Annotated in this window: 49 protein-coding genes and 2 pseudogenes (1 of these 51 cut by a window edge); 34 read left to right on the forward strand and 17 right to left on the reverse strand. The window is 64.8% G+C overall.

What is annotated here, in order from left to right; translation table 11 throughout:
* The 4 genes and pseudogenes from ABIB73_RS23720 to ABIB73_RS23735 all read left to right on the forward strand — a co-directional run.
* Positions 1-119, forward strand: a pseudogene (locus tag ABIB73_RS23720) (chemotaxis protein CheW); the annotation flags it as partial.
* 72 nt (positions 120-191) lie between these two features.
* Positions 192-557: a response regulator gene (locus tag ABIB73_RS23725; protein ID WP_008138864.1), complete on the forward strand. Its 366-nt coding sequence runs from the start codon at positions 192-194 to the stop codon at positions 555-557.
* 75 nt (positions 558-632) lie between these two features.
* On the forward strand, positions 633-1,829 hold the full coding sequence (locus tag ABIB73_RS23730; RefSeq protein WP_354227883.1) for a protein-glutamate methylesterase/protein-glutamine glutaminase: 1,197 nt from the start codon (positions 633-635) through the stop codon (positions 1,827-1,829).
* Positions 1,826-2,698, forward strand: coding sequence for a CheR family methyltransferase (locus ABIB73_RS23735; RefSeq protein WP_354227885.1), 873 nt, complete (start codon positions 1,826-1,828; stop codon positions 2,696-2,698). Before ABIB73_RS23730 ends, ABIB73_RS23735 begins: the two co-directional genes overlap by 4 nt.
* A 56-nt stretch (positions 2,699-2,754) precedes the next feature.
* Here ABIB73_RS23735 and ABIB73_RS23740 read toward each other — a convergent pair whose 3' ends face one another.
* The 4 genes from ABIB73_RS23740 to ABIB73_RS23755 form a co-directional block, all read right to left on the reverse strand.
* On the reverse strand, positions 2,755-3,915 hold the full coding sequence (locus ABIB73_RS23740; RefSeq protein ID WP_354227887.1) for a glutathionylspermidine synthase family protein: 1,161 nt from the start codon (positions 3,913-3,915) through the stop codon (positions 2,755-2,757).
* 3 nt (positions 3,916-3,918) lie between these two features.
* Positions 3,919-4,167 (reverse strand): hypothetical protein, encoded by a 249-nt coding sequence (locus ABIB73_RS23745; RefSeq protein ID WP_354227889.1) that lies wholly within the window; start codon positions 4,165-4,167, stop codon positions 3,919-3,921.
* A gap of 81 nt (positions 4,168-4,248) precedes the next feature.
* On the reverse strand, positions 4,249-4,647 hold the full coding sequence (locus ABIB73_RS23750) for a hypothetical protein (RefSeq protein WP_354227891.1): 399 nt from the start codon (positions 4,645-4,647) through the stop codon (positions 4,249-4,251).
* Between the two features lie 17 nt (positions 4,648-4,664).
* Positions 4,665-5,069 (reverse strand): DUF350 domain-containing protein, encoded by a 405-nt coding sequence (locus tag ABIB73_RS23755; RefSeq protein WP_354227893.1) that lies wholly within the window; start codon positions 5,067-5,069, stop codon positions 4,665-4,667.
* A 388-nt stretch (positions 5,070-5,457) separates the two neighbouring features.
* Between ABIB73_RS23755 and ABIB73_RS23760 the strand changes: the two genes are divergently transcribed.
* Entirely contained in the window at positions 5,458-7,284 is a 1,827-nt protein-coding gene (locus ABIB73_RS23760) for a CHAT domain-containing tetratricopeptide repeat protein (RefSeq protein WP_354227895.1), read from the forward strand.
* Positions 7,285-7,360: 76 nt separating this feature from the next.
* A complete protein-coding gene (locus ABIB73_RS23765) occupies positions 7,361-8,944 on the forward strand; it encodes a hypothetical protein (protein ID WP_354227897.1) in 1,584 nt (527 codons plus the stop codon).
* Between the two features lie 113 nt (positions 8,945-9,057).
* Here the strand turns inward: ABIB73_RS23765 and ctrA are convergent, their stop codons facing one another.
* Positions 9,058-9,759 carry a response regulator transcription factor CtrA gene (gene ctrA / locus ABIB73_RS23770; protein WP_007600544.1) on the reverse strand — a complete coding sequence of 234 codons (702 nt, stop codon included), beginning with the start codon at positions 9,757-9,759 and terminating at the stop codon, positions 9,058-9,060.
* A gap of 430 nt (positions 9,760-10,189) precedes the next feature.
* On the opposite strand from ctrA, the gene fliI reads away from it, so the two are divergent.
* The 6 genes from fliI to ABIB73_RS23800 all read left to right on the forward strand — a co-directional run bounded on the left by fliI (position 10,190) and on the right by ABIB73_RS23800 (position 16,508).
* Positions 10,190-11,515: a flagellar protein export ATPase FliI gene (fliI, locus tag ABIB73_RS23775; protein ID WP_354227899.1), complete on the forward strand. Its 1,326-nt coding sequence runs from the start codon at positions 10,190-10,192 to the stop codon at positions 11,513-11,515.
* A gap of 121 nt (positions 11,516-11,636) precedes the next feature.
* Positions 11,637-12,056, forward strand: a complete 420-nt coding sequence (gene fliJ / locus ABIB73_RS23780; protein WP_354227901.1) for a flagellar export protein FliJ — start codon at positions 11,637-11,639, stop codon at positions 12,054-12,056.
* A gap of 182 nt (positions 12,057-12,238) precedes the next feature.
* On the forward strand, positions 12,239-12,784 hold the full coding sequence (locus ABIB73_RS23785) for a sigma-70 family RNA polymerase sigma factor (protein WP_354227903.1): 546 nt from the start codon (positions 12,239-12,241) through the stop codon (positions 12,782-12,784).
* Between the two features lie 22 nt (positions 12,785-12,806).
* Positions 12,807-13,847: an anti-sigma factor gene (locus ABIB73_RS23790; protein WP_354227905.1), complete on the forward strand. Its 1,041-nt coding sequence runs from the start codon at positions 12,807-12,809 to the stop codon at positions 13,845-13,847.
* Positions 13,848-14,216: 369 nt separating this feature from the next.
* Positions 14,217-15,176 carry a helix-turn-helix transcriptional regulator gene (locus tag ABIB73_RS23795; RefSeq protein WP_354227907.1) on the forward strand — a complete coding sequence of 320 codons (960 nt, stop codon included), beginning with the start codon at positions 14,217-14,219 and terminating at the stop codon, positions 15,174-15,176.
* A 114-nt stretch (positions 15,177-15,290) separates the two neighbouring features.
* Positions 15,291-16,508, forward strand: coding sequence for an NAD(P)/FAD-dependent oxidoreductase (locus tag ABIB73_RS23800; protein ID WP_354227909.1), 1,218 nt, complete (start codon positions 15,291-15,293; stop codon positions 16,506-16,508).
* A gap of 317 nt (positions 16,509-16,825) precedes the next feature.
* Here the strand turns inward: ABIB73_RS23800 and ABIB73_RS23805 are convergent, their stop codons facing one another.
* A complete protein-coding gene (locus ABIB73_RS23805) occupies positions 16,826-17,026 on the reverse strand; it encodes a hypothetical protein (RefSeq protein ID WP_354227911.1) in 201 nt (66 codons plus the stop codon).
* A 294-nt stretch (positions 17,027-17,320) separates the two neighbouring features.
* Entirely contained in the window at positions 17,321-19,462 is a 2,142-nt protein-coding gene (gene flhA / locus ABIB73_RS23810) for a flagellar biosynthesis protein FlhA (RefSeq protein ID WP_354227913.1), read from the reverse strand.
* A gap of 359 nt (positions 19,463-19,821) precedes the next feature.
* On the opposite strand from flhA, the gene ABIB73_RS23815 reads away from it, so the two are divergent.
* The 9 genes from ABIB73_RS23815 to ABIB73_RS23855 are packed head-to-tail and all read left to right on the forward strand — an operon-like array spanning position 19,822 to position 28,024.
* The gene (locus tag ABIB73_RS23815; protein WP_354227915.1) at positions 19,822-20,637 is read left to right on the forward strand and encodes a GntR family transcriptional regulator; all 816 of its coding nucleotides are present in this window, start codon (positions 19,822-19,824) and stop codon (positions 20,635-20,637) included.
* 50 nt (positions 20,638-20,687) lie between these two features.
* Entirely contained in the window at positions 20,688-21,857 is a 1,170-nt protein-coding gene (locus ABIB73_RS23820; protein WP_354227917.1) for an ABC transporter substrate-binding protein, read from the forward strand.
* A 23-nt stretch (positions 21,858-21,880) separates the two neighbouring features.
* Positions 21,881-22,834, forward strand: coding sequence for a ferritin-like domain-containing protein (locus ABIB73_RS23825; protein WP_354227919.1), 954 nt, complete (start codon positions 21,881-21,883; stop codon positions 22,832-22,834).
* Positions 22,835-22,847: 13 nt separating this feature from the next.
* The gene (locus ABIB73_RS23830) at positions 22,848-23,771 is read left to right on the forward strand and encodes a hypothetical protein (protein ID WP_354227921.1); all 924 of its coding nucleotides are present in this window, start codon (positions 22,848-22,850) and stop codon (positions 23,769-23,771) included.
* Between the two features lie 5 nt (positions 23,772-23,776).
* Positions 23,777-24,652, forward strand: a complete 876-nt coding sequence (locus ABIB73_RS23835) for a branched-chain amino acid ABC transporter permease (RefSeq protein WP_354227923.1) — start codon at positions 23,777-23,779, stop codon at positions 24,650-24,652.
* Between the two features lie 58 nt (positions 24,653-24,710).
* Entirely contained in the window at positions 24,711-25,697 is a 987-nt protein-coding gene (locus ABIB73_RS23840) for a branched-chain amino acid ABC transporter permease (protein WP_354227925.1), read from the forward strand.
* Positions 25,694-26,467 (forward strand): ABC transporter ATP-binding protein, encoded by a 774-nt coding sequence (locus ABIB73_RS23845; protein ID WP_354227927.1) that lies wholly within the window; start codon positions 25,694-25,696, stop codon positions 26,465-26,467. Before ABIB73_RS23840 ends, ABIB73_RS23845 begins: the two co-directional genes overlap by 4 nt.
* On the forward strand, positions 26,460-27,173 hold the full coding sequence (locus ABIB73_RS23850) for an ABC transporter ATP-binding protein (RefSeq protein WP_354227929.1): 714 nt from the start codon (positions 26,460-26,462) through the stop codon (positions 27,171-27,173). The genes ABIB73_RS23845 and ABIB73_RS23850 overlap by 8 nt, the downstream gene beginning before the upstream one ends.
* 2 nt (positions 27,174-27,175) lie before the next feature.
* Positions 27,176-28,024 (forward strand): alpha/beta hydrolase, encoded by an 849-nt coding sequence (locus ABIB73_RS23855; protein WP_354227931.1) that lies wholly within the window; start codon positions 27,176-27,178, stop codon positions 28,022-28,024.
* An 18-nt stretch (positions 28,025-28,042) separates the two neighbouring features.
* Here ABIB73_RS23855 and ABIB73_RS23860 read toward each other — a convergent pair whose 3' ends face one another.
* Positions 28,043-28,450: a DUF4864 domain-containing protein gene (locus tag ABIB73_RS23860; RefSeq protein WP_354227933.1), complete on the reverse strand. Its 408-nt coding sequence runs from the start codon at positions 28,448-28,450 to the stop codon at positions 28,043-28,045.
* Between the two features lie 67 nt (positions 28,451-28,517).
* The gene (locus ABIB73_RS23865) at positions 28,518-29,156 is read right to left on the reverse strand and encodes a TetR/AcrR family transcriptional regulator (protein WP_354228258.1); all 639 of its coding nucleotides are present in this window, start codon (positions 29,154-29,156) and stop codon (positions 28,518-28,520) included.
* Between the two features lie 242 nt (positions 29,157-29,398).
* Here ABIB73_RS23865 and ABIB73_RS23870 point away from each other — a divergent pair, with 242 nt between their 5' ends.
* From ABIB73_RS23870 to ABIB73_RS23880, 3 genes are read left to right on the forward strand one after another with little or no spacing between them, the layout of a single operon-like run.
* Positions 29,399-29,896: a (2Fe-2S)-binding protein gene (locus tag ABIB73_RS23870; RefSeq protein WP_354227935.1), complete on the forward strand. Its 498-nt coding sequence runs from the start codon at positions 29,399-29,401 to the stop codon at positions 29,894-29,896.
* A complete protein-coding gene (locus tag ABIB73_RS23875; protein WP_354227937.1) occupies positions 29,893-30,948 on the forward strand; it encodes an FAD binding domain-containing protein in 1,056 nt (351 codons plus the stop codon). Before ABIB73_RS23870 ends, ABIB73_RS23875 begins: the two co-directional genes overlap by 4 nt.
* Positions 30,941-33,202: a xanthine dehydrogenase family protein molybdopterin-binding subunit gene (locus ABIB73_RS23880; protein ID WP_354227939.1), complete on the forward strand. Its 2,262-nt coding sequence runs from the start codon at positions 30,941-30,943 to the stop codon at positions 33,200-33,202. The genes ABIB73_RS23875 and ABIB73_RS23880 overlap by 8 nt, the downstream gene beginning before the upstream one ends.
* A gap of 35 nt (positions 33,203-33,237) precedes the next feature.
* Here the strand turns inward: ABIB73_RS23880 and ABIB73_RS23885 are convergent, their stop codons facing one another.
* Positions 33,238-33,786, reverse strand: a complete 549-nt coding sequence (locus ABIB73_RS23885) for a cupin domain-containing protein (RefSeq protein ID WP_354227941.1) — start codon at positions 33,784-33,786, stop codon at positions 33,238-33,240.
* Positions 33,787-33,934: 148 nt separating this feature from the next.
* Here ABIB73_RS23885 and aptA point away from each other — a divergent pair, with 148 nt between their 5' ends.
* On the forward strand, positions 33,935-35,263 hold the full coding sequence (aptA, locus tag ABIB73_RS23890; RefSeq protein WP_354227943.1) for an omega-aminotransferase AptA: 1,329 nt from the start codon (positions 33,935-33,937) through the stop codon (positions 35,261-35,263).
* Positions 35,264-35,333: 70 nt separating this feature from the next.
* On the forward strand, positions 35,334-36,599 hold the full coding sequence (locus ABIB73_RS23895; RefSeq protein ID WP_354227945.1) for a D-amino acid dehydrogenase: 1,266 nt from the start codon (positions 35,334-35,336) through the stop codon (positions 36,597-36,599).
* 209 nt (positions 36,600-36,808) lie between these two features.
* Here ABIB73_RS23895 and ABIB73_RS23900 read toward each other — a convergent pair whose 3' ends face one another.
* Complete coding sequence (locus tag ABIB73_RS23900) at positions 36,809-37,459, reverse strand: helix-turn-helix domain-containing protein (protein WP_354227946.1); 651 nt, start codon at positions 37,457-37,459, stop codon at positions 36,809-36,811.
* A 181-nt stretch (positions 37,460-37,640) separates the two neighbouring features.
* Between ABIB73_RS23900 and ABIB73_RS23905 the strand changes: the two genes are divergently transcribed.
* The 4 genes from ABIB73_RS23905 to ABIB73_RS23920 are packed head-to-tail and all read left to right on the forward strand — an operon-like array spanning position 37,641 to position 41,103.
* Complete coding sequence (locus ABIB73_RS23905; protein ID WP_354227948.1) at positions 37,641-38,405, forward strand: ABC transporter substrate-binding protein; 765 nt, start codon at positions 37,641-37,643, stop codon at positions 38,403-38,405.
* A 17-nt stretch (positions 38,406-38,422) separates the two neighbouring features.
* On the forward strand, positions 38,423-39,076 hold the full coding sequence (locus tag ABIB73_RS23910) for an amino acid ABC transporter permease (RefSeq protein WP_354227950.1): 654 nt from the start codon (positions 38,423-38,425) through the stop codon (positions 39,074-39,076).
* Positions 39,073-39,804, forward strand: a complete 732-nt coding sequence (locus ABIB73_RS23915; protein WP_354227952.1) for an amino acid ABC transporter ATP-binding protein — start codon at positions 39,073-39,075, stop codon at positions 39,802-39,804. The genes ABIB73_RS23910 and ABIB73_RS23915 overlap by 4 nt, the downstream gene beginning before the upstream one ends.
* Before the next feature lie 12 nt (positions 39,805-39,816).
* Positions 39,817-41,103, forward strand: coding sequence for an NAD(P)/FAD-dependent oxidoreductase (locus ABIB73_RS23920; RefSeq protein WP_354227953.1), 1,287 nt, complete (start codon positions 39,817-39,819; stop codon positions 41,101-41,103).
* Here the strand turns inward: ABIB73_RS23920 and ABIB73_RS23925 are convergent.
* Entirely contained in the window at positions 41,100-42,689 is a 1,590-nt protein-coding gene (locus tag ABIB73_RS23925) for a gamma-glutamyltransferase family protein (RefSeq protein WP_354227954.1), read from the reverse strand. The genes ABIB73_RS23920 and ABIB73_RS23925 overlap by 4 nt on opposite strands.
* A gap of 173 nt (positions 42,690-42,862) precedes the next feature.
* Between ABIB73_RS23925 and ABIB73_RS23930 the strand changes: the two are divergent.
* Positions 42,863-43,614: pseudogene (locus tag ABIB73_RS23930) on the forward strand (enoyl-CoA hydratase-related protein).
* A 155-nt stretch (positions 43,615-43,769) separates the two neighbouring features.
* On the opposite strand, the gene ABIB73_RS23935 reads toward ABIB73_RS23930, so the two are convergent.
* Entirely contained in the window at positions 43,770-44,003 is a 234-nt protein-coding gene (locus ABIB73_RS23935) for a DUF6894 family protein (protein ID WP_354227956.1), read from the reverse strand.
* Between the two features lie 206 nt (positions 44,004-44,209).
* Between ABIB73_RS23935 and ABIB73_RS23940 the strand changes: the two genes are divergently transcribed.
* The 3 genes from ABIB73_RS23940 (at position 44,210) to ABIB73_RS23950 (ending at position 48,390) form a co-directional block, all read left to right on the forward strand.
* A complete protein-coding gene (locus tag ABIB73_RS23940; RefSeq protein ID WP_354227958.1) occupies positions 44,210-46,285 on the forward strand; it encodes a PQQ-dependent sugar dehydrogenase in 2,076 nt (691 codons plus the stop codon).
* Positions 46,242-47,183, forward strand: coding sequence for an SMP-30/gluconolactonase/LRE family protein (locus ABIB73_RS23945; protein WP_354227960.1), 942 nt, complete (start codon positions 46,242-46,244; stop codon positions 47,181-47,183). The genes ABIB73_RS23940 and ABIB73_RS23945 overlap by 44 nt, the downstream gene beginning before the upstream one ends.
* Positions 47,184-47,364: 181 nt before the next feature.
* The gene (locus ABIB73_RS23950) at positions 47,365-48,390 is read left to right on the forward strand and encodes a histone deacetylase family protein (protein WP_354227962.1); all 1,026 of its coding nucleotides are present in this window, start codon (positions 47,365-47,367) and stop codon (positions 48,388-48,390) included.
* A gap of 183 nt (positions 48,391-48,573) precedes the next feature.
* On the opposite strand, the gene ABIB73_RS23955 is transcribed toward ABIB73_RS23950, so the two are convergent.
* The 4 genes from ABIB73_RS23955 to ABIB73_RS23970 all read right to left on the reverse strand — a co-directional run.
* The gene (locus ABIB73_RS23955; RefSeq protein ID WP_354227964.1) at positions 48,574-49,554 is read right to left on the reverse strand and encodes an LLM class flavin-dependent oxidoreductase; all 981 of its coding nucleotides are present in this window, start codon (positions 49,552-49,554) and stop codon (positions 48,574-48,576) included.
* A complete protein-coding gene (locus tag ABIB73_RS23960) occupies positions 49,551-50,282 on the reverse strand; it encodes a 4'-phosphopantetheinyl transferase family protein (protein ID WP_354227966.1) in 732 nt (243 codons plus the stop codon). Before ABIB73_RS23960 ends, ABIB73_RS23955 begins: the two co-directional genes overlap by 4 nt.
* Before the next feature lie 216 nt (positions 50,283-50,498).
* Positions 50,499-50,666, reverse strand: a complete 168-nt coding sequence (locus ABIB73_RS23965; RefSeq protein ID WP_354227968.1) for a hypothetical protein — start codon at positions 50,664-50,666, stop codon at positions 50,499-50,501.
* 146 nt (positions 50,667-50,812) lie between these two features.
* On the reverse strand, positions 50,813-57,244 hold the 3' portion of the coding sequence (locus ABIB73_RS23970) for a non-ribosomal peptide synthetase (RefSeq protein WP_354227970.1). It continues 18 nt past the right edge of the window; 6,432 of the gene's 6,450 nt are visible here — the last part of the coding sequence; its start codon lies beyond the right edge, outside the window; it ends in the stop codon at positions 50,813-50,815.

Genomic DNA, 57,244 nt, shown 5'->3' on the forward strand with positions numbered 1-57,244 from the left:
ACCTCGACCCCCGCATGGCCAAGCTCGCCGGCGGCGTCCACCGCCTCGACGGCCAGCTCATGGTCGTCCTCGACGTCGATCGCGTCCTCGAGCTCGCGCCCGAGATGATGGCGGCCTGATACGGCGGCACCGCCGCCGACGGACTTGCAATTGGAAGTCCCCCGCAAAGGGGACAGGAAGCAGAGGTTCACATGCGAACTTGTCTCGTCGTTGATGATTCCAGCGTCATCCGCAAGGTTGCGCGCCGGATCCTGGAGGGCCTCGACTTCCAGATTCTCGAAGCCGAGGACGGTGAGAAGGCGCTGGAAGCCTGCAAGCGCGGACTTCCCGACGCAGTGCTGCTCGACTGGAACATGCCGATCATGGACGGCTATGAGTTCCTCGGCCATCTGCGCCGCATGCCCGGCGGCGACCAGCCCAAGGTGGTGTTCTGCACCACCGAGAACGACGTTGCGCATATCGCGCGCGCGCTGCATGCCGGCGCCAACGAGTACATCATGAAGCCGTTCGACAAGGACATCGTGACAGCGAAGTTCCAGGAAGTCGGCTTGATCTAAGCGAGCACCCGGAGGCTGTACGGATCCTTCGGCGCTTGTTTTCAACTGAACCGTTTCAGTCTGAGTTGGTGAGTAATGAGTGTTGCGTTCGCAGGTAATTCGACCACGAGCCCGTCGCGCGAAGCCGGGCCGCTGCGGGTGATGATCGTCGACGACTCCGTCGTCATTCGCGGTCTGATCTCGCGCTGGATCGGTGCCGAGCACGACATGGAAGTCGCTGCCTCGCTGCGGACCGGGCTCGAGGCGGTCAACCAGATCGAACGCATCAACCCCGACGTTGCCGTGCTCGACATCGAAATGCCCGAGCTCGATGGCATCTCGGCGTTGCCGCAACTGCTGGCGAAGAAGCGCGATCTCGTCATCATCATGGCCTCGACGCTGACCCGCCGCAACGCGGAGATCAGCTTCAAGGCGCTGTCGCTCGGCGCAGCCGACTACATTCCGAAGCCTGAGTCGACGCGCGAGGCGTCGGCCGCGGACATCTTCCACCACGACCTGATCCAGAAGATCCGTCATCTCGGCGCGCGGCTGCGCAGGAAGGCTGCAGTTGCGAGCCCGCCGCTGGCGCCCGCGAGCCCGGCTCCCGCGGCGCGCGGACCCGTCGCGCGGCCTGCCGCGCTCGCGGCGGCTCCGGCCGTGCATGCCCCGTCCTCGCTGTCGGTGACCACGCGTCCGTTCTCGACCCAGGCACCGAAGGTGCTGCTGATCGGCTCCTCGACCGGCGGTCCGCAGGCGCTGATGGCACTCGTCACCGAGCTCGGCCCGGTGATCGATCGCTTCCCGGTGCTGATCACCCAGCACATGCCGCCGACCTTCACCACCATTCTCGCCGAGCATCTGGCGCGCTCGAGCCGCAAGCCGGCGAGCGAGGCGGTCGACGGCGAGCCGGTGAAGCCCGGTCGCATCTATCTCGCACCGGGCGGCAAGCACATGCGCGTCGTGCGCAACGGCGCCGACGCCGCGATCGCGCTCGACGACGGCCCCGCCGTCAATTTCTGCAAGCCCGCAGTCGATCCGCTCTTCACGTCCGCCATCGACATCTGGCACGGCAGCATCCTCTCCGTGATCCTGACCGGCATGGGCTCGGACGGTATGCGCGGCGGCAAGGACATCGTCGCCGCCGGCGGCAGCGTGATCGCGCAGGACGAAGCCACGAGCGTGGTCTGGGGCATGCCGGGTGCGGCTGCCAATGCCGGCATCTGCGCGGCAATCCTGCCGCTCAACCAGATCGGCGCCAAGGTCAATCGCCTGTTTGCGGGAGACCGCTCGTGACGCCTACGGACTATGAGTATCTGCGCAGGTTCCTGAAAGAACGCTCCGGTCTCGATCTCTCCGCCGACAAGCAGTATCTGGTCGAAAGCCGGCTGCTGCCGCTGGCCCGCAAGGCGAGCTTGCCCGGCATTCCCGATCTGGTTCTCAAGATCAGGAACGGCGACGGCCGGCTTGCGACCGACGTGGTCGAGGCCATGACCACCAACGAGACCTTCTTCTTCCGCGACAAGATCCCGTTCGATCATCTGCGCGAGACGATCATGCCCGGCCTGATCCAGGCCCGCGCCGCGCGCAAGTCGCTGCGCATCTGGTCGGCGGCCTCCTCGACCGGGCAGGAGCCTTATTCGATCGCGATGTGCCTGAAGGAGATGGGCGCTGCTCTCGCCGGCTGGCGTATCGAGATCGTCGCTACTGACCTGTCGCAGGAGGTGCTGGAAAAGTCCAAGGCCGGCGTCTACAGCCAGTTCGAGGTGCAGCGCGGCCTGCCAATCCAGCTCCTGATGAAATACTTCACGCAGTCCGGCGACATCTGGCAGCTCAATGCCGATGTTCGCGCGATGGTGCAGTTCCGCCAACTCAATCTGTTGCAGGATTTCGCCCAACTCGGCACGTTCGACGTCATCTTCTGCCGCAACGTGCTGATCTATTTCGACCAGGACACCAAGGCCGTGATCTTCGAGCGCATGGCAAGGGGCCTGGAGGCCGACGGCACGCTGCTGTTAGGAGCCGCCGAATCTGTCGTCGGCATCACGGATGCCTTCCGTCCCGTCGCCGATCGTCGCGGCCTCTACCAGCTTAATCCCGCGCGCTCCGGCCGCCCGATGGGAGGGTTGATGCCGCAGCCGCTGAAGATCGCCGCAGCGAGGTGATTTTTATTCTTGTCATTCCGGGCTCGCGACTTTGTCGTGCCCCGGAATGACACGCCTCACAAAATCGCATGCGGCAGAAACCGCGAGCTGTTGCCGGTGATCGGGCTCTCGTCTTCGCGGATCGACAGGCCACACGGCTCGTGGTTCACGAGCCAGCTTCCCACCACCGGATAGAAGCCTGAAAAATTCGGCAGCGGCGACAGCGCCTGGCGGACGAAGCCTTCGGCGCCGTAAGGGCCCGTGTGTTCGTCAAGCGGCACGCCGGCCGAGACCAGCGTGACATTGGCGCCTTCGCGCGACAGCAGCGGTTTGCGTACATAGGAGGTTCCGAGCTCGGCGGCGCGAGGATCGTCCTCGAAGAACGCCGGCAGCAGGTTCGGATGGTTCGGAAACATCTCCCACAACAGCGGCAGGATGCCCTTGTTGGAGAGCACGGCTTTCCACGGCGGTTCGATCCAGCGCGTCGGTACGTCCGCGAGCTTTGCGCCGAAGGCGTCGTGGAACATCCATTCCCAGGGGTAGAGCTTAAAGGCGAGCGCGATGTCGCGGTCGTCGAGATCGACGAAGCCACCGGCCTCATCGCGCCAACCGATCTCCTCGATGTCGAGCAGTGTGGTCGACAATCCTGCCTGGCGCGCGGTGTCCTCGAGATAGGCGAGCGTGCCGGCGTCTTCCTCGTTGCCGGTGGTGCCGGTGAGATGCAGATGACGGCTCGCGGCAATCGTCTTCCATGTTTCGATCAGCCGCTCGTGGATGGAGTTGAACTGGTCGGCGCGCGCCGGGATGATGCGCCGCTCGATCGCCTGCTCGAGCCAGGTCCATTGAAACGCCGCGGCCTCGAAGATCGAGGTCGGCGTATCCGCATTGTATTCGAGCAGCTTTGCCGGCGTCTCGCCGTCGAATTTCAGATCGAGCCGGCCGTAGAGGCTGCGGTCGTCGCGCTCCCAGCTCTCCGCGATCAAGTTCCAGAACGCTTCCGGAATCTTCAAACGCCGCAATTGCCGCTCGTCGTCGATGACGCGGCCAGCGAGCTCCTGGCACATCGCGTCGATCTCGCCGGTCGGCGTCTCGATCCCGCGCTCGATCTCGTCGAGGGTGAAGGCGTAGTAGGCGCGCTCGTCCCAATAGCGCTCGCCGTCGATGGTGTGGAAGGCGAAGCCACACTGTTCGGCGGTTTGCTGCCAGTCGTCGCGTTCGGGACAGACGATGCGTTGCATGTGTCAGCCGCCGCCGTGACCGCCATGACCGTGACCGCCATGACCTTGATCGGCATAACCATGTCCGTGCATGTGATGCGGCGTGCCGCCGAAGCCGCCATAGGTGGGCCGGCAATAGGGCCTGCCGTCGATGCCGGGAACGGCTTCGAGCCCGGGGCCGCAGGGCCGCTCGCGCTTCACAAATCCCATCGAGACCGCGCCGACTGCGGCGGTGCCCATCAAGGTGAGCACGACCCTTCGCGAACGTTTCATGTCGATTCCTTCCGCGACGTCACCTAAGCAGACTTTCACTTAAGCAGAGCTGCGCGCGGCGTTGAATTCACAAACCGCGCCTCAACCGCCGCCGGAGATGCCATGCGCAAACGAGCCGAAGCCACCGCGTGTGACGCCGCCGGAGCCTGAATCGGACGAGGTGCCCGACGAGGAATGGCTCGAGGAGTCGCTGCTGAAGAAGCTCGATCGCGACGACCAGTGCGAGCTGCTGCCTGACGAGCCGCTGCTGCATGGGGTGCTCGTCTGTGCCGGCGCCACCGCGCCGAGGACTGACGCCCCGGGAGGAGGGGGATCGCAATTCTGCCGCGGGATCAGCGTGTAGGCGGTGGTGCCGACCGCGATCGTACCCATCACCAGCAGCGCGACATGGCCGGAGCGCTTCACGGGCTCCCGCGGTGCCGGCGACACGGGCGCCGGCCGGCGCTTGCCAAATTCCTTGGTGGGAGGCGTCGCGGCCATGTCACTTCGCTATCATGTCAGTAGATCATGCAGGCGGCGTTCAAGAGCCCCGCGGCGAGCGAGGACAGGCCGAGCCAGATCGCCGGTGCAAGCTCGCCGGCTGCGATCCGCCCCGACAGGTTCGGCACCGGCACCTTGACGAGATAGAACACGGCGACCTGCACCATCAGCGCGATGAAGGCCCAGATCAGGCAATCCAGCACATTGGCCGAATGCGCGATCGCACTGAACAGCGGCGCCACGAAGCCAAGCAAGCTGAGGCCGAGCGCAATCGCCGCGGCCGGGTCATTGTCGCGGATGAGCTGGAACTCGTTGTGCGGCGTGATCCGGGTGTAGACGAACAGATACGCTACCATCGCGATCAGTCCGGTGCAGAAATAGACCAGGAAAGCAGGCAGGCCGGCGAGCGATTGCAGGATCATGGGGAGGTCCGATGTTTGCTGCGCGAATTCTGGCACGATCGCTTAGTCACCGCACCGGGCGAACAGGTTCGATCCCCAGAAACGAAACCAGCTCTCCGCGGGTGTCCGGGCACCGCACAAATTTTCGGGCCGTATGAGACATGCTTCACAAATGCGTCTCGAGGTTGCGTGTGATAGTCTGGCCCATTGATGTTGTGGTCGTCCTGGCGGAGTACATGAGTTGGGCCCTCGCTGAGATCAGCCCTCCGGCCCCTGCACGATCGGACCGGCACGATCTGAGCGGCGGCCATGTTTATCGCCGATGCGCATGCGGCCATGGCGAAGCGCGCCACCTGAATTCGAGGGATTTTTCCAACGGCCAAAGAAATCTTGTTTGAGTGAGGCTCAAATGCCTGAATACGAAGATTTCGAGCTTGAGATCGGCTCTTATTTGCCGGGGGGTATCGGTCCGCAGCAGTATTACGGGCGCGTCGTCAGGTCGCCGGGTGGCGAGGCGCCGAGGAGCCAGGTGAAGTTCTGGTTCTCCGCCCCGGGCGAGTTGGCAAAGTTGCGGGGAGAGCTCGAAAACGCAGTTCTGGAGATCGACGATAAGAGCCGTCCTGGCCCGGTGACGCGCGGCGAACAGGTCTTGCGGGATTTCGGGCGCGGGGTCTTCCGCAGTGTCTTCACTGAGGTCCCGTTGATCCGGCAGGTCTACGACCGCAGTAAGGGCGCGGCGCAGGATTTGAGGATCAAGCTGCGGATTGAGGCGGACGAACTTGCCGGGCTGCCCTGGGAATATCTCTATGACGAAAACGAGATTCCCTACTATGTGAGCCTCACCCGGCCCATCGTGCGGCATCTCGAGACAGCGGGAAGCGTGGCGCGCATGGGGGTCAAGGGCCCACTGCGCATTCTCGGCATGATTGCCGATCCCTCGACCAGCGAATGGCCGAAGCTCGACGTCGTCAAGGAGCGCAATCGCATCAACAAGGGCATCGATGCGCTCCAGCACGATGGCAAGGTCGATTTCCAGTGGGTTCCGGGCGGGACCGGTAAAGACCTGATGAAGAAGCTGCTCGAGGGAGAATGGCACATCTTCCATTTCATCGGGCATGGCGGGGTCGACGAATTGCTGGCCGGCGCCGACGCCGACAGTTTCGATGAGCGCGGCTTCGTCGTCATGGTCGACGAGGACGGCAAGCCGGTAAAGAAGTTCGCTTCAGATCTTGCGATGATGCTGACGGGAGCGCGCAAGAGCCTTCGCCTGATCGTGCTCAATTGCTGCGAAAGCGCCAGGATCAATGTCGGCGATCGTTTTGGCAATCCGGCGATTGGACTGATGAAGACGGGCTGGCTGCCCGCCGTGGTGGCGATGCAGTTTCCCATCACCGACAATGCCGCGATTTCGATGTCGGAAGGATTTTATTCAGCGCTGGCCGGCAACCGTCCGATCGACGATGCCGTGACGTTCGCGCGCCAATTCATCCAGCAGAAGTCACGGGTCGAATGGGGAATTCCGGTTCTCTACATGCGCTCGTCCGACGGCAGGATCTTCAACGTCGAAAATCCGCAGCCGGCCGCGAGCCCGCCCGAGGCGGCTCGCCTCTCGAAGGAGGATCTGCGGCAGCGGCGTGACGCACTTCTGCGCGCGCTCGATGCCGCGCCGGCCACGATCGAGGAGCTGGAGGAGTTGACGCGGCGCGGACGCGAGCTGCACGGCCTGCTCGCAGACGACCAAGAGCTCTCGGTTCGGCTTGCCAATGTCTACTTTGATCTCGGGACGCTTCAGCACAAGCAGAAGCAGATTCCGAAGGCGGCCGCCAGCTTCGCCTACATGATCGAGCTGGATCCGGCCAAAGCGGAATATCGCGTGCGCAGGGCCAATTTCAACGTGACGGTCGGGCTCTACGAGAACGCGTTGAACGATATCAACGAGGCCATCAAACTCAAGCCAGACAACCCTGAATTTTACTGGATCAAGGGCATCGTGACCATGACGGCCGCAGGGATCGACGACAAGCGGGGCTATCTGGAAGAGGCGATCAAGGCCTTCAGCATGGCGGCCTCGATGAAACAGGATGAGCCAAAATACCTGGTGTCCCGCGCCAACGCCTATGCGCAGATCAAGGAGATGGCCAAGGCACAGAACGATATGGACAGCGCGATTGCGCTTGCGCCCGACAACATCGATTTCCTGGTCCAGAAGGCCAAGATCGTGGCGCAGGCTGCCTGACTTTTCGAAAGCATCGCCGGACGCCGCGGCGGCCGGCACATCTTCCGCAAGCGAACCCTAGCGATAGGAGTTCACCGTGACGCTCGATAATGTCGTTCACCTGTTGAATGCAGTGTTCGATCCCCTGGGGGGACCGCTGCTCGTCGTCCTGTTCTACTGGTTCAGGTTTCACACGCTCAAGGGCACGCGCTCGTTCACGACGAAACCCTTCTTTGTGTTCGGCGTCGCCGCCTTCATCACCCCGTTCATGATCGTCTATGCGCTGCTTCCGCAGAAGCTGTCGCCGCTTGCCGCGATCTGGCTCCTGATCTTCGTCTGGCTCATTCCCTTCCTTCCGAAGGTATGGCGACGCTTCTGCCAGGAGCTGGCCGGCATTCCCGCCAGCGCGCTCACGCTGCGCGAGACGCTGGCCGCGTCGCCCTTCCAGGTCCATTCAGACGACATGCTGAGCCTTCAGCGCAAGCTCGCCAGGGTCGGTTACCAGATCGACGACTTTCGTGCCGTGCAATCCACCGCGATCCAGTCACGCCTGCTGAAGATCTCGGCGCTGATGCTACATCTCGAGCGCTGGGCCGGAAGCCGCGAGAGCTTTATGGAGCGCAACTCCGACCTCTATGCGGAACTGCTCGCGGTCTACGACTCCCTGTGCTTCCGCACCGTCCGCGTGCTCAAGAGCAGCGCCGAGATCTACGGCGCGATCATGGAAGACAGCCAGGTCGAGCCGAACGACTGGCAGGCGCTCGACCAGCTTTCGACCCGCCACAGTGCGGTCAGCCAGCTTCAACTGGCCGCCCAGACGGCGGCGGGATGCATGCTGGAGGATCTGCGCAAGGACATGGATTCGCTACTCAACAATCTCCTGCTTTTCGCCACGCGCGCGGCGCTCGCCGGCGAATGGACGCTCGCCCGCAGCAGGCGAAGGCTGGGCGCGATCGGCTTCACGCTGGAGCCGTCCTCGCCCGGAATCGTGAAATTTGTGGCGATCGTTGCGGCTTTCACCTTCGGTTGGTGCCTTCTGTGGCTGCTCGGCTCGGGCAAGATAGTTCACGTTCCCGGAGATCAAGCCGCCGGGGTGCTGCGGACTCTGGTCACGACTCCTCTGCAGTTCATCCTGAATTTCTGGCTGGTCTACTATTTCAAGAGGTACTACGGCTTTGCGAACGAAACGATCTTCGGTCGACTCCCGGTGGGATTCATCCTGTCGATCGGCCTCTGTAGTGCAGTGATCTTCTTCCCGATCCAGGCGACGTTCGATTTCTACCAGTTTCCGGATCGATCCTATCCCGACGTCGTGCTGCGCGAGCTGCCGCTTTTGATCTTCCCCTGGGGCATCGGGGCAATGACGGCCCTGCTGGTGCAGGATTCGACGTGGGGCAGGCGGTCGCGGAAGACAAGGCGGCTGAGAGACGGCCTCGTCTTTGGTGGTGGCATGACGGTGATGTTGTGGATGCTGCTGGCCATCCACCAGGTCATCCCCATGCCGGTAATGGAAATCGTCGACCGCGTCTCCGGATGGGCCTTCTTCTTATCCTTCGTGCTTCCGACCTTCCTGTTCGGCTTCATCATCGGCTATGCGATGATCGGTTCGCTGCGTGAGGCGGCCGCGCGCTGCCCGGTCAGAAGGCCGGTCGCGGCAAGCCCTGCGCTCGCGAGCGCATGACCGGATATGAACGTCACCGTCAGCGAAGGCCCCACAAAACAAAACCCCGCCATTTGCGGCGGGGTCCAGGCTGGGAGGAGCAAGCCCAGAAGGGCTCGCGACGTAAACGCTGATCAGGCCGGAATGCGCTCTTCGACCTCGTGCGGCTCGCGCAGCACGTAGCCGCGGCCCCACACCGTCTCGATGAAGTTGCGGCCTTCGGAGGCGTTCGCGAGCTTTTTGCGGAGCTTGCAGATGAAGACGTCGATGATCTTCAGCTCCGGCTCGTCCATGCCACCATAGAGGTGGTTGAGGAACATTTCCTTGGTGAGGGTGGTGCCCTTGCGGAGCGAAAGCAGCTCCAGCATCTGGTATTCCTTGCCGGTCAGATGCACGCGCTGGCCGCCAACTTCCACCGTCTTGGTGTCGAGGTTGACGACGAGGTCGCCGGTCTGGATGACCGACTGGGCATGGCCCTTGGAGCGGCGCACGATCGCGTGGATGCGGGCAACCAGCTCGTCCTTGTGGAAGGGTTTTGTCATGTAGTCGTCGGCGCCGACGCCGAGACCCTTGACCTTGTCCTCGATGCCGGCGAGACCGGAGAGGATCAGGATCGGTGTCTTGATCTTGGAGACCCGAAGCTGCTTGAGCACGTCGTAGCCGGACATGTCGGGCAGGTTGAGGTCGAGAAGAATAATGTCGTAATCGTATAATTTACCGAGATCGACGCCTTCTTCCCCCAAATCGGTCGTGTAGACGTTGAAGCTTTCAGACTTCAGCATCAGCTCGATCGACTGCGCGACGGCGCTGTCATCTTCAATCAGCAAAACGCGCATGCCAGTTCCCCATAGTCGCCGCTCCTGGGCGTCAGGTCGGCCGCATTCGCGGCACTCAACAAAACGCCTTTGAACAACTGATTCGGATCCTGACAAGAGATGGTTAACAAACTCTGATTCTGGAACGCAAGTCCCCCCGGTGCAATTTTTGTCGAATCGCCCTAAGGTCTTGTGCGCGAAGCAGCTTTCGTTACCCGGTTCCGTTCAAGTTCCACTTTAAGAGACGGGCCTAACCGACTCTCGCGACTCAGCCTTCTTCTGAAGGGGAGCCACGCTCAGTCACAAAGACAGTGACGCAATGATTAACGATGCGGGTAAACACGAAGTTAAGCGCCGTTCAGAAATATGGCGAAACTTAAGAGTCTCGCCTTGAAGGCCCCAATCATGAAGGCGCGCCGCCTTATGAAGGCTCTCTTATGAAGGCTCTCTTATGAAGGCTCTTGCCGAACAGATCGGCGATATCGACGGCGTCAATATTTACGGCCGCGTGGTCGGCGTTCGCGGCCTGATGGTCGAGGTGGCTGGACCTATTCACGCCATGTCGGTCGGTGCGCGACTCGTGATCGAGACCGGCGCGAACCGTTTCATCCCCTGCGAGGTGATCGGCTTCTCCGGGAACAATGCCGTCGTGATGCCGTTCGCCGGCCTCGACGGCGTGCGCCGCGGCTGCAAGGCGGTCATTGCCAATGCTGCCAATCAGGTGCGTCCGTCGTTGGCCTGGCTCGGCCGCGTCATCAATGCGCTGGGCGAGCCGATCGACGGCAAGGGGCCGCTGCCGCAAGGCGCTTCGCCGATGCCGTTCCGCAACACGCCGCCGCCGGCGCATTCGCGCAAGCGCGTCGGCGCGCCGCTCGATCTCGGCGTGCGCGCGATGAACACCTTTCTTACCTGCTGTCGCGGCCAGCGCATGGGCATCTTCGCGGGCTCCGGCGTCGGCAAGTCGGTGCTGCTCTCGATGCTCGCGCGCAATGTCGATGCCGATATCAGCGTCATCGGCCTGATCGGCGAACGCGGCCGCGAGGTGCAGGAATTCTTGCAGGACGATCTCGGCGAGGAGGGGTTGGCACGCTCCGTCGTGGTGGTCGCAACCTCCGACGAGCCGGCGCTGATGAGGCGGCAGGCCGCGTATCTCACGCTCGCGGTCGCCGAATATTTTCGCGACGAGGACCAGGATGTCCTCTGCCTGATGGACTCGGTGACGCGCTTCGCCATGGCCCAGCGCGAGATCGGGCTGTCCGCCGGCGAGCCTCCGACCGCCAAGGGCTACACGCCGACCGTCTTCACCGAGCTGCCGAAGCTGCTGGAGCGCGCCGGTCCCGGCCTCGGCATCGGCGCCATCACCGCGATCTTCACGGTGCTGGTCGACGGCGACGATCATAACGAGCCGATCGCGGACGCCGTCCGCGGCATCCTCGACGGGCACATCGTCATGCAGCGCTCGATCGCCGAGCGCGGCCGCTACCCCGCCATCAACATCCTCAAATCCGTCTCCCGCACCATGCCGAAATCGGCCGATCCGCAGTTCTGGCCGACCATCCAGCGGGCGCGCCAGGTGATGGCGACCTATGCCGACATGGAGGAGTTGATCCGGCTGGGCGCCTACCGGGCGGGGTCCAGCCCCGAGGTTGACGAGGCAATCCGCCTGCACGAGCCGCTGGAGGCGTTCCTGCGCCAGCGCAAGGACGAAAATGCCTCGCTGGCCGACGGCTACCGCCAGTTGGCGCAAATCCTCGGTAATTTGGAAACGGAACGCTAACTTTGTCCCGTCATCATCCGATCCCACAGAGTAGCAGAGCCGGTCTTGGCCCAAATTGGGCCTGTGGGGAGACCGGTGTCGTCCCACGTGCAGCTAGGGGACTTCTGGGGAGTACGAGTCGATGAAGTCACGTGATACCCTCATCCGCCTGAAGAAGTTTCAGGTCGACGAGAAGCGCCGCAGGGTCGCCCAGATCGAGTCCATGATCGCCGACTTCCAGCGGATGTCGACCGATCTCGAGCGGGAGATCCAGACCGAGCAGGACCGCGCCGGGATCAACGATCCCTCGCATTTCGCCTATCCGACCTATGCCAAGGCCGCCATCCAGCGCCGCGAGAACCTGACCCGCTCGGCCGACGAGCTGAAGGGCCAGCTCGAGGAAGCCAAGGCCGCTCTTGGGGAGGCCTTCGAGGAATTGAAGAAGGTCGAGCTCCTGGACGAGCGCGACCAGGCCCGCGAGCGCGCCGAGGAAAACGCCCGCGAGCAGGCCGATCTCGACAGCATCGGCCTGATGCGCGCCCGCATGGGCGCCATCGCCTGACGCGCAGCTAGCGGTCAAACCGCCGAGAATTTGCGAGCCCGGACCCGCAAGGTCCGGGTTTTTGCATTTGCTGTCCACAGTGTGGCGCGCCGCCCCCTTGGTGGCGGGCTTTGCCGCGCGCTATGGTAGCAGAGTGCCGGGGTCCGCGCGGGATGCGACGGGGCCGCGCGTTGGGGGGCCGAATGCTGACGCCAGCTGAGCTGGTCGGGCTGATTGAGGCGGTGTCGAAGCGCGATCAGGCCGCGTTCGAGCGCCTCTACCACGCCACACGCGCGAAACTCTATGGCGTCGTGCTTCGTATCTTGCGCCGACAAGATCTCGCAGAGGAGGTCATTCAGGAGACCTACGTCAAGATATGGAATAGTGCCGGCCAGTTCAATCCGGCGCTGTCGTCGCCGATCACGTGGATGGCGTCGATCGCGCGCAACCGCGCCATCGATATCGTGCGCAAGAAGACGGAAGCCTCCATCGAGGAGGAGCCTCAGGCGATGGAAGTCGCCGCCGACAGCCCCGATCCCCTGGCGCGCCGGCAGATGTCAGAGGAGTTGAAGCGGCTCTTGGAATGTATCGGCCGGCTCGAGCCGGACCGTCAGAGGCTCGTGCTTCTCGCCTATTACAACGGCTGGAGCCGCGAGCAGCTGGCGGAGAAATTCGCCGCGCCCGTCAACACGGTGAAGACGTGGCTCCGGCGCAGCATGTTGGATATCCGGGAGTGCCTCGGACTATGAGGATGGTTTTGGACTGCAACTGATGGCCTACACGGAGGACCATATCGCGCTCGCCGCGGAATATGCGCTCGGCACCCTCGACGCCGACGAGCGCGCGCGGGTTGCGACCATGATGGCGGTCGACCCGGAGTTCGCCGCCGTCGTGCAGGCCTGGGAATTCCGGCTCGGCGTCCTCAACCAGATGGTCGGCACGATCGAGCCGCGGCCGATCGTGTGGGAGAAGATCAGGCTCGAGATCGCGCGGACGGCCTCATCGCAAGACTCGTCCCAGGAGCCGCCGGTGCTGTCAGACGCACCGTCGCCACCCCCGCCGGAATCGTCTGCGCCGGAGCCGTCGTCGCCAGAGCCGCCATCGCTGGACGTGCAGCAGCCGGAGCCGCCCCAATCCGACTCCGATGCCATTCCGGATTTCGTGCCGCAATTCGTTCCGCAGACCCATGCGCCCGATCCGCGCGTCGTGCCCGTGACGCAGGTCCCGGTCGTCGACAACACCAACGTGATCCGGCTCGAAGGGCGCGTGAAGCGCTGGCGCAACATCGCCTCCGCGGTGGGCGCGCTCGCGGCCGCGCTGCTCATGACGCTGTCGCTTCAGATCTTCCGGCCCGATGCATTGCCTGTTGCACTGCGTCCCGTACCGCGAATCCAGACGGTCGAGGTGAAGACTCCGGCCGCGCCGCTTTCTGCGCCTGCACAATATGTCGCGCTGTTGCAGGGCCAGAGTGGCGGCCCCGCCTTCATCCTCACCATCGATGGCGCGACCAAGAATTTCACGGTGCGCAAGGTCGGCGCGACGCCGGAGCCCGGCAAGAGCTTCGAGCTCTGGCTGATCTCCGACAAGCTGCCGCGCCCGCGGTCGCTCGGCGTGATCGGCAGCGGCGATTTCACCGCACGCGCGGTGCTCGCCGGCTACGATGCCGACGTCGTCAACGGTGCGACCTACGCCGTCACCGTCGAGCAGCCAGGCGGCTCGCCCAACGGCCAGCCGACCTCGGCGCCGGTCTTTTCCGGCAAGCTGATCGAGACCGTGCCGCCGTCCCAGCCGCCGGCGCCGGCGAAGAAGTAGGCGCCGCTACAAGCTGCAAGCTCCATCGTCGTCCTGGCGAAAAGCCAGGACCCATTACCCCGACTGCACGTCGTTGCAGCAAAACGCGGCCACAGCGTACTGCTGCAATGCAGGCTGGTGGTAATGGGTCCTGGATCAGCGCTCGCTCCGCTGGCTTGTCCAGGACGACCCTGGGGTGGCATTGGGCGCTTCAGCGGCGCGATCCATCCGAGCCTATTCCTGTCGCCATTGTCCACTCCGTCGTCGTTTTCCGACAAGTCTCGCCAAATCAGCCCCCGATTTGAACCTCCCCGCAATTCGCGGCGTCAAATGCCCGGAATTTAAAGTCGGCGCCACTGATCGCGGTGCCGGAGAGGGGCGAGAAATCAGATGGATGCAGCAAAGCCGCCGGGCATCTTCATTCACCAATATGCGGGGCTGCCGCACGGCCCGGCGTTCGAGCATTGGCGCGACAGGGCCTGCAGGCCCTGTGGCCTCGATATCGGGCCGAGCCATGGCGACAGCATCGACTGCCGGCTCCAGATCAGCGTGGTCGACAATATCGCGCTGGCCATTCCCGAAGGCGCTTCCGCGCAATATTCACGCACGCAGAGCTTGCTTGCCGACGGCAGCGACGATCTCGTGCTGATCAGTGCGCATGCCGGCCTCGTCCGCGTCGGGCAGAACGGTCATAGCGTCGAGCTTGCGCCGGCGCAGATGATGCTCGTCGACATGGGCGTCACCGGCACGGTCGGGCATACCGACGAGGATCGCTTCACCACCATCCGCATGCCGCGCCGCGCGCTGCTCGACATCAATCCGCGCGCCGAGGAGAAGCTGTCGCAAGTGCTCTGCGACGGCGCGGTCGCCGAAACCATCTTCCGCTACCACGCGCTCGCCGCCCATCACGCCCCGCATCTCGACGCGGTGGGCCAGCGCCTCACCGCGCAGCACATGGTCGATCTCGTCGGTCTCCTGCTCGGCACCGACGCCGAGCACGCGGTGCTCGCGCGCGGTCGGGGACATGCGGCGGCCCGTCTCGATCTCATGCGCGCCGACGTGATGGCAGCACTCGGCCGCAACGATCTCTGCCTGTCTGAGGTCGCCACGCGATCGGGCCTGAGCCCGCGCCAGGCGCAGCGGCTGTTCGAGCAGGCCGGCACGACCTTCACCGAATTCGTGCTCGAGCAGCGCCTCTTGCTCGCGCGAAAACTGCTCGGCGATCCCCGCGCCAGGACGCGCAAGATCAGCGACATCGCGCATTCGTCGGGCTTCTCGGATCTGTCCTATTTCAACCGAGCCTTCCGCAAGCGTTTTGGTGCGACGCCGTCGGAGCTGCGCGAAGCGTGAGCCGTGATTTTGTGCTGCGGGCGACGCCGCCGCAGTTGGTCCATCCGGACGCATGAGCTATATCTGCCTGCGCGGGCAGGCCGCAGGATCCTTTGGACAACGCAGTAGGCGGACATGGCGCGTATCGTCGTGCTCGGCGCCGGGTTTGCAGGGCTGTGGGCGGCCATCGGCGCCGCACGCAAGCGCGACGAGATCGGCGCAGGCCGTGAGATCGAGATCCGTGTCGTCGACCGAAATCCTTATCACAACATCCGCGTGCGCAATTACGAGGTCGATCTCAGCGAGGTCGCGCTTCCGCTTGCGCAATTGCTCGATCCGATCGGCGTCAGCCACGGCATAGGCGAGGTCGAGGCGATCGATCCGGCGCGGCGCCAGATCACGCTTGTCACGAGCGATGGCAAGGAGATGCTGGTTTATGACCAGCTCGTGCTCGCGCTTGGCAGCGAGGTGATGCGTCCCGACATTCCCGGCCTTGCCGACCACGCCTTCGACGTCGACACCTATGCCTCGGCGCTTCGCCTCGAAAACCGTCTCGCCTCGCTCGGACGCAGCGCGCCGTCGCCGGGGCGGTCGACGGTCGTGGTGGTCGGCGCCGGCTTTACCGGCATCGAGGTTGCTGCCGAAATGCCCGACAGGCTGACGCGCGCCGGCATCACCGTCGACCGCCGCATCATCCTGGTCGATCCCAATCCCGCGGTGGGCGCCACCATCGGCGCGCACGCGCGTCCGGTCATCGAGACGGCGTTGTCGTCGCTCAAGATCGAGCGCCGGCTCGGCGTGCGGGTCATCTCCGTCGAGGCCGCGGGCATTCGCCTGAGCTCGGGTGAGTTCATTCCCACGCAAACCGTGATCTGGTGTGCGGGCATGCGTGCGAGTCCGCTTGCTGCGAATTTTCCGGGCGCGCGCGATTGCCTCGGGCGCCTACTGGTCGATCCATTCATGCGGGTTGCGGATCAGCCCGGCGTGTTCGCGGCCGGCGACGTCGCCTCCAGCGTTGTCGACGGCCTGCATCCGACCGTGATGTCCTGCCAGTTCGCCCGTCCCATGGGCCGCTTCGCCGGCCACAATGTGGTGGCCGACCTTGTGGGCCAGCCGCTCTTGCCGTTGCGGATCGACTGGTACGTGACGGTGCTCGATCTCGGCGGTTGGGGGGCACTCTACACGGAAGGGTGGGATCGCGAGGTGCGCACCACTGGCGCAGCCGCGAAGGTGACCAAGGAAACGATCAACCGCAAGCGGATCTATCCGCCGCTTACCGGCAGCAAGGAAGACCTCTTCGCCGCCGCATCGCCAACGGTGCAGGCGCCGCCGAAGACCTATGGGGCGCGGTAGTCTCAAAGACTCGGTGTCATCGTCCGCCTTGTGCGCAATTGCGCACTGGGGCGGACGACCAGTATTCCAGAGGCGGTGGTGTGAAGCGGATAAGCCGCGGCGTACTGGATCCCCCGCCTTCGCGGGGAATGACAGCTGGGTTTGGGGCGACACCCGACGCTGCATTTGGAGCGCAAACATATACCAGACATGAGAAAGCGCCCGTGGGGGGCGGGCGCTTTCTGTAGTCGACTTGGGGTTGGGGTCGTCTACATATCCACGTGGCGACTTTGGGGGGCTGGTAAAGAGCCGCGTGAATTCTTGAAACTCAGATCTCCTTAGCGAACGAGCGATGCGTTCGAGCTGGTAATAACGACCGGCTTGCCGGCCTTGATGACACGTGCGGTCTGGGTCAAGCCTTCATCCGAACCCGAGCGTGCGCTTATCCCGAAGCCCGCCACCGTGATGCCGGCAACGAGCGCGACGACCACGATCTTCAGATGGGTCGAGCGATCTGCGCTGTAAATCGAGTGGTTCATGGAAGGCTCCTGCAGCCACCTACCAGAAGTAGTCGCCGCCCTGTTTAGGCAGGTTCATGCTTCCGGTGCCCAACAACTTAGTATTGGGGGGATTCGTTCCCAAGGGGCGATCACAAGAGCGTGACACGACGTGAAAGGCCGCGATCGAAAGCGGCCCTTGATCGTGCGATTTGGTAATTATTTCAAAGATGTAACGTGCCTGTAAGGCGCCTTGTCGGCATTTGCCCGACAAGGCGCCCGGAACTCAAAAACCATTTGCCTGTGGCCGAAAAACACACGGGTTCTTAAGGCAAATCAGATGCTTCCGACTGTTTTCAACCTCGCCCTGGGGTGGATTTCGGCCTGCGACAAGACCGTGGTCTGGGCGCGGAACCGCTCGACGAGAGAGCGCACGAAGGGACGAATTGCCGCAGAGGTGACCATGACCGGCGCCTCACCCTCGCGGGCGGCGCGCTCGAAGGCCTCGCGCACGCCGGTCATGAACTCCGACAGTTTTGATGGCTGCATGGCGAGACTACGCTCCTCGCCCTGACCGACGATGGATTCGGCAAAGGCCTGCTCCCATCGTGCCGACAGGGCGATCAGCGGGAGGTAGCCGTTGTACGAGGTATTCTGCGCGCAGATCTGCCGCGCCAGGCGGGCGCGGACGTGCTCGACCATGGTCGCGGGATTGCGCGAGAAGGCGAGCGAGTCGGCGATACCCTCGAGGATGGTCGAGAGGTCGCGGATCGAGATGCGCTCGGCGAGCAGCAGTTGCAGCACGCGCTGGATGCCGGAGACCGTGACCTGTCCGGGGACGATGTCCTTGACCAGCTCGCCCTGCTCCTTCGGCAGCTCCTTGAGCAGCTTCTGGACCTCGCCGTAGGAGAGCAGGTCCGACATGTTGGCCTTGAGCAGCTCGGTGAGATGGGTCGAGAGCACGGTCGCGGCGTCGACGACGGTATAGCCCTTGAGCGAGGCCTCTTCCTTGAGGCTGGCATCGACCCAGGTTGCGGGCAGGCCGAAGGTCGGCTCGGTGGTATGGATGCCGGGCACCTGCACCTGGCTGCCGCCGGGGTCCATGACCATGAACTGGTTCGGCCAGATCTTGCCGGTGCCGGCGTCGACCTCCTTGATCTTGATGATGTAGGTGTTGGCCTCGAGCTGGACGTTGTCGAGGATGCGCACGGCCGGCATCACAAAGCCCATCTCGATCGCGAGCGAGCGGCGCAGTGCCTTGATCTGCTCGGTGAGGCGGTCGGTGCCGTCGGGGCCGTTGACGAGCGGCAGGAGCGCGTAGCCGAGCTCGATCTTGAGGTCGTCGATCTTGAGGGCGGCCGAGATCGGCTCCTCGGCCGCCGCGCTTCCCGGTGCGCCGGGCGTTCCCGGTGCAGGCGCGGCCTTTGCGGCTTCCTCGGCCTTGGCGGTCGCGCGGTTGCGGTTGCGCGCCGACCAGGCCAGCGCGCCGGCGCCGGCGCCGAGCGCGAAGAAGGGGAGGGTCGGAATGCCCGGCAGCGCCGCCAGCACCAGCATGACCGCCGAGGACATCGCGAGCGCCTGCGGATAGCCGGAGAACTGCTTCATCAGCGCCTTGTCGGCCGCACCCGAGACACCGGCCTTGGAGACGAGCAGGCCCGCCGCGGTCGAAACGATCAGCGCCGGCACCTGGGTGACGAGGCCGTCACCGACGGTCAGCAGCGTGTAGCTGCGCCCGGCATCGGCAAAGGACAGGCCCTGCTGGGCCACGCCGATGATCATGCCGCCGACGACGTTGATGAAGACGATCAGGAGGCCCGCGATGGCGTCGCCGCGGACGAATTTCGAGGCACCGTCCATGGCGCCGAAGAAGCCGCTCTCGTCCTCCAGCGCCTTGCGGCGCTCCTTGGCGACCTTCTCGTCGATCAGGCCGGCGGAGAGATCGGCGTCGATCGCCATCTGCTTGCCGGGCATGGCGTCGAGGTGGAAGCGGGCGGCGACTTCGGCGATGCGCCCCGAACCCTTGGTGATGACCACGAAATTGACGATGACCAGGATGGCAAAGACGATGATGCCGATGACGAAATTTCCGCCCATCACGAAGCTGCCGAAGGCCTCGATGACGTGACCGGCGGCATCGGTGCCCTCGTGCCCGTGCGACAGGATCAGGCGGGTCGAGGCCATGTTGAGCGACAACCGCAGCATGGTCGAGATCAGCAGGATGGTCGGGAAGGCGGAGAACTCCAGCGGTGCCTGGATGAACAGCGACGTCATCAGGATCAGGATCGAGAGCGTGATCGAGATCGCCAGGAACAGGTCCAGCACGATCGCGGGCAGCGGCAGGATCAGCACCACCAGGATGGTGAGGATGCCGAGCGCGAGCGCGATGTCGCCGCGCTTGAGGACGTTGACGATTTCGGTGAGGGAGGGGAGGCCGGGCTTCGCGCCGCCTACGCCCTGTCCCGCGGTGACATCGACCATCGTAGCTGCTCCCCCGCGCGACTGCCGTCCGCGCGCCCCAAACGTCTGCGCGGCGGCCGATGGGCCGCCGCTCCGAAAGTGAGGCACCGCACTGGCGTCCACGGGAGCTCCCGTTCTACGCGGCTGACGACACTCGACTCCACTGGGCAATTTTTGCCCGGTGTATGGTTAGCAAAGGGTTAACGCTCGGTGGTTAGGGGGCGAATCGAGGCTGCTCGAAGAGCCGGACCCGCACGCCCTGCCACAAGATGACGCATGGCCAATCAGAGGCTGCCAGAAATTTACGCTTGTGCGATTGTATGGTTAGGCAGACAATCATTCAATCAAGGGCCGACGATGTGGTTGGTGCGATGCAGGACGTGAGCGACAGCTTGCCGGTGCTGGAAGCGGATTGGGTCAATCCCCCGCTTGATCGCACGTCGCCGCTTCCGCTCTATGCCCAGATAAAACAACGGCTGATCGGTACGATCCTGCGCTGGGAGCAGCCCGACCGGCGCTTCTTCTCGGACGAGCAGCTGTGCGAGATGTTCTGCGTCAGCCGGGACACCGTGCGTCAGGCGCTGTCCGAGCTGGTCCGCGAAGGCATGCTCACTCGCAGCCGCGGGCTCGGCACCTTCGTTGCCGTCCGCAAGCTGGAAGAGCGGTTCGGGCCCGGCATGGACTTCATGCGGCAGTGGGAAGCTGCCGGCACGCCGATCCAGCCCACGCTCCTCGTTTTCGAGCGCTGCGGCGCCGACGATCAGATCGCGGCCGCGCTGGATGTCGAGGTCGGTGCGCGCGTTCTCTTCATCAAACGGACCCGCGCCGCGGCGCGCGTGCCCGTCGCCATCGACTATCGCTATCTGCCGGCCGATCTCGTTGACGACTGGGATGAAAGCGCGGCTCTCGCCTCGCCGCTCCATCTGTTGTGGCAGCGCGTCGAGCTTCGCGCCGGCGACTTCGGCATCGAGGCCGGCATCGCCGGCCCCGAAGAGGTTGAATACCTGCATCTCGCCGCCGGCGCGCCGGTGCTGACGCGCACGCTGCGCTATCGCGATGCGACCGGCCGCCTGGTGATGGCGGGCCATACCGTCCATCGCGGCGACCTCGTGCGCTACTCGCTGAGCATGCCGCTGTCGCGCGACGGCAAGGCGCCTGCGGGCGAGATCGACAAGAGTGGCGTGCATGACGATTGAACGACGGGCATCGGGACGCCACGAAGCGTCCGTTTGAGTGGAGGGGTATCGTGAATCTGGGACGACGCAATTTCCTGCAATTCATGGGCGGCACCGCGCTCGCCGCAACAGGCATGCAGACCGGCTGGGCTGCGGACGAGCCGCTGCGTGTCGGGTCGATCCTCTCCGTCACCGGGCCTGCCGCGTTCCTCGGCGAGGACATGAAGGCCGGCCTGCAGCTCGCCGTCGACGAGATCAATGCCGCGGGCGGCATCGGCGGCCGCAAGATCGTGTGGACCTTCTATGACGCGGAGAGCCAGACGCAGAAGGCGATCTCCGCCACCCGCCGTCTGATCAGCCAGGACAAGGTCCAACTCATCCTCAGCGGGGGCAATATGAGCGGCATTGCGCTCGCGATGGCACCGATGGCAGAATCTGCCAGCATTCCTTTCATATCGAGCGAGGGCGCGCTCGCAATCGTCACGCCGGTCGCCGAGCGGAAATGGGTGTTCAAGAGCACGGTCGACGACGAGGACGTGCTCGAGCGCATCGCCGACTATTTCGCCAAAAAGAACATCAAGAAGGTGGCGCTGATCGCGGATACAAGCGGCTTCGGCCAGGGCGCCGTCATGCAGATGAAGAAGGTCGGCCCGCGCCGCAACCTCGACGTCGCCTACGAATCGTTCGACCCTGCCGACACCGACATGATGCCGCAGCTCACCCGCATCCGCGACAGCGGAGCGGAAGCGATCATCTGCTGGACCGTTACGCCGGCCGGCGTCGTATTCCTGAAGCAGGCGCAGCAGCTCGGTCTCGACAGCCGCACGCTGGTCCACAGCTATGGTTTCGTCTCGTCTCACTACATGACGCTCGCCGGCGATGCCGCGAAATCGGTGCTGCTCGCAAGCCTGAAATTCCCGGTAGGCGACCAGCTTCCGGACAAGGATCCGCTCAAGGCGGGCATTCTCCGGCTGTTCCGCTCCTATCAGGAGCGCTTCAACCGCGCGGCCAGTCTCTACGCTGCGGAATCCTACGACGCAGCCATGCTGGCGAAGGAAGCGCTGAGCAAGGTCGGTGGCGACGTCTCCAAGCTTCCGCAGGGCATGGAGCAGGTCAAGAATTTCGCGGGCATGAGCGGCGTGTTCAGCTTCTCGCCGGAGCGCCACTCCGGCCTGTCGAAAAAGGACATCGTGCTGATCAACTGGCGCGACGGGCGATTCAACCTCGCCGACTATGAATAGGCCAAAACCGGAAGGAGGATGCCATGGCACTCTCGCGTGATATGTCGCAAGATCAGGCTTTCGAAATGGTGCAGACCCTGCTCGATGCGCCCGAAAGCCGCTTCCCGCTGACCTTCAATTCGGACCTGCCGCGGATTCGCGAGCTGTTTCATGCCGCGACGCGCAACCAGTGGGACCCAAAGACCGATGTGGACTGGGACCAGCTCAAGCCGGAGAGCTACACCGAGGAACAGCGCTACGCGGCGCGGCTGTACTGGAGCCGTCGCGCCTGGAGCGAGTACGGCGCCATTTCGGAGAGCCCCTCGCTCCAGCTCCGCTTCGGCCTGGAGAATCGCCCATCCGACATGCAACTCTTCTTCACCATCCGTTCGCAGGAGGAGGCGCGCCACGCCGAGGTCTGCCACACCATGGCGGAGAAGCTCGGTGGCTACATCGAAAAGCCGGTGCAGCAATTGTTCGAAGGTTCGGTGTCGACCCACGGCGTGCGCCGCGCCACGCTGAATGCGGACGTGCCGCTCGAAGGCATCATCGCGGCGCTGGTGTGCACCGCCGAGGAGATCGCCTTCGATGTGTTCAAGCATCTCGACGACGTCACGCGCGATCCCGTCGCGAGGCAAATCGTTCGCTTCATCATGCGCGATGAATCGCGCCATTGTGCCTTCGGCTGGTATTTCCTCGAGGCAATCTGCGAGACGCTCACGCCGGAGCAGAAGGTGATGATCGAGAACTCGGTCATCACCATGATGGAGAAGGTCGAGCTCAACGGCTACCATTCGAGCTGGCTCGCGCCGGAAAACCCGGCCTCGCTGGCGGAGATCGAGGCCGATCGCATCACCTACGAGGCCGGGCTCGGCTCCACGGTGGAAGAAGCCGAGAAGCCGGTGTTCGTCGCGACAGTCCAGCGCATCCGCGACCAGATGAAGCCGCTCGGCATCAATCTGCCGCCGTTCCACCACGACAAGCTCGGGACGATCTGACGTGCAGAGGGCCATGCATCAGGTCAAGCCGACCTTGCCGCCGTCGCGCCTGTTGATCGAGCGGCGTTTCCCGCTCGAGATGAACCTGACGCTCCCGGAGATCCGAGAGCTCTACGACACCGGCAAGGCCGGCCGCTGGAATCCGCATCGCGACGTCGACTGGAAGGCGCTCGGGCCCGCAAAATATGACGAGCCGGTGCGGCAGGCCGCGCGCCGCACCTGGAGCCGCAGGCTCTGGGTCGAGGCGACCGGTCTCACCGAGACGCCTGCGCTCTTGATGCGCTTTTGCATGGAGATCGGCCGCGAGATCGACCCGAAATTCTATCTCACGGTCCGCAACACCGAGGAAGCCTGGCATGTCGAGTGTTTCGATCGGCTCGCCGAGGCGTTCGGCGGGCGGATCGCTTCGCCGGCCGACCGTGCCTATGAGGCCACCTTCAACCGCAATCTGCACCGGCGGGCGATGGATGCAGGACAGAACCTCGACAGCTACGTGGCCGCGTTCGCGGCATTCGAGGACGGCCTCGAGCTCGAACTTTGCCGCACCTGGCGCGCCCACGCCAGCGACCCCACCGTCAAGGCTGTGCTCGATCGCGTCATCACCGACAAGGAGCGCCACGCTGCGTTCGGCTGGCTCTATCTCGATTCACGTGCGCCGCGTTGGACCGCCAAGGACCGTGCGCTCATCGCCGACGAACTGACCGCGCATGTACGCGAGACCGAGCTGAAGGGCTATCATTGCCCCTGGCTTGCGCCGGAGCATGCCGCGGCCGAGGCTGAGGCCGATGTGTTGACGGCGTCCGCGGGCCTTGGCGGCGCGCCGCGCGCGTCCGAGGAGGATACGCTGGTGACCTACGCCGCGAACGCGCGGGCCAAGCTTGCCGAACTCGGGGTCGTCCTGCCTCTGTTCGAATCCAATCGCATGCGGACGTTCTGAGTGCCATGACGACCACCATCCTCCAGTTGCTGGTCGCAGGCGTTGGTACCGGCAGCATCTACGCGCTGATCGCCCTCGGCTTCAACGTCGTGTTCAAGAGCACAGGCGCGATGAATTTTGCACAAGGCGAATGGGTGGTGATGGGCGGGATGATCTCGGCGCTGCTGTTTGCGGCGACGAGCAATATCGGGCTCGCCTGTGCTCTCGCGGTCGTGATCGTCATCATGGCCGGCATTGCATCGGAACGATTGGTGATCTGGCCGCTGCGGCGGCCGAATACGCTCTTGATCACGCTCGTCAGCATTGGGCTTGCGATCTGCACGCGCAGCCTGGTCATGCTGGTGCTCGGCAAGAAGCCGGTCGGCTATCCCGGCTTCTCGCAGGTGCCGACGCTGGTCCTGGGCGGCGTCGCGGTGCAGACGCAGACGCTGTGGATCGTCGGTCTGACGCTCGCCTTCCTGCTCGCGATGCACCTGTTCTTCGAGCGCAGCATGCTGGGCAAGGCGCTGCGCGCGGCGGCAGCCGATCGCGATGCGGCGGCCATCGTCGGAGTACGCGTCGAAACCACGGTGATGCTCTCGTTCGCGATCGCCGCCTTTGCCGGCGCGCTGGCCGGCGCCATCATCACGCCGCTGACGCTGTCCTCTTACGACCAGGGCGCCATGTTCGGCTTCAAGGGTTTCAGTGCCGCGATGCTCGGCGGTGTCGGCAGCCTGCCGGGCGCTGTCGTCGGCGGGCTCGTGCTCGGCCTCCTCGAGGCATTCGGCAGCTTCTATATCTCCTCCGATTTCAAGGACGCGATCGCCTTCACGGTGCTGCTCCTCATCCTGTTCGCGCGTCCTTCGGGCCTGCTCGGCCGTGCCGACGTGGTTAAGGTCTGATCGGATGGCCCTGGCTCACGCGAAATCCGATTCGTTGTCATCGCCTCCGGTGGAGGCGGTGTCCCGACCGCCGCTCCAGTCATCGGGCTGGTCGGCTGCGAGCCTGTCGGACCACCGGCTTTTGCTGATCGTGTGGCTCGTGCTGCTGGTGGTGCCGTTCGCGGCGCCGAATGCCTACTTCGTCTCGCTCGCCAACATGATGCTGATCAATTTGATCCTGATCGCGAGCCTGAATCTCCTGATGGGCTATGGCGGACAGATCTCGCTCGGGCATGCCGGGTTCTACGGGCTCGGCGCCTATGTGAGCGGTGTGCTCGGCGTGAAGTTCGGACTGAGCGCCTGGATCGGCCTGCCGGCGGCGGCACTGTTGACGGGGCTCGCGGCGCTGATCATCGGCATTCCGGCACTGCGCCTGCGCGGGCTCTATCTGTCGATGGCGACGCTCGGCTGGAACGCCATTCTGGTGGTGATGTTCAACCGGCTGATCGACCTGACCGGGGGTCCCAACGGCCTGTTGGGCGTCCGCCCCTTCGCATTCGGCCGCTTCGTGCTGGACACCGATGCGCGCCAGTTTCCGCTGCTCTGGCTGGTGTCGCTGCTGGTCATGCTCGCTATCCTCAACCTGCTGCGCTCGCGCGTCGGCCGCGCGCTGCGTGCGGTCGCGACCAACGAGCTTGGTGCGGACGCCGTCGGCATCGACAGCTTCAGAACCAAGCTTCTGGTCTTCGTGCTCTCCGCCGGTATGGCCGGGATCGCCGGTAGCCTCTATGTCCATGTCAACCAGTTCGCATCGCCGGAGACGTTCAGCGTCTCCAACTCCATCCTGCTGGTGGTGATGGTTGCGATCGGCGGCAGCGGACTCTATTGGGGGCCGTTGTTCGGCGCATTGATCTTCACCGCCGTGCCGCCGCTTCTGCTCGAATATGAAGACGCCGAGCTGATGCTGTTCGGTTTCGCGATGCTGGTCGTGCTGATCGCGTCGCCCACCGGGATCGCGGGCTTGCCGGCGATCCTGCGCCGTTGGCTCGCAAGGAGGCGTTCATGACCGCGCCTCTGCTCCGCACCGAAGCGCTGAACTGTCATTTCGACGGGCTGCGTGCCGTCGCCGATCTGAGCTTCGAGGTTCGTCCCGGCGAGATCAAGGCGGTGATCGGGCCGAACGGGGCCGGCAAGAGCACGCTGTTCAACATGATCGCCGGCGTGACCCGCCCAACCTCGGGCCAGATCTTCTTCGATGGCGTTCGTATCGACGCCATGCCGACATTTCGTCGCGCCAGGCTCGGCATCGCCCGTACCTTCCAGAATCTCCAGATCTTCCGCGAAATGACCGTGCTAGAGAATGTCACGACCGGACGGCATATGCACGGCCGCGCGGGGGTGATCGGCGCGCTGCTGCACGGTCCGTCGCTGCGGGCCGAGAATCGAGCGATGGCGGATGCGGCGCTTGAGTTGCTGGCGCGGTTCGAACTCGACGGCAAGGCGGATGTTGTTGCCGGCGATCTCGGCTTTGGCCAGATGAAGGTACTGGAGCTGGCGCGTGCGCTCGCAAGCGAGCCGCGCCTGCTGCTGCTCGATGAACCCGCCGCCGGCTTGCCGCAAGCGGAAGCCGAGCATATCGGCAAGATCATCTCCGCCCTGAACCGGGACGGCATGACGGTGCTGCTGGTCGAGCACAACATGCGCATGGTGATGTCGCTCTCGCACGACATCCTGGTGCTTAACAACGGCATGCGGATCGCCGAGGGCGATGCCGACAGCGTGCGCCGCCATCCCGACGTGCTGGCGGCCTATCTCGGGGAGGCCGAGCATGCTTGAGGTCGAGGCGCTTTCGGCGGGCTACGGCCACGTCTCCGTGCTGCACAGAATTTCGCTGCGGGTGGAGGCGGGCCAGTCGGTCTGCCTGATCGGCGCCAACGGCGCCGGCAAGACCACGTTGCTGCGCTGCCTGGCCGGGCTGTTGCGGCCGAGCAGCGGACGTATCCTGGTCGAAGGCAACGACATTGCCGGGCGGTCGGCCTCGGCGCGGCTTGATTTCGGCGTGACGCTGGTGCCGGAGGGCCGACGCGTCTTCGCGCCGATGAGCGTGCGCGAGAATCTCGAGATGGGTGCGTTCCGCCGCCTGTGGCCTCGTCGCGACCGCAGAGTCGAAGCCGACATGGACGCGGTGTTCGACCTGTTTCCGCGGCTGCGCGAACGGCTGAACCAGCCGGCGGGGCTGCTGTCCGGCGGCGAGCAGCAGATGCTCGCGATCGGACGCGCGCTGATGTCGCGGCCGCGCCTGCTGTTGCTCGACGAGCCGTCCATGGGTCTCGCGCCACGCGTCGTGCAGGATATCTTCGCCATCATCCGGCGGCTCAATCAGCAGGGCATCTCGATCCTGCTTGCCGAGCAGAACGCCAACATGGCGCTGCAAAGCGCCGCCTGGGGCTACGTGATCGCGGAAGGCGAGATCGTGCGCGAGGCGGAAAGCACCTCGCTTGCGCGCGACCCGATCGTACGCACTGCCTATCTCGGACTTTGATCATGCATTCTGGAAGTGAAATCCTGCAGGCCATCGATGACGGGCTGGAAGCGCAATATGCGCTCCGCAAGCGCCATCCCGAGCGCGACGAGATCTATCGCGATCACCGGCAGCGGAGTGCGGCACTGCGCGCTGCGGGCAATTGCCGCCTGGACATTCGTTATGGCGCCGGGCCGCGATGTCTGCTGGACGTGTTCCCGGCGGGCGACGGCGCGCCGGTGTTCTTCTTCATCCATGGCGGCTATTGGCGCGCGCTGGACAAGTCCTACGTCTCCTTCATCGCCGAACATTACCGAAACGCCGGCATGACGGTGGTGATGCCGACCTACGATCTGGTGCCGGCGGAGCGCGTCAGCGGTATCGTCGAGCAGATTCGCCTGGCCCTTACCTGGACGCTGACCCATCTCCAGCCCGCTCGCGTGGTCGTCTCCGGTCACTCCGCCGGCGGTCAGTTGGCGGCGATGCTTGCGCTGGATCAGGCCGTCAGAGGCCAAGGGCGCATCGTCGGCCTGGTCGGCGTCAGCGGTGCCTTCGACCTGCGTCCGCTGCTTAAGACCTCGATCAATCGCGACCTGACGCTGTCGCCCGATGAGGCCGCGGAGATGAGTCCGTTGTTGCGGCTTCACCGCCTGCCGAAGCGCGCGAAGCTCGTACCGCTGCTCGGCGCCGTCGGTGGCGACGAGACCGGCGGATTCAAGGACTGGACCTCTGATCTGGTCTCCGAGTGGTGCAAGCAAGGCGGCGAAGCCGATTATTGCGAGATCCCCGGCAGCAATCACTTCACGGTGCTCGACCGGATCGCGGACGCCGACGGCGACGTCCTGCGCGCCGTGGCCGGGATGGTCGCCTGACGAACGGGAAATGTCCGCTCACACCGCCTGTCCCGCCTTCAGCAGCGAGCAGCCGGTGATCTTGTAGCTGCCGTCGCCCTGCTGTTCCAGGGTGTAGAGCGCTTCCCAGGCTTCGCCATTGGCATCGATGATGTGGACGCGCTGCGCGATCGAATTGCCTTGGCTCTTGCTGTCGCCGAACTCAAAACGCTTGTGCCGGTAGACCGGCGCGTAGCCGTTTTGCACCATGGACATGAAGATATCGGGTGCGGGGAATATCTCCTTGATCGCCGGTGCGGCGTAGGAATAGGCGGCTGCCGCATCGTCGCGGACGAACGCCTGCTCCTGGGCGCGGATCACTCCCTGCGCGGATGCGACGTCGTCGGCGAATACCGGAGCGGCGCTAAGAGCAATACCGAGAGCGACAAGCAAAGCGGCGATGCGCATGACAGGCTCCGCGTTGAAATCCCGGCGGCCCCGATCCTAGCACAGCTTTGGGAAAATGCGGGACGCCCTATCGCTTCCGCTTCGCAACCGGTTTCCCCGGCTTGGCGGTGCGCGCCTTCGTCTTGGCCGCGGGCTGCACGCGCAGGCCGTCGACAAACACGTCGAGCATCCGCAGCACCGAGGACTGCCAGCCGGGCTGGTCGTGCATGTAGCACATGCCGACCAGGGCCCTGAGCAGATCCTCCGGGCTGATGTCGCCGCGCATCTCGCCGGCCGCCACCGCGCGGTCGAGCAGCGAGCCGATCGCCTTGGTCAGTCGGTCCATCGAGAACGCCGCGAGTTCCGAGGAACTCTGGAACGTCAGCGCCAGTGCGGCCGACATGCCTTTTTTGGTGGCAACGAATTCGACATTGGACCGCAGCCAGCGCCGCAGCGCGTCGACCGGATCCTTCGCGCTCTTCAACTGCTCGGCGAGCTCGCTGAGCTGCTCGACTTCGCGCCGGTACACAGCCTCGAACAGATCCTCGCGCGTCGGGAAATGCCGATAGAGCGTGCCGATGCCGACGCCGGCGCGTTTCGCGACGGCCTCCAGGCTCGCCTCCGGGCCGCCGGCGTTGAACACGGCCTTGGCCGCCTCAAGCACGCGCTCGCGATTGCGTACGGCATCGGCGCGGGGCTTACGGATCTGGTCGGTGTGGTCGTCCATGCCGACAATGTAGATCACGAATTGGTTAGATTGAACCCTTGCAGGGCTGCATCGCGTTGTCTGCGTACAGGCTTTTGACGAATTCCAAATATTTTCCGGCAGCCCTTGTTAAGCGGAGGGTGCCTCCGTATCTTCGTCAAAGACGTTGGCTCGGATTGTGCCCGGGCGACGCAGGATCGACGACGGCCACGGCGGTGGCGCGCTGCGCGATCACTCATGTCCATATCTGATCGGAGCCTTGTATGAACCACTCCATCAGCCTCACCGTGAACGGTGCGCGGCGCGATTTCGTCCTCGACGATCCGCGCGTCACGCTGCTCGATCTCCTGCGTGAGCGCCTCCATCTGACCGGAACCAAGAAGGGATGCGACCGCGGCCAATGCGGTGCCTGCACCATTCTCGTCGACGGCAAGCGGATCAATTCCTGTCTCGCGCTCGCCATCAGCCATGATGGCGCCGACATCCTCACCATCGAAGGTGTCGCGCGCGGCGACCAGCTTCATCCGGTGCAAGCCGCCTTCATCGCCCATGACGGCTTCCAGTGCGGCTTCTGCACGCCGGGCCAGATCATGAGCGCGATCGGTATGATGCGCGAAGGCCAGGCCGGCGACGATCCCGAACGCATCCGCGAATGCATGAGCGGCAATCTCTGTCGCTGCGGCGCCTATGCCGGCATCGTCGATGCCGTGCTCGAGGCTCAGGCCGGTGCCGACGAAACCAATCAGAGGCGCTCCGCATGAAACAGTTCGATTATGTCAGGCCCGCCACAGTCGCCGAGGCCGTTGCCGCCGCCGCCCAGCCGGGCGCGGTCTATCTCGCCGCCGGGACCAATTTGCTCGATCTGATGAAGGGCGGCGTCAGCCGACCTGATCGCCTGGTCGATGTCACGCATCTCGAAGGGCTCGACGGGATCGAGTATCTCGCCGACGGCGGTATGCGTATCGGCGCGCTGGTGAGCAACGCTGACCTCGCGCATGACGTGAACTTCGCGAAGTCCTATCCCGCCGTCGCAGAAGCACTTCTCTCCGGTGCATCCGCGCAACTGCGCAATGCTGCGACGGTCGGCGGAAATCTGCTGCAACGGACGCGGTGCGCGTATTTCTACGATACCGCGAGCCGCTGCAACAAGCGCGAGGCCGGCAGTGGCTGCGACGCGCGCGACGGTGAGAACCGCACCCACGCCGTGCTCGGCTGGAGCGAGAGCTGCATCGCGACGCATCCGTCGGACTTTTGCGTACCGCTGGTCGCCCTCGATGCGGTCGTCGAAATCGAGGGCAGGAACGGCCGGCGCGAGATCGCGCTCGACGCGCTGCATCGTTTGCCGGGTGATGCGCCCGAGCGTGACTCGGCGCTCGAACCCGGCGACCTGATCGTTGCTGTGCGCCTGCCGCCCGCGGCACGCGGCTTTGCCGCGCATGCGCGCTACCTCAAGGTCCGCGAGCGCACCTCTTACGCCTTTGCCGTCGTTTCAGCCGCGGCGGCATTGCGGATCGAGAGCGGCAAAATCGTGGAGGCACGGCTCGCGCTAGGCGGCGTCGCAGCAAAGCCATGGCGCGCCCGCGCCGCAGAAGATGTGCTTAGGGGCGTCGCGCCGACCGCGGACGCTTTCCAGGAAGCCGCCTGGCGTGCGCTGACCGACGCAAAGCCGTCCGGCGACAACGCCTTCAAGATCGAGCTCGCACGCCGCATCGTCGTGCGTGCGCTGACACAAGCCGCCGCTGGCACGCCCGCGCGCCTGCCGGCGCTGCCGGCCTCTCCCTTTGCCTCGACCTCCGGAGCCATTCATGTCTGAGCTCAATCTCACCAGCGCTCCCGCTCATCTGCGGCACGGCTCGAGCATCGGCCAGCCGCTGACCCGCCGCGACGGCGTCCTCAAGGTCAAGGGGCAGGCGACCTACGCTGCCGACAATCATCCCGCCGGCATGCTGTTTGCGGTGATCGCCGTCTCCAGCATCGCGCGCGGCCGCGTGACGTCGCTGGATGTTGCCGCGGCCAAGCGCCATCCCGGCGTCGTCGATGTGATGACGCCCGACCACAAGCCGCCGCTCGCGATCGATCCTGAAATCAAGACCAACCCGTTCGTGTTCCGGATGGAGGTGTTGCAGAGCAATGAGGTCCGCTACGCCAACCAGCCGATCGCCGTCGTGATTGCCGAGACGCTGGAAGCGGCGACCGAAGGCGCCGTGCTGCTGGCGCCACGCTATGAGACGCTGCCCGCGCTGGTCGGCCTCGACGCCGGCGAGAGTTTTGTGCCGCCGGTCGTCGGCGTCGGCAACCCGACGGAAAATCACCGTGGCGATGTCGAGGCCGGCCTTGCGTCCGCGGATAAGCGAATCGAGGCCGTTTACGAGACGCCGCCGCAATATCACAACGCCATGGAGCCGCACGCGATTGTCGCTCACTGGGACGGCGACAATCTGTCGGTCGACATGCCGACCCAGGGCCTGATGCTGTCGCTCGGCCGCATCGCCGAGCTATTCGGCATTGCGCCGGACAAGATTCATATCCGAAGTCCCTTCCTTGGCGGCGGCTTCGGTTCCAAAGGACTCATGGCCGGTCCCCCGGTCCTCGGCCTCATGGCCGCAAAGCTGGTCGGCAAGCCGGTCAAGCTCGTGCTGCGCCGCGAGCAGATGTATGGCCCGGTCGGCCATCGCGCGCCGACGCGGCAGCGGCTGCGCATCGGGGTTGACAGGGAAGGGCGCCTTACCGCGCTCGATCACCATGCGAGAACCGTGTCGAGCACATTCGACGATTTTTACGAGCCGGCGGCAGACGCCTCCCACACGCTCTATGCGGCGCCAGCGATCCGCACCTCGCACGATGCCGTGCGCGTCAATACCGGCACGCCGCTGTTCATGCGTGCGCCCGGCGAGGCGACGGGCTCGATTGCGCTGGAGAGCGCGATCGACGAGATGGCCTGGGCCTGCGGCATCGATCCGCTCGCCTTCCGCCTGAAGAACTATGCCGAGGTCGAGCCGATCACGGGCAAGCCGTTCTCGTCCAAAGCGCTGCGTGCCTGCTACGAGCAGGGCGCGGCACGTTTCGGCTGGGCGAAGCGTTCGCTCCAGCCGCGGCAGATGCGCGACGATGCCGGCCTTCTGGTCGGCTGGGGCATGGGCACCGCAACCTTCCCGGCGCTGATGTTCCAGGCCGAAGCGCGCGCGGCGATCCGCCGCGACGGCTCCGGTGCCATGGAGATCGGCGCGCATGACATGGGGCAGGGTGCATGGACCGCGCTCGCCCAAATCGCGGCCGATGGTTTGGGGCTCGACATTGATCGCGTGGAATTCAAGGCCGGCACGTCCGACCTGCCCGACGCCGGCATCGCCGGCGGCTCCGCGCACACCGCGACCGCAGGTGCGGCGATCCACAGTGCCGGCGCCGCAGTGATCGCAAAACTCGCCGATCTCGCCACCAACGACGAGCGCTCCCCGCTGTTCGGCGCCGGCAACGCCGGCGTGATCGCGCGCGATGGCAAGCTGCTTCGGCGCGACGACGAAAGCCGCGGCGAGGGCTATGTCGAGATTCTTGCGCGCGCAGGCGTCGCCGAAGTCGAGGCGCGCGGTACGGGCGCGCCGAATCCTGCGGCGATGGAAGAATATGCGATGCACGCGCATGGCGCGGTGTTCGCGGAGGTGAAGGTTGATCCCGAGCTCGGCCAGATCCGCGTCACCCGCATGGTCGGCGCCTTCGCCGCGGGGCGCATCGTCAATCCGCATCTGGTGAAGAGCCAGCTGTTCGGCGGCATGATCTGGGGCATGTCCTTTGCGCTGCACGAGGAAGCCATCACCGACCGGCGCAGCGGCCGGATCATGAATGCCAATCTCGGCGAGTACCATATCCCCGTGAATGCCGACGTGCCGCCGCTCGACGTGATCACGGTCGAGGAGCACGATCCGCATGTCAATGCGCTCGGCATCAAGGGGGTCGGCGAGATCGGTATCACCGGCAGCGCCGGTGCGGTCGCCAACGCGGTGTGGCATGCGACCGGCGTGAGGGTGCGTCGTTTCCCGATTAGGATCGAGGAGTTGCTGACGGGGCTCTGACGAAGGGGGCGGTTGAAATTCTCCCCTCACCGCCCTCAGAACGTCGGCGGCGTGCAGGCCGAGATCACTTCGCACGGCTTGCCGCCGACGCATCGGAAGCGATGCGGGCGGCGGCTCTCGAAATAATAGGCGTCGCCGGGATTGAGAATGCGGCGCTCGTCCTCGACGGTGACCTCGAGCTTTCCCGAAATCACGATGCCGCCTTCCTCGCCGTCATGGACCAGGTGAACGCGCCCGGTGTCACTGCCGGGCTCGTAACGCTCTTTCAGGATCTGCAAGTTGCGGCCAAACAGATTGTCGCCGATCTGGCGATAGGAGATCGGCTTCTTGCCGACCTCGGTCAACTCCTCCGAGCGGTAGAAGATCTTGCGCCGTGTCTCCGGCTCCAGCGCAAAGAACTCCGCGAGCCCCATCGGGATGCCGTCGAGGATGCGCTTGAGCGCGCCGACCGACGGGTTCATCTGGTTGGATTCGATCAGCGAGATCGTCGAATTGGTGACGCCGGCGCGCTTGGCGAGCTCCCGCTGCGACAGTTTCTGGCGTGCCCGGATGAATCGCAGCCGTCCACCGATGTCGACGCTCATGCCTCAGTCCCTGTTGCAGGTGTTGCGGATCGCGCAAATATGGACCAGCAGCCCCAGTCAAATCAATGGCTTGCAGGTCAACAGAAAAGGACTTGTTGCGCTTCTGAAGCCGTGGCTCTGCTAGCGGGTCAGCAAAGGAGCGTGGCCCGTGACCCTTCATCAGATTCCGAACACTATCAAGACCGATTCGTTCTGGATGCCGTTCACGGCCAACCGGCAGTTCAAGAAGGCGCCCCGCCTGTTCTCCTCGGCCGAGGGCATGCACTACACCACCGTCGACGGCCGCAAGGTGATCGACGGCTCCGCCGGCCTCTGGTGCGTCAACGCCGGCCACGGCCGCAAGCAGATTGCGGCTGCGGTTGAGCGGCAGCTGATGACGCTGGACTTCGCCCCGTCATTCCAGATGGGCCATCCGCTGGCCTTTGACTTCGCCGAGCGGCTCGCCGAGATCGCGCCGAAGGGCCTCGATCGCATCTTCTTTACCAACTCCGGCTCCGAGTCGGTCGATACCGCGCTGAAGATCGCGCTCGCCTATCACCGCGCCAACGGCCAGGCGAGCCGCACCCGCCTGATCGGCCGCGAGCGCGGCTATCACGGCGTCGGCTTCGGCGGCACCTCGGTCGGCGGCATGGTCGCCAACCGCCGCGCATTCGCGACCCTCCTGCCGGGCGTCGACCACATCCGCCACACCCATGATCTCACCCGCAACGCCTTTGCCAAGGATCAGCCGGAGCATGGCGCCGAACTCGCCGACGATCTCGAGCGCCTGGTCGCGCTGCACGGCGCCGAGACGATCGCCGCCGTCATCGTCGAACCGGTGCCGGGTTCGACCGCGGTACTGCCGCCGCCGAAGGGCTATCTCCAGCGCCTGCGCGAAATCTGCGACAAGCACGGCATCCTGCTGATCTTCGACGAAGTCATCACCGGCTTCGGCCGCCTCGGTACGCCATTCGCCGCCAACTTCTTCGGCGTCACGCCGGACCTGATGACGACAGCCAAGGGCATCACCAACGGCACCGTTCCCTGCGGCGCGGTGTTTGCCCATCGCAAGGTGCACGACGCCATGATGATCGGTCCGGAAAACATGATGGAGCTGTTCCACGGCTACACCTATTCGGCGCATCCGGTGGCTTGCGCCGCGGGCATCGCGACGCTGGACATCTACAAGGACGAAGGCCTGCTCACGCGCGGCGCGTCGATCGCCGAGTACTGGGGCGATGCGTTGCATTCGCTCAAGGGCTTGCCCAACGTCGTCGACATCCGCAATTGCGGCCTGATGGGCGCGGTCGAGCTGTCGCCGCGTGACGGCACAGTCGGTGCGCGTGGCTACGACGTCATGGTCGACTGCTTCAATCGCGGGCTGTACTTCCGCATGAGCGGCGACTCCTTCGCGCTGTCGCCGCCCCTCATCGTCGAGAAGAGCCACATCGACGATATCGTGTCGATCCTGGGCGACGCCATCAAGCGGGTGGCCTGATAATTGCTCTCGCCGTTGCGAGTGGTTTCCTTGCAGCGGCGAGCGTGATGCCGCGGGAGTTTGACGAAGCGTGAAAGTTCTGATCCTCGGCAGCGGTGTCATCGGTGTCACCTCTGCCTACTACCTTGCACGCGCCGGTCATGAGGTGACGGTCGTCGACCGTCAGCCCGAGCCGGCGCTGGAGACCTCTTTCGCCAATGCCGGCGAGGTGTCGCCCGGCTATTCCTCGCCCTGGGCCGGTCCCGGCGTGCCGGTGAAGGCGATCAAATGGCTGCTGATGAAGCACGGCCCGCTGGTGATCCGGCCGAAGCTTGATCCCGTGATGTGGGTCTGGCTCACCAAGATGCTACGCAACTGCACCAGCGCGCGCTATGCGGTCAACAAGAGCCGGATGATCCCGATCGCGGAATACAGCCGCGATTGTCTGCGCGATCTGCGCCGCGACATCGGCATACAGTATGATGAGCGTTCACAAGGCACGCTCCAGCTGTTCCGCCACCAGGCCCAGCTCGACGGCATGGGCGAGGACATCGCGGTGCTCAAGCAGTACGGCGTGCCTTATGAAGTGCTGAGCCGCGAGGGCTGCATCGCGGTCGAACCGGCACTCGCCGGCGTGAAGGAGAAATTCGCCGGCGGACTTCGTTTGCCGCAGGACGAGACCGGCGACTGCCACATGTTCACGCAGGCGCTGGCCAAGCACGCGGAAGCGCTCGGCGTGCGCTTCATGTTCAATACCGGCATCGACCGCATCGTCACCGATGGCGGGCGCGTCAGCGGTGTCGCGACCGGCGCCGGCGTGTTGCAGGCCGATAGCTACGTGCTCGCGCTCGGTAGCTGGTCGTCGCGCCTGGTTGCTCCACTCGGCATCTCGCTGCCGGTCTATCCGGTGAAGGGTTATTCGATCACGGTGCCGATCAAGGACGCCTCGGGCGCGCCGGAATCCACCGTGATGGACGAGAGCTACAAGGTAGCGATCACGCGTCTCGGCAATCGCATCCGCGTCGGTGGCACCGCCGAAATCTCCGGCTTTTCAAGCAAGCTCTACGACGCCCGCCGCGCCACCCTCGATCACTCGCTGACCGATCTATTCCCGCGCGGCGGCGATCTCTCCAAGGCGACGTTCTGGAGCGGCCTGCGCCCGATGACGCCGGACGGGCCGCCCGTAATAGGCCCGACGCGCTACGCCAATCTCCACCTCAACACCGGTCACGGCACGCTCGGCTGGACCATGTCCTGCGGCTCCGGCCGCGTGCTCGCGGACATGCTGTCGGGCAAGAAGCCGGATGTCGATGTCAGCGCGCTGACGGTGGACCGGTACGAACACCGGTTCGGGTGAGCATCTTTCCGCGCCGCTAATCTATCCCCGTCACCCTGAGGAGCGAGCTGCGCGGCGCGATAGCGCCGTGCGGCGAGCCTCGAAGGGCGACGGCCCGGTAGCATCGAGGCCGTGCACCCTTCGAGGCTCTCCATGCGGCGCAATTGCGCCGCAAGGCTCGCACCTCAGGATGACGGGACTGAGAATGCGCTCTCGGAGGGAGGAGAGAGCTACCCCGCCCCCGTCACGCAATTCACCCACAGCACCACGGCCTTCGCATCATTGGCCGGATTTGAAAACCGGTGGGGCCGCCGGCTCGCAAAGCGAAAACTGTCGCCAGTCTTCAGCGACCACGTGTCGCTGTCCACCGTCAGCATCATCTCGCCTTCGAGCACGAGGCCGGCTTCCTCGCCGTCATGGGTGTAGAGCTCGTCGCCGGTTGATCCGCCGGGCTCCAGATGGACCAGGAACAGATTGAGCCGGTTGTCGGCACTGGCCGGGCTCAGCAATTGCTTCGACACGCCGGTACGCCAGAGTTTCAGTTCGGGCCGCCGCAGCCCGCGCGTCACCACCTGATCGGAGGCGCCGTCGGCGCTCGGGCTCGCGCCGAACAACGCGGCGATGCCGACACCGAGCACGTCGGCGAGCGTTGCGAGCACGCGCAGCGATGGCGACGACAACCCGCGTTCGATCTGGCTGAGGAAGCCGATCGAAAGCTCCGTGCGTGCCGCCACCGTCTCGAGCGAGAACTGCCTGACACGCCGGAGATCGCGGATGCGGCGGCCGACCGCGACATCCATTGCAGGCTCCGCCGGCTTTGCAGTCCTTTTGGCGACAGCCTTGGCCTTCTTCGCCGGCTTTGCGGCGGTCGGTTTGCGCATTCTTTTGCCACCGCTCACGTCAAACCGCTTCCTTCATGTGCATGAAAACCGCTTGCATCGTCCGTGAAAATGTGACCAAATTTTCATATTGGTGAAAATAGGCCGAAACGGCTTGGCCCGCAACGTCTTCGATCACGACGCACGCGAACGCCGCCGTCGGCCGGACCCAAAGGGGAATGCGATGCCGTTGAAGCGTTTTGTTCAGGCCGCGGTCGCGGTGCTCGCGATTTCGGCGGCCATGCCGGTCTCCGCGCAGCAGGTACTGAAGGTCGGCTCGACGCCGACCGGCATTCCCTTCACCTTCCTCGACACCAAGACCAACACCATTCAGGGCATCATGGTCGATCTCATCACCGAGATCGGCAAGGACGCCGGCCTCAGCGTGCAGATCGAGCCGATGCAGTTCTCGGCACTGATCCCGTCGCTGACCTCGAGCAAGATCGACATCATCGCGGCCGCGATGTTCATCACGGCGCCACGGAAAGAGGTCGTCGACTTCTCCGACCCGATCTACACCTATGGCGAAGGCCTGGTGGTGCCGAAGACCGATACCAAGGCCTATGCGACGCAGGACGATCTGAAGGGCGAGACGGTCGGCGCCCAGGTAGGCACCGCCTTCGTCGACGCGCTGAAGAAGTCCGGCCTGTTCGCCGACGTCAAGGCCTACGACACCATCCCCGACATCCTCCGCGACGTGAACACCGGACGCCTCAAGGCCGGCTACGCCGACTATCCGATCCTGGCCTACAATCTGAAACAGGGCGGCTTCCCCGAGGTGCGCCTCGTCGACGGTTACAAGCCCGTCACCGTCGGCTCGGTCGGCATCGGCGTCCGCAAGGGCGAGACCGCGTTGCTCGGCAAGATCAACGCCTCGCTTGCGAAGCTGAAGGCCAACGGCACCATCGACAAGATCCTGGATAAATGGGGCCTTAAGGCGCAAGGTTGATCGTTGAAGGCTAGTTGATGAAAGGCTTCTGGCACGACGCCGTCGAGTTCTTTCCGATCCTGATGAGCGGCGTCGTGCTGACGATCGTCGTCACCATCGGCTCGCTGCTGCTCTCGACGGTGCTCGGCCTGGTCTGGGCGATGATGCGGGTCTCCGGCATCAAGGTCCTGTCGATGCTGAGCGCCAGCCTGATCAACGTGATCCGCGGCATCCCGATCATCGTGCTGTTGTTCTACCTCTATTTCGTGATGCCGGACCTCGGCGTCACATTGTCGGCGTTGCAGGCCGCGATCCTCGGCCTTGGCATTGCCTATTCTGCGTACCAGGCCGAAAACTTCCGCGCCGGCATCGAGGCGATCGACAAGGGCCAGATCGAGGCGGCGCAGTCGATCGGCATGGGCTGGTGGTTGACCATGCGCCGCGTGGTGCTGCCGCAGGCGGTGCGCATCGTGCTGCCGCCCTACGGCAATGTCATGATCATGATGCTGAAGGATTCCTCGCAAGCCTCGACCATCACAGTCGCCGAGCTGGCGCTTCAGGGCAAGCTGATCGCGTCCTCGACCTTCAAGAACACCAACGTGTTCACGATGGTGGCGCTGATGTATCTCACCATGAGCATTCCGCTGATCCTGCTGGTCCGTCACTTCGAGAAGCGGGCGGGCAGGAAATGATCGAGCTCACCGACGTCCACAAGAGCTTTGGCGAGAACGAGGTCCTCAAGGGCATCACCGCGAACGTCGAGAAGGGTGAGGTGGTCTGCATCATTGGTCCCTCCGGCTCCGGCAAGTCGACGATCCTGCGCTGTATCAACGGGCTCGAAAGCTACGACCGCGGCGAGATTATCGTCGAAGGCCTCAAGGTCGACCGCGATGCGCCGTCGATCGTGAAAGTCCGCACCCAGGTCTCGATGGTGTTCCAGCGCTTCAACCTGTTCCCGCATCGTACAGCGTTGGAAAACGTCATCGAGGGGCCGCTTTATGTGAAGAAGGAATCGCGTGCGCACGCGCTCGAGCGCGGCCGCGTGCTGCTTGCGCAAGTGGGTCTCGCCGAGAAGGCCGACGCCCATCCGCCGCAGCTCTCCGGCGGCCAGCAGCAGCGCGTCGCGATCGCGCGGGCGCTGGCGATGCAGCCGAAGGCGATCCTGTTCGACGAGCCGACCTCGGCGCTCGATCCCGAGCTGGTTGGCGACGTCCTCGGCGTCATGCGCAAGCTCGCTGACGACGGCATGACCATGGTCGTCGTCACCCACGAGATGGGCTTCGCCCGCGACGTTGCCGACCGTGTGCTGTTCATTGACGGCGGCGTCATCGTCGAGCAGGGACAGGCAAAGGCCGTGCTCAATCAACCCCAGCATCCGCGTACGCAGGACTTTTTGCGGCGCGTGCTGCATCCGCTCTGATCGGTCTTCGTCATGAATGCGCGCCTGCCTCTGCCTCCCTCGCTCTATGCCGACACCGCCGTTGCGCCGGTTGCTACGCCGCCGCTCGACGGCAACAAGACCGTTTCAGTCGCTATCATCGGCGGCGGCTACACTGGTCTCTCCACAGCGCTGCATCTCGCCGAGCAGGGCGTCGAGGCGCTGGTGCTGGAGGCGCAGGAACCAGGCTGGGGTGCATCCGGCAACAATGGCGGCCACACCAATCCCGGCTTGAAGCACGACCCCGATCAGATCGAGGCCGATTTCGGCGCGGCTCTCGGCCGCCGCATGATTGAGTTCTCCTACGGCACAACGAATTTTACCCACGATCTGATCCGCCGCTACCAGATCCCGTGCGAGGCCCGGCAGAATGGCACGCTGCGCGCCGCCTATAACGAGGCCAGCGCCGCGGCGATCGAAAAGACGGCGCAGCAATGCATCCGCCGCGGCATGCCCGTGACGTACCTGAACCGCGAGCAGTTGCGCGAGATGACCGGCACCGGCCGCTACATCGGCGCCATGCTGGACACGCGCGGCGGCGATCTACATCCCCTCAGCTACGCGCGTGGTCTTGCGCGCGCCGCGATCTCGGCGGGCGCGAAGGTCTATGGTGAGACGCCGGCGCTTTCTCTTCGTCGCGAGGGTACGCGTTGGCGCATCGAGACGCCGCGTGCGGTCGTGCATGCGGAAAAAGTGCTGCTTGCCACCAACGGGTTCACCGACGATCTCTGGCCGGCGCTCCGCCGCACCATCGTGCCGGTGTTTTCGTCGATCGCCGCCACCGCGCCGCTTTCCGACGAGGTCGCTCGCTCGATCATGCCGACGCGTCCCGTGCTCTACGAGAGCGGCCATATCACGGTCTATTACCGCATTGATCAGCACAATCGCCTGTTGATGGGCGGTCGCGGTCCGATGCGCTGGATCAAGTTGCCGACGGACGTCGCCTATCTCATGCACTACGCCGGGCGGCTATGGCCGCAGCTCAAGGGCGTGGCCTGGATCCATGGCTGGAACAGTCGGCTCGCGATTACCAAGGACCATTATCCGCACGTGCATGAGCCTGCGGAGAATATCCTGATCTCGCTCGGCTGCAACGGTCGCGGCGTCGCGCTCTCGACCGCGATGGGCGCGCAACTCGCGCGCCGCCTGATCGGCGGCGCCAGGGCCGAGATCGACATGCCCATCACCGGCATCAAGCCGATCCCGATGCACGCCTTCTGGCCGGTTGGGGTAACCACCGCAGTGATCGCAGGCCGGGTGCGCGACCGGCTGGGGATCTAGCCCTCCGCCACCGCGTCGGCCCAGGGATGGAAGATCTCGGCCGAGCCGGAATTGACGTTGCCGTCGCGCATCACTGCGCTCGGGCAGGCGAACTTCATCGGTAGAGTTTGCACCGGCGTTTCCTTGTAATCGAAGCGCGCGGCGAGAGCCTTACGTGCATCCGCCGGCAGCCGCGTGTCGCCGAGCACGATCGCGCCTTCGCTGCAATCGATGCGGGGCTGATGGATGGCGGCATCGAGGTCCATGCCGAAATCCATCGCAAATGACAGGATTTGCATCACCGAAGGCAGGATGCGGCGGCCGCCGGAGGCGCCGACCGCGAGGCGCTTGCCGTCCCTGGTCTCGGCGATGACCGGCGTGTAGTTGGTGAGGCAGCGCTTGCCGGGAGCGAGCGAGTTGGTGGTGCCCGGCGTCGGATCGAACCACATGATGCCGTTGTTCATGGCGATGCCGGTGTGCGGCGTCACATATTTTGAGCCGAAAGATGAGAGCAGCGTCTGCGTCACCGCGGCGATGTTGCCGTCGCGGTCGACCACGGAGAAGTGCGTGGTGCAGGCGGGCGCCAGATATTCCGCGCCGAGGGAGCGCTTGCCGTCGGCATCGCCCATGTCCTTCAGCCGCTCGCGATAGGCCGATTGCAGCGCAACGGCATATTCGGCGTAGGCTGCCGCATCGGGCGTGCTTGCCGGCTTCAAATTTTGCTGCAACAGGCGCAGCGCATGCGCCATGGTTGGCCCGGCCGTGAGCTCCGGCGTCGCAAGCACCTTGCCGCCACGATAGGGAATCGCCAGCGGCTCGCGCAGATGTGCGCGGAACGCGGTGAGATCCTCGACCGACAGCGAGCCGCCATCGGCGCTGATGTCGGACGCGATGCTCTTGGCGAGATCCCCCTGATAGAAGTCGCGCGGTCCGGCCTCGGCGAGGTGCAACAGCGTCGCCTTCAACGTATCTTGCGGCAGCCGCGTCTCGGCCTCGATGCTCCATGGCGGGCTCGGGGGCAGGCCGTCCTTCAAAAATGCGGCCGCGCTCGCGGGATAGCGTCGAAGATCCGCGGCCGAGCCCGCGATCGTCAGTGTGGTCCACCAGTCGGCCAGCAGGCCCTCGCCGGCGAGTGCGACGGCCGGCGCAACCAGGTCTTTCCACGGCATCCTGGCGTGGCGACGGTGCGCCTCCTCCATGCCGGCGACGACACCGGGCACCGCGATCGCGGCGGGACCGTGAACGTTGCGGTCGTCCTTCACCCGCGGCCACGGAAAAAGGTCGGAAGCGACGCGGTCTCCGGTGATCGGATAATCGGCCGCGCGCAGGCTCTGGGGCGCGCACATGCCGTAGTCGATCACCACATAGCGATTTTCCTTGGCGCGGTAGAGCACCATTGCGCCGCCGCCGCCGATGCCGCTGTTCCAGGGCTCCAGCACGTTCAGCGCAAAAGTGGTCGCGACGATCGCGTCCACGCAGTCGCCACCGGCTGCCAGCACCTGCGCTCCTACCTCGGCCGCCCGCCGCGATTGCGAGGCCACGATGCCGCCCCTGGATGTGACGGCGGGTTTGCGGACGGTTTGGTTGAGGCTGAACTGATGAGGCATGATCTCGTCTTGCGTCTTGTCTTCGGTCGTCTTGGTTGGCGAAGCGCGCGGACAATGGCACATTGCAGCCAACGAGAACATCCACGGGGAGACGCGACATGGCAGGTGTGAAACAGGCGCGGGATGGCGCCGTTGGGATATTGACGCTCGACGAGCCGGCAAGTCTGAACGCGATGACGCCGGACCTGCTCGGCGCGCTCGCCGCCGCCATCGCCGAGATGACGCAGGATGACGATGTGCGCGCGCTGGTCCTCACCGGCGTGGGGCGCGGTTTTTGTCAGGACAGAATTTGAAGGCATCCGAAGCGCTGGGCGAAGACATCGCCGCCGGCGTCATGCGCTTCTATTGGCCCGCGTTCAAGGCGTTACGCGAATGCAGCGTGCCCGTGGTCGTCGCCGTCAACGGCGTCGCTGCCGGCGGCGGCTTCAGCCTGGCGATGGCCGGCGACATCATTGTTGCGGCGCGGTCGGCGAGTTTCATCCAGGTGTTCAGCCGCATCGCGCTGGTGCCCGACCTTGGTTCGACCTGGCTGTTGCCGCGGCTGATCGGCCGCCAGCGCGCGCTCGAGCTGATGTTGCTGAACGAGCCGCTATCGGCCGAACGCGCCTATGAAATCGGCCTGGTGCGGCAGGTCGTCGACGACGCGATGCTGATGGAGGAGGCGCTGACGCTGGCGCACCGTCTGGCGGAAGGCCCGACGCGCGTGCTCTGGTCGCCACGCGGATGCTGGTCGAGGAGAGTGAGCACGCGACCTACGATGCCCAGTTCCGTCGCGAGATCGAGCTCCAGGCCACGATCCGCAAGAGTGCCGACGCCATCGAAGGTCGCAGCGCCTTTGTCGAGAAGCGCAAGGCGAAATTCACGGGCAAGTAGAGGAGGAGACGCGGGCTGCGCTCAGGGCGCCCGGTTCAGCCGGCTGGCCTGATACTTGGCGTGCCATTTTGGGCCAGGCCCGCGCATGTAGTGAAGTTCCGGGCGGTAGGGGTTGCCCGCGATCCTCACCAGCTTCTGCCACTTGGTGGCAACGAAGTTCAGGGGCTGGCAGAGCAGGCTCAATAAAGCGGGCAGCACGGCATCACCTCAATGCGGCTTGCCGAGCATGGCAGCGAAGGGGAGATCGAAAATCTCCTCGCCGTCGTCGTCGCTGACATGGATCACCCAGTCGCGCCAGTCCTCGGCGCCGGGCGTCTGGATCATCGAGCTCATGATCTGGGCGGCGCGGTCGCGCGCCTCGGTCAGGTTGGCGACCGCAGTGCCGCTGTGATCGATCAGCGTGCCTTCGGTGTTGGAGCAGTGGAAATACATCTGAACCATACACGCCTCCTGTCGAGAGCGATTAGGACGGCACACGGATACCATCTGAGGCCTTCGCGAGACATTCGGGGCGAGCCCGGTAAGGGAATCTACGGAGATTGGTCGGGACGAAGACCCCTGCGGGTTTGATCACAAGGGGGTGTTGATCAACTGGACGGCGTTCCTGCGGCATGGAACAACTTTGGACCGAAAGTCCGGGGGCCGCCGTGAACCACCTCACATTTTGGCGTGAAAGCCGAAGCCTGTGCGCATGCGCGGGCGCCTTGGTGGTCGCCCTTCTGACCCTCGCCTCGGTAGGCTCATCGGAACCGGTTCGCAAGAGCGGCTACGCGATCGGTCCGGAAACCTGCGGCAGCGGCGATCTCGCCTTTCCCAAAATCCAGATCGACATGAAGGCGGGATTTTGCGCCGGCCTCGTCGCCAGCGAAGAGGATCATCCGAAATTTCCGCGTTCGATCATCCAGGTGCCTGGCCATGATCTCTTCGTGGTCGCCGATATGGGCGGCTGGGGCCACTCGGATGGCAGGATGCTGCTGCTCGATCCGCATGCGCCCCAAGGCCAGAGATTCAAGGAGCTCCTGACCGGCGTCGAATATCCGTTCGGCCTCGTGATCGGGACGGACAGGAAGCTCTATGCCTCGACCGCCGAGACGATCTTCCGCTTCGACCCGCTCGCGGACAATCCGCGCAGCACGGTCGAGACCATCATCCGCCACATGCCGGGCCGCCGGATTACGCTTCCGGACGGGACCAAGCTCGACGAGAGCGCGCATCCGCTCAAGCAATTCGTCTTCGACAGGAACGGGCGGCTATTCGTCAATGTCGGCGCCCACAGCGACGACTGCATCACGCCCGCACCGATCACTAAACCTTGCGCCGCGGCCGAAGGCGTCTCCGCGACGGCCGCGATCTGGCTGTTCACACCGCCTTCAGGCGGCGTCTTTCCGGCGTTGAAGCCCAATGATTCCGATCCGGCACACACCGTCTATGCGCGCGGCCTGCGCAATTCGATGGCACTGGCGCTGCATCCGAATTTCCCCGATGCCGGCTACGCTTTTCTCCAGGGTGAGAACGGCCGCGACCTGCCCGACATCTTCAAGCCGAACGAGGAGATCAACGCGATCGAGCAGGGCAAACATTATGGCTGGCCCTATTGCTTTGACCTGTCGACGCCGAGCCCCGAGTTCAGAAGCGTGCTGCAATCGGGCACCTACAAGTCCCTTTGTACGAGCAACGCCCTCTACAAACCGCCGTTCTCGCTGCTGCCGCCGCACGGCGCGCCCCTCGCCATGCTCTACTATCACGGCGCCAAATTCCCGGAGCTGGAAGGCAAGCTGCTGATCGGCCTGCACGGCTATCGTCCGACCGGCAGCCGGGTTCTCATCTACGATGTCGACGATCATGGCTTCCCCAAGCCGAGCCCGGCGCCGGTGCGCTATCACGTCAGTTGCGCGGCCGACCCGACCCACAGCTTTCAGACCGACGCCGGCGATGTCGCCGCGGCGCCGTTCGAGGAACTGATTGCCGGCTGGCACCGCGTCAACGGGGCGCGGCCGCAAGGTGCGCCCGTCGGCATGACGGTCGCGGAGGACGGCGCGATCTGGCTGGTCGAGGACAAGAACCAGACAGTGATCCGCATCGATCGCGCCGCCGGCGATCCACTGCCGCCGCTGCCCTGCGATACGCGCAGCCCGGCGCTGATCGACCAGCTTACGGCCTTCGTCGCCAAGGATGCGCAGAACCGGATCCGTCTCACCACGCTGCGCAAGAACCTCGTCGAAAAGCACTGCCTCGGCTGCCATTCGGATTTCGGCCTGAAGGCGGGTCAATCGGACTCAGACAAGGACGCGGCCGTGCTGCGCTTCATGCTGTCGCAGGATGGCTGGATCTATCCGGGCGACCCGGACTCCGGCAAGCTGCGCACGCGGCTGCGCGGCATCGGCGCAGAGAAGCTGATGCCGCCGGGCGGCGAAGGTCTGCCGAAGACCGAGCCCGGCTATGGGGCCCTCCTCAATACCGCGGACCTGCTCGTTGCGAAAATGGTTCCGGGAACGCGGATGCGCATCAAATCCGGCCCGCCGCAGCGCAACTTCTTCAGCAAGGCCAACAAGGAATGCGGCGAAATACCGGCCCGCAAGGTCGTCGTCGTGACACAAAGGAACGCTGTAGACAAACCCGGCTTCAGCCGCTTCTTCCGGCCGGCCGATCCCTATTTGAATGGCGAGTGCAGCGACGACGATGGCTATTACATCCGGCAGGAATTTCTGGTGCCTGTGCAGTAGCGTTTTGCTCGTCGTCGCGACGCCGCTGGCCGCAACTGAGACGAAGCTGTTCGAAAGCGTGCAGGTGACACCCGCCAGCGAATATACCTTCGGCATCGAAGGGCCCGCCGCCGATCTCGACGGCAACCTCTTCGTCGTCAATTTTGGCAAGCCCGGCACGATCGGCAGATTGCCTGCGGGCGGCGCGGCTTCGGAGCCGTTCACGGCGCTCCCCGAGGGAAGCGTCGGCAACGCCATCCGTTTCGATCGCAACGGCACGATGTTCATCGCCGACTACAAGAAGCACAACATCTTCGCTATTCCGAAGGGCTCAACCGAGCCGACCGTCTGGTTTCACTCCGACGAGATGAGCCAGCCCAACGACATCACCATCGCCCGCGACGGCACGGTCTATGCGAGTGACCCGAACTGGAGGGGCCGCGAGGGCCACATCTGGCGCATCGCCAAGGGAGCCGACGGATCGGTGCAGGGACAAATCATGTCGGCGCCGCGCGCGATGGGCACGACCAACGGCATCGATCTCAGCCCCGACGGCAAGACGCTCTATGTCGGTGAGTCCAGCAACGGTCAGGTCTGGTCCTACATCGTCACCGGCAACGCGCTCACCGAGGCCAAGCTCGTCAAGGCATTTCAGCCGGACACCATCGACGGCCTGCGCACCGATGTCGGCGGCCGTCTCTATATCGCGCGCATTCTCAAGGGCACGATCGCGCTGATCAAGCCCAATGGGGCGGTCGAGCGCGAGATCGCGCTGAAGGGCAAGGAGCCGACCAATCTCGCCTTTGGCGGCAGCGACGGCAAGACCGTCTTCGTCACCCAGCGCCAGGGTGGCTTCATCGAGTCCTTCCGCACCGATCAGCAGGGCCGCGAGCACTGCCTTCAGCGCGGGCGCTGCTAGCGCATGATCCGGAAAAGCGTGTAGCGGTTCTCCGATAAGATCATGCTCAAACAATGAGGTGCTTCAATGGCGGTCTGCTTCCAGCGCAGAGCGGCGGCATCCTTCTTGCTTGCATCCTGCCGCCGCAGAGATCTAGACATCTGTGGTATCGTCAAAGAGCATGCGACCACGGAGTGTTTGAGTGAAGGCCGTCCATACCGAACTGCACCGCAGCCATGATCCGCAATTCTTCCTGGTTCGCGGTGTCGTCAAGCGCACCACCGAACAGCCCGAACGCGCCGACCGCCTGCTCAGGGGTCTCAAGGATGGCAAGCATCAACTGGTCGGGCCAACGACCTTCGGGCAGGGGCCCCGCGCCCGCATTCACAGCCCGGAATATCTGTCGTTCCTGAGCGAAGCCTGGAACGCCTGGACCGCGCTTGGCGATTCTGGCCCGGAGATGATCGGCAACATTCATCCGGTGCGGCATGCGGCGACCTATCCGACCCACATCATCGGCAAGCTCGGCTGGCACACGGCCGACACCGCGGCGCCGATCGGCCCGGGCACCTGGGCCGCGGCTTGTGCCGCGACGGACGTTGCAGTCACCGCGGCGCAGATGGTGATGGACGGCGAGGATGCGACCTACGCACTCTGCCGTCCGCCCGGCCATCACGCCTATCGCGACATGGCCGGCGGCTTCTGCTTCCTCAACAACAGTGCGATCGCGGCGGCGCATCTGCGGCTCAAGCATGAGCGCGTCGTGATCCTCGACGTCGACGTCCATCACGGCAACGGCACGCAAGGCATTTTTTACGCGCGACCTGACGTCTACACGGTGTCGATCCATGCCGATCCCGTCGCATACTATCCCTATGTTTGGGGCTATGCGCATGAGCGCGGCGAAGGCGACGGGCGCGGCACCAATCTCAACATCCCCCTTGCTATCGGCACTGGCGATGACGGTTACATCCAGGCGATGGACGTCGCGCGCAAGGCGATCGAATCCTTTGCGCCCGGCGCGCTCGTGATCGCACTCGGCCTCGACGCCTCCGAGCACGATCCGCTGAAGGGCCTCGCCGTCACCACGCCCGGCTTCCGTCGCATCGGCCAGGCGATTGCGAAGATGGGCCTGCCGACGGTGTTCGTGCAGGAGGGCGGCTATCTCTCGGATATTCTGGGCGCCAATTTGACCTCGGTGCTGGCGGGATTTGAAGAGGCGCGGTGAGGCTTGCCTTCGCCTCTCCCCGCTTGCGGGGAGAGGCCGAAATTTGCGAGAGCAGATTCCGGGTGAGGGGGAGTCTCCGCGAGTCTAACTATTATCGTCTTCGCTGAAGCAGCCCCTCACTCCAACCCTCTTCCCGTAAGAACGGGGAGAGGGAGAAGAAGCAGAGCCCGAGGGATTTCATCCTCAAAACATCCCGCTCGCAGCCAGCGCGTTGCAGACGTGCTGCATCTCGGTCTCATCAGCGACCATGTCGAGCATGATCGTGGTCAGGCCCTTTGCCGCAGAATCCTTCAGCTTCGCGCCGATCTCGGCGTAGCTGCCGACGAGATAGGGGCAGTCGGCCTGGAAGGTCAGGAACGGCAGCAGCCAGTAGCCATTGTCCAGAAGCTCGCCGCTTTGCCCCTCATACAGCCGCCGCTTCCAGACGGAGTCGCTGTTCTCCACGGTGAGCGCGAGAAGCTCGCGATCGTCGGGATTGTCGCGGAATCGCGTCTTCGCCGCCTGCCGCGCCTCGTCGCTTCCCTCGCGTGCAAAAATTCCAAAATTCATTCCTGGCGCGTTCAGGCCACGATCGAGGTCGGGCGGCAGCATCTGCATCTTGATGCAGCCGGTCGCCATCGCCACCTGCTGCGCCGCCTCCGACTGCCCCGCGATCAGAAATTCCGGCATCAGTTCCGCCGCCAGGCGCGGCCGCAGTTGCAAATTGCTTGCGCGATAGAACCGGCCGTCGAAATTCACCGGCCGTGGACTTGAGAGCAAATGGCGCATCAGCGCGACGAATTCGCCGAGCCGGACATAGCGGTCGGCATGCGATTGGTCGTCGCCAAGCCCCTGCAAGTCGCTGACCGCGGTCCCCGTGATCATGTTGAGATAGACCTTGCGGCCGTAGAGCTGTGCAAAGGACGAAACGAACTTCGCCGCCGTGAATGGATGCATGTAGACGGGATTGACGGCGATCAGGGGTGAGCTTCGTGTCGTCTCCGCCATGATGTGCTGGGCCATGGCCCAAGGCTCGACGAACACGTCATTGCCTTCGAACAGCAAAATGCCCTCGAAGCCGTTGCGATCGGCGAACTGCGCCACCCGCATCAACTCGCCGACATATTCTAGCGGATCGCGGTTGCGCGAAATCGCGGGAAAGACGCGCAGCCGCGGGGGCGTCATTCAGCCGCTTCCTGGAGCGGCCAGGCGTTGCGGGTGATGGGAAGGCCGCCAGCCGTGCGAGATCCGTCGGCGATCGCCAGGCGATGCGAGGGCGACGGCGAGCACAGCGAGAAGCGCCATCCTTCGGGATCGTCGGCGATATCGGGCTTGAAGCTGATCTCGATCGCCTCCCGCGACACCTGCATCGCAAACGCGTCGAGCGGCAGATTGAGCCCAAATCCCCTGGCCTTCAGATAGGCTTCCTTCAGCGTCCAGTAGTCGAAGAAGCGCTCGATTGCGGCGGGCTCCGGCAGTCCGCGCAGCGTTTCGACCTCTTCCGGGGCAAAGAAGCGAAGCGCGGTGGACAGCGGCGCGACGCGCCGAGACACGGTCTCGACGTCGACGCCGACGGCCTCGTGCCTGGACACCACGCAAGCGACGCAGCCGTCGGCATGGGACAGGCTGAAATGCAATGCGGCCGAGGTCGCAGGCGCTGCGACAAAGGGCCGCCCGTAACGGCCGGCCGCGAAGGACCAGTCGGTGGGCGCGACCTCAGGTTCTGCGTGTGAGAGCGCCAGGCGCAACATGGCGTGCGCGAAGATATATTGCCGTTGATGCCGCTCGAACATGAAGCGGTCCGCGCGCATCCGTTCGTCGACCGAGAGCAAGCGCCAGCACGCATCGACCGCGCCCGGCGTGTCGATGCTCTCGATCAGTCCGACAAACAGTTCAATCCTGTCGTCTGCCATCAATTGGGCCCATAGCGTCAGGCGGAGGCCAAATCCGGCTCTGACGGAAGAATCAACCGAACGAGAAACAACTGAGCAGGCCGCTTCTAGCGGTCCACCCGGGCAAATTCTTGTCGATTGCTGGCCGGTTTACAGGTGCAAGCTTGTGCGAGACCCCAACTCGACAGGCGAGCGGCCTTTATCGGAAGATTCGTGCGGCGTCCCGGCCGACGAGTCTTACTTTTTCTTCTTGGCCTTCTTCGACCCGCCCAGCATCGAAAGGCTGGCGTCGACGTCCTTCAGCGCGGACTGAAGCTTCTTTCTCTCGTTGTTGAGCAGCTTTTGCAGAGCCTTGCGGTCCTTGTCGCTCAGCGAGGTACCCTTGGTAAATTTGATGAAACCCATAATGACACTCCCCGGTTGAAAATAATCGTCCAAATCAAAAACGCAGGAATAATCTTGCGCGGCAAGCGCCAAATAATCAAGATGCAACTTGATCATTCGCAGCTTTGGCGGGTGAACCCGTATTCGAACTGGTCAATACGGGCTGGTCAGGCCGCTCTGCGATCGCGCAAGTGGCCTAGCGGTGTATTGGGCTGGGCGACGGCCGCCGCCAGCAGCGCGACGAGATCGTCCATCCATGTGCCGACCATGCGGCCATCGAGCAACTCGCCCTTGTAATTGCAAGAACCAGTGATGCCGGTCGGACGCTCTTTCAGCATCAGGGACAGCCAGGTCTGGTCGATCGGCAGCACCGGCTGGCCCTCGCGCGCGACGTTTCCTGTCGATCGCACCGTGATATTGGGCAGGTCGAGCGGCTGGCGCAGCGGATTCTGCAGCGTGAAATAGACCTGGAGCAGCGAGGCGGGATCGATTCCCTCCTGCTCCAGATGATCGGCCAGGATGTTGAACGGCAGCTCCTGCCGCGCATGCGCGTCGAGCACGCCCTGGCGCACCTGCGCCAAGGCCTGCGCGAACGACAGCTCCGGCATGATTCGGCTGCGGACGATCACCGTGTTCTCGAACGGGCCCACGATTCGGTCAGTGTCCGGCTGGGTGCGATTGGCCATGGCGGTGGCGACCGAAATGTCCGTGCGTCCGGTTCGCGCCAGCAGCAGGGCTTTCAGGCCGGTGAGGAGACACATGAACAGTGTGCTGTTGTGCTGGCGCGCAAAGGCCGTGAGCTGGGCGACCAGCTCACGCTCCAGGCTGACCGGATGATGACCGGTGGATGCGCCAGGACTCGATTCGCCGTCGAACACGGGGGCCGCGTCGCGCAAGACATCCACCCACTCGGTGGCTTGCCGCCGGGCCGAATCGGTGCCGCACCACCAGCGCTGCCAGCGGGCGACGTCCGAGAAGGCGAGCGGCATTTTGGGCAGCGGGACGGTCGGATGCCCGGCCAGCGCCGCATAGCGGTTGGACAACTCGTCGAACAGAACGCCGATCGACCAGCCGTCGGCAATTGCGTGATGCAGCGTCAGCAGTAGGATGTGATCCTCGGCGTGAAGCCGCAGCAGCCGTGCCCGCAGCAGCGGCGCCCGGGCGGCGTCGACCGGAGTATAGGTCTCCTGCTCGATCAGGAGCTCGATCTTCCTGAGCTCGAGCGCTTTGCGTCGCCTGTTGTTGTGGGGCCGCCCGTCGCCGATGGTCTCGACGGTCAGGACCGGGCCGAGCGTGGCGGGCGCGATGATGCGGCTGACCGGCTCCTCGCCGCTCCAGCCGAACGCCGTCCGCAACGCTTCGTGGCGGCGCACGATGTCGTCGATGGCCTGCGCCAGCTTGCGTGGATCGATCGGGCCATCGAGGTGGAAGGCAAATGGAAGGTTGAACAGCGGCAGATCCGGCAGGCTCGCCTCGATCCGCATCATCTGGTCCTGCGCGATCGAGAGCGTCGGGGGGCCGCTTTCGGCCAGTCGCGTCGCGCCTGCCTGGAGCTTGGGCGGCTTCGTCGCGACAGCTTCGTCGACGCGCCGGGCAAGCTGCTCGACCGTCGGCGCCTCGAAAATGGTCTTGATCGGCAGCGATACCCCGAGCGCGCGGGCCACGCGTGCCATGGCCTGGCCCGCCAGCAGCGAATGGCCGCCAAGATCGAAGAAATTATCGGTGACACCAAGGCTCTCGACCTTCAGCAGGTCGATCCAGATGTCGGACAGGACCTTTTCGGTGAAGCGGCGCGCCGGCACGACGGCCTCTGTCCCGGAGGGGCCCTGTTGCGCGGGCGCCAGCAGCGCGGAGCGATCGACCTTGCCGTGGGCATTGAGCGGGACCTGGTCCAGGAACAGGAACGCGGACGGGATCGCGTGGCCCGGCAGCCGGCTTTTGAGGAAGTCGCGCAGCGCGCTGGCACTGGCCTGGCTGCCGGCCTTGGCAACGACATGGGCGATCAGCCTGACATCGCCATTGGTGTCGCGGCGCGGCTCGACGATGCCGGTGCGCACGCCCGGATGATCGGCGAGCGTGGTCTCGATCTCCTTCAGCTCGATGCGGTAGCCGCGGACCTTGACCTGCTGATCGGCGCGGCCAAGGCATTCGATCGTCCCGTCGGCGCGGCGGCGGGCGAGGTCGCCAGTCCGGTACAGAAGCGCGCCGGCCCGGCCGGCGAACGGATCGGGAATGAAGCGCTGCCGGCTCTGTGCGGGATCGTTGACATAGCCGCGGCCAACGCCGGCGCCGCCGATGCAGAGTTCGCCGACCACGCCGACCGGCTGCGGCTCCAGATTCGGATCGAGCACGTAGAGCTGGGTGTTGGGCAGCGCCGCGCCGACCGGGACATTGATCGTCGTCGCGGCCGGCGCCTTGGTCAGCCGATGCAGGGAGACGTCATCGGAACATTCCGATGCGCCGTAGGCGTTGATCAGCGGCACCTTCGGGCACCGGGCGAACCAGGCGCGGCAGAGGTCGACCGGCAGCGGCTCGCCGGTCGAGATCAGCAGCCGCAATTTCGCAAAGGCGCGCCGCATCGGCGCCTCGTCCATCCGTTCGAGGATCACGCGCAACAGTGAGGGCACGATCTCGAGCACCGTGATGCCCTCGCGCTCGATCTCCCGCGCGAGCAGGATCGGGTCCTGCACGGTGGCGTTGCCGCAGACATGGACGCGCGCGCCGACCATGGGGCCGGCCAGGAACTGCCAGACCGAGATCACAAAACTCTGCGGCGCGGTCTGCGCGATCACATCCTTGCTCGTGAGGCTGAGCTCGACGATGAGCGACGCCAGATGGTTCGACAGCCCGCGCTGCTCGATCATGACGCCCTTCGGCGCGCCGGAGGAGCCAGAGGTATAGATGAGATAGGCAAGCGTTGAGGCTGTGCGCCGGGCGGCGCGTGCCGGCTTGGTCGACCCGAGCGCGATCGCGTCCTCGAGCTCCGCCACCTGGATGCGCTCGACCAGGGGTTCGAGCAATGCTTCGACCTTGGGTGACCGCGCGCGGCCGGTCAGCAGCATGCGGGCGCAGCTCGATCCGAGGATGGTTGCGAGACGCGCCGGCGGCTGATCTGGATCGAGGTTCAGGAAGGCCGCGCCCACGCGCTGCACCGCGATCATTGCGGCGAGCAGGTCGGGTCCGCGATCCGTAAGCAAGGCGACCACTGTCTCGGCACCGACGCCTTCGCGCGTCAACCAGCGCGCGACCGCCTGACTGCGGCGGGCCAGCTCACGATAGCACAGAGATGCGAGTCCATCGGATATGGCCACGGCGTTCGGCGTCTTGTTCGCCTGCCGATCAAAACGTTCGCACAGATTGCCGCGCATGGTGAAATTGGCCGGCACGCCGTGGCCTTTCGCCAGCAACTGCTGGCGTTCGGCCGCCGTCAGGAGCGGCAGGCGCGAGATGCGCTGCTCCGGATTGGCGATGACGGCCTTGAGCAGGGTCTTGAACTGCGCCGCCATGTCTTCGATCGTCACCGCGTCGAACAGATCGGTGGCGTATTCGAAGAATCCAGTGAATCGGCCGTCGGCCTCGACCAGTTCGAGCGTGATGTCGAAGCGCGCGACTTTTGGATCGACCTCCAGCCGTCGCGTCGACAGGCCGGGGAACCGTGCCGCCTCGATCGAGGCGTTCTGGAGGATGAACATGATTCGGAACAGCGGATTGCCGTCACTGCGGCGCGCGATCTGCAACGCGCGCAGGACTTCCTCGATCGGGAGGTCCTGATTGCGATAGGCGTCCAGCGTGACCTGGCGCACCCGCCGCAGCAGTTCGCCGAAGCTCGGGTCGCCGCTGAAATCGTTGCGCAGGATCAGCGTGTTGGCGAACAGCCCAATCAGGCGCTCGCTCTCGATCTGGTTGCGGTTGGCGATCAGCGAACCGGTCGCGACGTCTTCATGGCCGGCGTGGCGGAACAGCAGGCACTGGAACGCTGCGAGCAGCGTCATGAAAGGCGTGACGCCCTGGTTCTGGCTCAGCGCTCTCAGGTCGGCTGACAAAGTCTTTGAGAACTCGAAATAGTGACGGGCACCGTCACCGCTCCAGACTTCGGGCCGTGGCCGGTCGGTCCGCAGCGGCAGCGTGGTGACGCCGTCGAGCTGCGCCCGCCAGTAGTCGAGCTGCGCCTTCGCTGCGGGCGTCTGTGCCCAGCTCTGCTGCCAGCGCGCAAAATCGCGATACTGGAAGGTGGGTGAGGGCAGCGCTGCCGCGTTTCCGTTGCGCGCGGCGGAAGACTCGGCGGCAAGCTCCTCCCAGAACAGCCGCTGCGACCAGCCGTCAGTGACGAGGTGATGGACATTGACCACCAGCGCGTGGCTGGACTTGTCAAACGCGAGCAGTGTGGCCTTCAGCGGTGGCTCTTGCGCCAGATCGAACGGATATTGTGCGAGCTTGAGCGCCTCGCGCCGGATGACCGTGGCCTGCTTGTCCTCGGGGCAAGGCTTGAGCTTGATCCGCTCGAACCGCGGTGGCGACTGAAGCACCCGCTGCACCGGCTCGCCCCCGCTTTCGATGAAGACCGAGCGCAGCGCCTCGTGACGCTCGCAGATCGCAGCAAGGCCCGCCTGAAGCGCGGCGACATCGATTGGACCCCTGAGCAGCGCGACCTCGACGACATTATAATTGTAGCGCGTCGGATCGAGCCGCGAGAGCACATACATCCGCTGCTGCTGGAACGACAGCGGCGCGTCTGTCTCAGTGGCCGCGGCCGGGCCCCAGGCCGGCAGCTTCGCGCCGCGATGGGTTGCGGCCGTTTCCAGCCGGGCCGCAAGAGCGGCGACCGTGGCGCAATCAAAAATGTCCTCGAACGAGAAGTCGACGTTGAAGCGTTCGCGCAGGCGCGAGCGCAGCTGCGTCGCCGCGAGCGAGTCTGCGCCGAGCGCAAAGACGTCCTGATCGACGCCGACCTGAGGAAGCTCCAGCAGGTCTGCCCAGATTTCCGCGAGCTGGGTTTCCAGCGCAGTGCGCGGCAACTGCGTCTCGTCACCATCACCTGCCGCCGAAATCAGCCCGGCCAGCGCATTGCGCTTGACCTTGCCGCTTGCACCTTTCGGCAGGGTCGCCACGCTGCGGATCAGGCTCGGCACCTTGTAGGCCGCTAGCCGCTTGCGCGCGAACTGGCGCAACTGGTCCGAGGTCGCCTCGGACTCGGGCCGCAGCACGACGACCGCCGCGACGTTCTCGCCGAGCTTTGTGTGCGGGATGGCGAAGACGCCGGCTTCCAGCACCGCCGGATGGCTCAGCAGCACCTCTTCGACCTCCAGCGGCGAGACTTTCTGCCCGCCGCGGTTGATGACGTCCTTGATACGGCCGACGATGAAGAGATAGCCGTCGGCGTCGAGATAACCGAGATCGCCGGTCCGGAACCAGCCGTTGCGGAATGCGGCTTGTGTCGCCGCCTCGTCATTATAATAGCCGCGGCTCATGTTCGGTCCGCGCAGCATGATCTCGCCATGCTCGCCGCTCGCGAGCTGGCGGCCTCTCTCGTCCATGATCGCGATGTCCGGGCCCGCGGCGCGGCCGACCGATCCGATCTTGCGCAGTTCGAACGGATTGGCCGCGATCTGCGAGGCGGCTTCCGTCATGCCGTAGGTCTCGAGCACGGGGACGCGGAACGTCGCCTCCAGCCCGTTGAGGATCGCAGGTGCAAGCGATGCCGAGGCCGAGCGAATCACGCGCAGTGACGACGACCGGGCGCGGTCCGGGTTCGCTTCCGCCGCCGTCAGCAGCGCGCGATGGATGGTCGGCACCGCCGTGTACCAGGTTGGTTGCAGCTCCCGCATCCAGCCGAAGAAGGACGCTGCGTCAAAGCCGTTGGTGCAGATCACGCTGGAGCCGGCAGCGAGCGCTGTGAGCAGGCCGGAGATCAGGCCATGAGCGTGGAACAGCGGCAGCGCGTTGAGCAGGCGATCGTGCGATGTGAGCGATAGGACGCGGCCGGCATTGGTGGCGGACAGGCACACGTTGCGATGCGTCAACGGAACCATTTTCGGCCGCGCCGCCGTGCCTGACGTCAGGAGGATGAACGCATCGTCGTCGCCGCGTGCGACGCCGCTCGCACAGGCCGGACCGACCGTCGGGCCGATGAATTCGCAGCCGCCGAGATCGGTCTCCGGTCCCGGCACGAAGTCGATCACCGCGATATCCAGCGCCCTGGCGACGTCGCGGCTTGACGAGTTCATGTCGGCCCGGGTGACAAGGGCCGTCAGCTTCAATTCGCTGAAATAGCGTTGCAGCTCGTCGGCCGTCAGGTCGGGATTGACGGGGATGCAGGCACAGGTCGACGCGACCGCGATCAGCGCCAGTGCGCTGTCGGCGCCGCGCGGCAACGCAACGGCAATCCGGTCGACAGGCCCGATGCCGAGCCCGCGCAGCGTGCGGACCAGATGCTCGGTCCTGGCACCGAGCTCGCCATAGCTCAGGGGCGGCCGGCCAGGGGCGAGGAGGGCGGGCGCCGTCGGCGTCTTTCGCGCGTAGAAGTCGAGAAGGCCGCCGAGATGCGCAAAGACCTTCGTTTCGGCGCTCAAGCTGGCCGATCCCGCTTCCGCTCCGGATGC

Origin of the sequence: Bradyrhizobium sp. F1.4.3, from assembly GCF_040548375.1 — a bacterium.
GTDB lineage: Bacteria > Pseudomonadota > Alphaproteobacteria > Rhizobiales > Xanthobacteraceae > Bradyrhizobium.

Bases quoted from the DNA above. Each gene is read 5' to 3' on its own strand.
- ABIB73_RS23725 (WP_008138864.1), top strand. From the start codon at position 192: ATGCGAACTTGTCTCGTCGTTGATGATTCCAGCGTCATCCGCAAGGTT.
- ABIB73_RS23865 (WP_354228258.1), bottom strand. From the start codon at position 29,156: ATGGACGACCACACCGACCAGATCCGTAAGCCCCGCGCCGATGCCGTA.
- ABIB73_RS23800 (WP_354227909.1), top strand. From the start codon at position 15,291: ATGGCGCGTATCGTCGTGCTCGGCGCCGGGTTTGCAGGGCTGTGGGCG.
- ABIB73_RS23905 (WP_354227948.1), top strand. From the start codon at position 37,641: ATGCCGTTGAAGCGTTTTGTTCAGGCCGCGGTCGCGGTGCTCGCGATT.
- ABIB73_RS23855 (WP_354227931.1), top strand. From the start codon at position 27,176: ATGCATTCTGGAAGTGAAATCCTGCAGGCCATCGATGACGGGCTGGAA.
- ABIB73_RS23830 (WP_354227921.1), top strand. From the start codon at position 22,848: ATGCATCAGGTCAAGCCGACCTTGCCGCCGTCGCGCCTGTTGATCGAG.
- ABIB73_RS23750 (WP_354227891.1), bottom strand. From the start codon at position 4,647: ATGGCCGCGACGCCTCCCACCAAGGAATTTGGCAAGCGCCGGCCGGCG.
- ABIB73_RS23875 (WP_354227937.1), top strand. From the start codon at position 29,893: ATGAAACAGTTCGATTATGTCAGGCCCGCCACAGTCGCCGAGGCCGTT.
- fliI (WP_354227899.1), top strand. From the start codon at position 10,190: ATGAAGGCTCTTGCCGAACAGATCGGCGATATCGACGGCGTCAATATT.
- ABIB73_RS23965 (WP_354227968.1), bottom strand. From the start codon at position 50,666: ATGGGTTTCATCAAATTTACCAAGGGTACCTCGCTGAGCGACAAGGAC.
- ABIB73_RS23730 (WP_354227883.1), top strand. From the start codon at position 633: ATGAGTGTTGCGTTCGCAGGTAATTCGACCACGAGCCCGTCGCGCGAA.
- ABIB73_RS23960 (WP_354227966.1), bottom strand. From the start codon at position 50,282: ATGGCAGACGACAGGATTGAACTGTTTGTCGGACTGATCGAGAGCATC.
- ABIB73_RS23920 (WP_354227953.1), top strand. From the start codon at position 39,817: ATGAATGCGCGCCTGCCTCTGCCTCCCTCGCTCTATGCCGACACCGCC.
- ABIB73_RS23925 (WP_354227954.1), bottom strand. From the start codon at position 42,689: ATGCCTCATCAGTTCAGCCTCAACCAAACCGTCCGCAAACCCGCCGTC.
- ABIB73_RS23880 (WP_354227939.1), top strand. From the start codon at position 30,941: ATGTCTGAGCTCAATCTCACCAGCGCTCCCGCTCATCTGCGGCACGGC.
- ABIB73_RS23795 (WP_354227907.1), top strand. From the start codon at position 14,217: ATGGATGCAGCAAAGCCGCCGGGCATCTTCATTCACCAATATGCGGGG.
- ABIB73_RS23910 (WP_354227950.1), top strand. From the start codon at position 38,423: ATGAAAGGCTTCTGGCACGACGCCGTCGAGTTCTTTCCGATCCTGATG.
- ABIB73_RS23805 (WP_354227911.1), bottom strand. From the start codon at position 17,026: ATGAACCACTCGATTTACAGCGCAGATCGCTCGACCCATCTGAAGATC.
- ABIB73_RS23760 (WP_354227895.1), top strand. From the start codon at position 5,458: ATGCCTGAATACGAAGATTTCGAGCTTGAGATCGGCTCTTATTTGCCG.
- ABIB73_RS23935 (WP_354227956.1), bottom strand. From the start codon at position 44,003: ATGGTTCAGATGTATTTCCACTGCTCCAACACCGAAGGCACGCTGATC.
- ABIB73_RS23955 (WP_354227964.1), bottom strand. From the start codon at position 49,554: ATGACGCCCCCGCGGCTGCGCGTCTTTCCCGCGATTTCGCGCAACCGC.
- ABIB73_RS23825 (WP_354227919.1), top strand. From the start codon at position 21,881: ATGGCACTCTCGCGTGATATGTCGCAAGATCAGGCTTTCGAAATGGTG.
- ABIB73_RS23790 (WP_354227905.1), top strand. From the start codon at position 12,807: ATGGCCTACACGGAGGACCATATCGCGCTCGCCGCGGAATATGCGCTC.
- ABIB73_RS23870 (WP_354227935.1), top strand. From the start codon at position 29,399: ATGAACCACTCCATCAGCCTCACCGTGAACGGTGCGCGGCGCGATTTC.
- ctrA (WP_007600544.1), bottom strand. From the start codon at position 9,759: ATGCGCGTTTTGCTGATTGAAGATGACAGCGCCGTCGCGCAGTCGATC.
- flhA (WP_354227913.1), bottom strand. From the start codon at position 19,462: ATGGTCGATGTCACCGCGGGACAGGGCGTAGGCGGCGCGAAGCCCGGC.
- ABIB73_RS23860 (WP_354227933.1), bottom strand. From the start codon at position 28,450: ATGCGCATCGCCGCTTTGCTTGTCGCTCTCGGTATTGCTCTTAGCGCC.
- ABIB73_RS23915 (WP_354227952.1), top strand. From the start codon at position 39,073: ATGATCGAGCTCACCGACGTCCACAAGAGCTTTGGCGAGAACGAGGTC.
- fliJ (WP_354227901.1), top strand. From the start codon at position 11,637: ATGAAGTCACGTGATACCCTCATCCGCCTGAAGAAGTTTCAGGTCGAC.
- ABIB73_RS23835 (WP_354227923.1), top strand. From the start codon at position 23,777: ATGACGACCACCATCCTCCAGTTGCTGGTCGCAGGCGTTGGTACCGGC.
- ABIB73_RS23740 (WP_354227887.1), bottom strand. From the start codon at position 3,915: ATGCAACGCATCGTCTGTCCCGAACGCGACGACTGGCAGCAAACCGCC.
- ABIB73_RS23900 (WP_354227946.1), bottom strand. From the start codon at position 37,459: ATGCGCAAACCGACCGCCGCAAAGCCGGCGAAGAAGGCCAAGGCTGTC.
- ABIB73_RS23885 (WP_354227941.1), bottom strand. From the start codon at position 33,786: ATGAGCGTCGACATCGGTGGACGGCTGCGATTCATCCGGGCACGCCAG.
- ABIB73_RS23785 (WP_354227903.1), top strand. From the start codon at position 12,239: ATGCTGACGCCAGCTGAGCTGGTCGGGCTGATTGAGGCGGTGTCGAAG.
- ABIB73_RS23755 (WP_354227893.1), bottom strand. From the start codon at position 5,069: ATGATCCTGCAATCGCTCGCCGGCCTGCCTGCTTTCCTGGTCTATTTC.
- ABIB73_RS23850 (WP_354227929.1), top strand. From the start codon at position 26,460: ATGCTTGAGGTCGAGGCGCTTTCGGCGGGCTACGGCCACGTCTCCGTG.
- ABIB73_RS23945 (WP_354227960.1), top strand. From the start codon at position 46,242: ATGGCTATTACATCCGGCAGGAATTTCTGGTGCCTGTGCAGTAGCGTT.
- ABIB73_RS23745 (WP_354227889.1), bottom strand. From the start codon at position 4,167: ATGAAACGTTCGCGAAGGGTCGTGCTCACCTTGATGGGCACCGCCGCA.
- ABIB73_RS23845 (WP_354227927.1), top strand. From the start codon at position 25,694: ATGACCGCGCCTCTGCTCCGCACCGAAGCGCTGAACTGTCATTTCGAC.